This is a genomic window from Kitasatospora sp. NPDC018619, assembly GCF_044391605.1.
Taxonomy (GTDB): Bacteria; Actinomycetota; Actinomycetes; order Streptomycetales; family Streptomycetaceae; genus Kitasatospora.
Map to the genome: position 1 here is coordinate 1 of NZ_JBISAI010000029.1, position 57,195 is coordinate 57,195.

The following is a 57,195-nucleotide window of genomic DNA, read 5'->3' on the forward strand; positions in this document are numbered from 1 at the left end:
GGGGGCGCCGGCCCGCGGGCGTCCCCCCGGGGCGGCCCCCCGGGGGGGGGGGGGGGGTGGGGGGGGGGGGGGGGGGGGGGGGGGCCCCCCCCCCCCCCTCGACAGGTGGTCCCGGGTGTGCCGGGCGCGACCCGGCACGACGGCCGCCGGCCACCAGCGACCAGGCACCGGCGACCAGGCATCAGGCATCAGGCACCAGCACTAGGCACCAGGCACCACCGGCCGGCCGGCCGCCGCCCTACTGCGGCCAGGCGGCGTCGATGTCGGCGGCGGTCTTCTGGATCGACTGCCCCTCGGCGAACCAGGCCGTCAGCGACTTCCACTCCTGCCCGGACCCCACGGCCGCCGGCATCAGGTCGGAGCCGTCGAAGCGGAAGGTCGCCGACGGGTCGGTCAGCGCCTCGGCCGACAGCTTGTCGATCGGGTCGGTGTAGAGGCTCTTGTCCACGCCCTGGTTGGCCGAGACCCAGCCGCTCGCGGTCCTCACCCGGCTGCTCGCCCAGTCCGAGCTGGACAGGTAGTTCTGCACCGCCTGCACCTCGGGCCGGCCGGAGAACGCCGCCAGGAACTCGCCGCCGCCCTCGACCGGGCTGGCGACGGACGGGTTCACCGCGGGCAGCCGGAAGGCGAAGACGTCCCCGTCCGGGCCGACCTTGGTGCCCTTGGGCCACTGCGCCTCGTAGAAGGAGGCCTGCTGGAGCATCAGGCACTTGCCGCTCAGGATCGGCGTGCCCGCGTCCTGGAAGGTCGTGGTGGCGATCGACTTCACGTCACCGAAGCCCGCGTTGACCCACGCCGGGTTCTGCATCCAGTCCGCGACCGTCTTCATCGCGGCGGTGATCTTCTGGTCGGAGAACTTCACCTGGTGGCCGACCCACTGGTCGTACACCTCGCCGCCGTACGAGCCGAGCACCACCTCCTCCAGCCAGTCGGTGGCCGGCCAGCCGGTGGCCGTGCCCGAGGCGATGCCGCCGCACCACGGCTTGGCACCGCCCGCCTTGGCGATCCGGTCGCTGAGCGCCATCAGGTCGGCCCAGGTCTTGGGCACCTCGTAGCCGGCCGCCGTGAAGGCCTTCGGCGAGTACCAGACCAGCGACTTCATGTTGGCGCTCATCGGGGCCGCGTAGAAGGTGCCGTTGACCGAGCCGTAGGTCTTCCAGATCGGGCTCCACCTGTCCTGGTTGGCGACGGTCTGGGCGGGCGGCTTCACCACCTTGCCGCTCTTCACCATCTGCGCCAGCAGGCCCGGCTGCGGGATGATCGCGAAGTCCGGGGCATTGCCGCCGGAGACCCGCACCGGCAGCTGGGACTCGAAGTCGTTCGAGCCCTCGTAGCTGATCCTGATGCCGGTGCACTTGCTGAACTCGGCCCAGGACTTCTCCAGGTTGTCCGACTCCGGGCTCAGGATCGAGGCGAACATCGTCACGGTGGTGCCCGAGTGGCCGGCGTACGGCTGGTACCGGGCGCAGTCACCGGGCAGCGGGGCGGCCGATCCGCCGCCACCGCCACCCGAACCACCGGAGCTGTTGGAGCAGGCCGCGGTCAGCGCCAGTGCCGCCACCAGGACGGGCACGGCGGTCAGGCGTCGGCGGTGGCTCTCGCACGGTGCGGTCGGGTTGGGGGTCAATGCGGTTCTCCTCGCCAGGGCGTGCTGCCGACGGTGGACTGAACGACATTGCGCTGTACCGGAGATGGGACCGCTGGGAGCAGCGGGACGGGCGGCCGAACTGATCGAAGACGTTAACGCAGCCGTCGGCCCGCGCCAAGGTGCGCGACTGCCCCCGACCGGAAACCCGGCCGGGGCGGTCGTGCGCGGAGTGAGGTCAGAACAGCCGGACCGGCAGCTCCAACAGGCTGTTCACCACCAGCGAGGGGCTCGGCCGCAGCTCCGCGTCCGGCACCGCGAGCGACAGCCCCGGGAAACGCTCGAACAGCGCGGGCAGCGCGACCCCGGCCTCCAGCCGGGCCAGCGGGGAGCCCGGGCAGACGTGCGGGCCGTGGCCGAAGGAGAGGTGGCGGGCCGGGTCCCGGGTGATGTCGAAGACCTCGGCCGTCACCCCGTGCTGCAGCGGGTCGCGGCCGATCGCGTTGTACGAGACCAGCACCGCCTCGCCGGCCGGGATCACCACCTCGCCGACCGGGACCGGCTCGGCGGCGAACCGGAAGAGGAAGTTGCTGGTCGGCGGCGTCCAGCGGAGCGACTCCTCCACCACCGCGTCCCAGGACACCCGGCCCGAGCGCACCAGCTCCAGCTGGTCCGGGTGGGCCAGCAGGGCCCGCACCGCGTTGCCGATCAGGTTCACCGTGGTCTCGTGGCCGGCCGCGATGATCACCCTCAGGGTGGCCGCCGCCTCCTCGTCGGTCAGCGCCCCGCCCTCGGTGTCGGCCGCCAGCAGCGCGCTCGCCAGGTCGTCGCCGGGTGCCGAACGGCGCTGCGCCACCAGGCCGTTGACGAAGGCGTTCAGCCCGGCGACGGTCGCCTGGATGCCCTCCGGATCCGGCTTGGTGCCGAAGAACCGCTCGTACAGGTCGCGCAGCAGGCCGTGGTCCGACTCCGGCACGCCCAGCAGCGAGCAGATCACCGTCATCGGCAGCGGGAAGGCGAAGGCCGTCTTGAGGTCCACCACCGGCTCGCCGGCCGCCAGCGCGTCCAGCAGCGCGTGGGTGGTCTCCTCGACGCGCGGGCGCATCAGCTCCACCCGGCGCGGGGTGAAGGCCTGCGCGACCAGCGCCCGCAGCCGGCGGTGCTCGGCGCCGTCGGTGGTCACCATGCTCGGGCCGGGCACCGCCAGGCCGATCAGCGGCCAGGTCGTCGGGACCTCGCCGCGCTGGTAGGCCGCCCAGTGCGCGGGGTCCTTCACCAGCCGGGCGTCCGTGAGCAGGTCGCGCGCGGCGGCGTGCTGCGTGACCGCCCACGCGGCGACCCCGCCGGGCAGCTCGACCGGCACCGCCGGGCCGGCGGCCCGCAGCAGCGCGCCCTCGGCCGCGTTGTCGCGGGCCAGCGGGTCGAGGACGATTCGGGCCGGGGCAGCGGTCATCGACAACTCTCCTTCGAACGGCGGGTGGTGGTGGGTCAGGCGGGCTGGCCGGGGGTGAACGAGACCGGCAGCGCCACCAGCCCGCGCACCCAGGCCGAGGGCCGCCACACCAGCGCGTGCTCGGCCACCGCCAGCCGGAGGTCCGGCAGCCGGTCGAGCAGCACCTCGATCGCGGTGGTGGCGATCACCTCCGCCGCCTCCTGCGCCGGGAACGGGCAGCCGTGCTCGCCGTACGAGTAGCTCATGTGCGCCCGGTTGCCCTCCGCCGGGCGGCCGTCCGGCTGCCGGACCGCCGGATCGGCGTTGGCCCCGGCGAAGCCGAGCAGGAGCATGTCCCCCTCCGCGATGCGCTGACCGCCCAGCTGGGTGTCGCGCACCGCCCAGCGCCCGGCGAAGATCTGGGTCGGGGTGTCCTCCCAGAGCGCCTCGTTCAGCGCCTGGCTGATGCTGCGCCGGCCGCCCGCCAGCGAGGCGGCGAAGCGCTCGTCGGTGAGCATCAGCCGCAGCGCGTTGGAGATCCAGTACGAGCTGGGCTGGTGGCCGGCGATCAGCAGCACCCGCAGGTCGCGCATCACCTCGTCGTGGGTCAGCCCGGCCGGGTGCGCCAGCATCCGCGAGGCGATGTCCGCGCCAGGGTGCTCGGCCTTCTCCTCGACCAGCGCGTGCATCAGCTCCAGCAGCCGCTGGGCGCCGGCCGGCGCGTCCGGCCCGCCGTCCAGCATGGCCAGCAGCGCCGTGATCAGCTGCGGCGCCTGCTCCTCGTCCAGGCCGAGCACCCGGCACAGCACCAGCAGCGGCATCCGGTGCGCGTACTCGGCGACCAGGTCGGCCTCGCCGCGCCCGGCGAACCCGTCGATCAGCCGGTCGGCGATCTCCTCGGCGTGCTTGCGCAGCTCGTACGGGTCGGTCCCGGCCAGCGCGTCGGTGACCGCGCGCGAGCGCCGTACGTGCTCCTCGCCCTCGGCGTAGAGGATCGAGGGGACGGGCGCCATCATCGGCTTCAGCGGCCAGTCGGGGGGCAGCGTCGCCCAGGCGTGCCAGCGGCTGGAGTCGCGGCCGAACAGCTGCGGCCGGCCGGTCACCTGCTGGAGCTCGCGGTAGCCGATGACCAGCCAGGCGGGCACGCCGCCGGCCAGCTCGACCGGGGCGACCGGGCCGTGCGCGGCGCGCAGCTCGCGGTAGAGCTGGGACGGGTCGGTCTGGAAGCGCGGCCCGTACAACGGCGTGGCGCCGGCGTGCGCCGGGCAGCCCGGCGGCGGGGTGGCGGCGGGCTCGGTCACGGGGTGCTCTCCTCGTAGATCGCGTCGGATGCTCCGGCGAGGGCGGCCAGGTGGTGGACCAGGGCGATCAGCACCTGCTTGCAGGACTCGCGGTCGCGCGCGTCGCAGTCCACCAGCGGCACCTCGGCCGGCAGGTCCAGGGCCTCGCGGACCTGCTCCAGGGTGTGGCTCGGCTCACCGAAGTTGTTGCGGGCCACGATGAACGGGGTGCCGTGGTGCTCCAGCCGGTCGATGGCGTACCAGGACTCCTCCAGCCGCCGGGTGTCCACCAGGACGACGGCGCCCAGCGCACCGCTGAACAGCCGGTCCCACAGGAACCAGAAGCGCTCCTGCCCGGGCGCGCCGAACAGGTACAGCACCTGGCGCTCGGACAGGGTGATCCGGCCGAAGTCGAAGGCGACGGTGGTGGAGCGCTTGCCCCAGGCGCCGGCCGGGTCGATGCCCTCGCCCGCCTTGGTCATCACCTCCTCGGTGTTCAGCGGGCGGATCTCGCTGACCGAACCGACCAGGGTGGTCTTGCCCACCCCGAAGCCGCCGACCACGACGATCTTCAGCGCGTTGTCGGCGGTCGCCCGCAGCGGGGTGCGCGGGCCGGCCGGCCGGACGGCGGCAGCGGCGCCCGCGGCCCGGGCGTCAGAGCTGTCGGAGGCCATGCAGCACCTGCTTCAGCGTGTCGAGGTCGGGCAGCCGGGTCTTGTTGGGCGCGAACCGCGGGTGGCGGGCGGTGACCGCCCCGGACTCCAGCAGGTCGCCGAGCAGGATCTTCACCACCGAGACGGGCAGCGCGAGCTCCGCCGCCACCTCCACCACGGCGGTCGGGGCCTCGCACATCCGCAGGATCCGGGCGTGCTCCGACTGCATCCCGGGCACCGGCTGCCGCTCGGCGACGATCAGGGTCACCAGGTCGAAGGCGTTCTCCGGAGCCCGGCTGCGTCCCCGGGTGATGGTGTAGAGGCGGTCCGGGTCCTCGTCGCGCCCCGGCAGCACCGGCCCCGCGTTCATATCGTCGCGCTCCCCTGCCCGGCCCCGCCTTCCGCCCCCCGGGCGGGCGCGCTGAGGTGGACCCCGATCTGCTCGATCAGGCCGTGCATGTTGTGGCCGACGACGCCGACGTCCGCCTCGTCGTCCGTGACCACCGCGAGGTGCGCGCCCTCGCCCGCCGCCACGATGCACAGGATGCCGCCGTGGAACTCGGTCATCGACTGGCGCACGCCGCCGCTGCCGTCGCCGAACTCGATCGAGGCGCCGTGCGCCAGGCTCTGCAGGCCGGAGGCGATGGCGGCCAGCTGGTCGGCCTGGTCGGTGCTCAGCCCGGCGGTGTGGCAGAGCTTGAGGCCGTCGGCGGACAGGACCAGGGCGTGCCGGGTGCCGGGGGTCGCCGCCAGCAGGTTCTCCAACAGCCAGTCGAGGTCGCGGTCGGTGGCACTGCTCATCAGGTGTCCTTCTCGGTGACGGGGGAAGCGTCGGGCATGGTGTCGGGGGCCGGGCCCGGCGCCCCGGCGAAGGTCGTGGCCGGCGCTCCTGCGGGGCCCGTGGCAGGCGCCCCGGCGGAGGGCTGCTCGGCCTCGGCCGGACGGGCGGCGGCCCGGCGGAACGCGCCGAACCGGGCGGCCGCACGCGCCGCGTCGGTGCCGGCGGGCTTCGCGGGCCGCTCCGCCGCGGGGGCGGCGGTGGCCAGCGTCTGTCCGCGGCGGCGCTGCGGCAGGCCGCTGTCGGTCATCCGGGCGGGTACGGCAGGTACGGCAGGTGCGGCGGGCAGGGCCGGCGGTGCGGTGGCGGTCCGGGTGCCACCCGCCGCGGGCGTCCCGACGGGCGTCCCGACGGGCGCCCCGACGGGGGTCCGCTGCACCGCGGGCGCCGGGGGCAGCGAGGCGGGCGCCGGGCGCGCCGAGGCGAGCGCGGGACGCGCGCCCTCCGCGGGTGCCGCCTGGGCCGGGACGGACGCCTGGAGGGGTGCCGGGGCGGTGGCCGGGGCCGGGTGGGTCACCAGCTGCTGCGGGATCAGCACGACCACGCCGGTGCCGCCGCGCGCCGACGGCCGGAAGGAGACCTGCAACCCGTGCTTGCGCGCCAGCACGCCGACCACCGCGAGCCCCAGCCGGGTGCCGGCCGAGAGCGTGGTGAGGTCCAGCGGCTCGGCGGAGACCGCCCGCTCGGCCCGGCGCAGCCAGCTGTCGCTCAGGCCCAGCCCGCTGTCCTCGACGGTGACCGCCAGCCCGGCGGGCACCTCCTCGACATAGACGTGCACCTCGGCCGGCGGGGCGGAGAAGTTGGTGGCGTTGTCCAGCAGTTCGGCCAGCGCGTGCATCACGCCCTCCGCCGCGTACCCGGCGACGGCCGCGGTGCTGGCGTTGTGCAGCCGCACCCGCTGGTAGGCGCCGATCCGGCCGAGGGCGCCGCGCAGCACCGACTCCACCGCGATCGGCTTGGCCCAGCGGCGGCCGGAGCGGGCACCGGTGAGCACCGCGATGCTGTCGGCCATCCGGCCCGCCTGGGCGGTCGAGTGGTCCAGGCTCAGCAGGTCGCCGAGCACCTCCTCGTCGTGCCGGTGCTGCATCTCGCGCAGCTCGGCGTGCATGCTCGTGGCCAGCGCCTGGACCCGCCCGGCCGCGGTCGCGCACACCGCCAGCGCGGCGGCCCTCAGCCGCTCGCCGCGGCCGATCTCCTCGCCGACGGCGCGCAGCAGCGCGTACTGGGGGTGCTTGCGGTGGGCGGCCAGCGCGCTGTCCACGGCCGCGCCCGCGCGCAGCTTCGCCACCACCTCGGGCAGCACGCCCTCGGTGATCCGGTGCAACTCGGCGCGTTCGGCCCCGGCCCGGGCCCGCTCGGCCTCCGCGGCGGCCCGCTCGGCGTCGAGCTCGGTCCGCAGCCGGGCCAGCTCGGCGTGCGCGGCGGTGACGTCCGCCTCGGCACGGGCCTGCTCGGCGCGGGCGGCGTCCCGCTCGGCGAGCGCGGCGGCGGCCCGGTCGGCGGCGGCCGTCTGGGCCTGCCGGGCCGTGCCCGCGACGACCAGCGCGGCCCGGGTCTCCTCGTGCTGCGCAGCCAGCTCCTCGGCCAGCCCGCGGGAGCGCTCGGCGCCGGTGGCCGCGAGGCCGACGGCGATCAGCCAGAGCACCGTGACGGCCCCCACCGCGAGGGCGGTGAGCGGCTGGTGCGAGCCGAGCGCCCGGGTGACGCCGACCGGCGCGGCGACCAGCGCCAGCAGGACGGCGGCCGCGGCCAGGGCGACGGTGCGCGGCGCGGGCCGTCGGCCCGATCGGCCGTCGGGGCTGGGGGCTTCTCTCATCGGTGCGGTCCTCGGCAACGTCGGCGGGCGGCGGCGCGGGCGGCGGGTCGGCGACGGTTGCGGCCGCCGACAGCTGGTCGGGCGCATACGGACCGCCCGGGACGTGTCAAAACGTCTCCGGGCGGCTGATCGGTTCACGCTTTCGGCCGATCATATCGATTCAGACATTGCCCTCAAGCGGCCAGTTGACGGACCATCTCCTTCCTCCACGCCACCCCCGTCCCGGAGCGACACCCCCGACGCCCACCCGAACCCCCGGTTCACACCCCGCGGGCCGCCGGGCCTGCGCCCGCCGAGCCGAAGCGGCGCTCCAGCACCTGCTCGAAGGTCCCCCGGCCCACCGCCCGGTCCGGCGTCAGGTTGCCGCCCTCCCGCAGCGCGCGGCCGGCCGCGCCCGGCAGGCGCAGCGGCAGCAGCACCCGGCGCCGGCCCGCCGCCCGCAGGTAGGCCTCGGCCAGCTCCCGGTACGGGCGCACCTGCGGGCCGCCCACCTCCGGGGCGAAGCCGGCGGGCTCCGCCCCCGCCAGGTCCGCGACCGCCTCCGCCACCTCCCGCACGTCCACCGGCTGGACCGCCGCCCCGCTCAGCACCGGGAAGAGCGGCAGCCTCACGGAGGCGTCGAAGAACCGCAGCAGCAGGTCGTGGAACTGCGTCGCCCGGAGCACCGTCCAGCCCAGCCCCGACTCCCGCACCACCCGCTCGCAGGCGAGCTTCGTCCGGTAGTACCCGATCGGCACCCGGTCGATCCCGACGATCGACACGTACACCAGGTGCCGCACCCCGGCCTCCCGGGCCCGCGCCACCAGCGTCCCGACCGCCTCCAGGTCCGCCTTCCGCTGCGTGGTCGCGCAGTCCACCACCACGTCGACGCCGGCCAGCGCCTCGGCCGTCCCGGCCCCGCTCACCAGGTCCCCGACCACCCACGCGACCCCGTCGCCCCCGCTCCGCACCCGCCGGCTCAGCCCCCGCACCGCCACCCCGCGCGCCACCAGCAGCCGCGCCACCTCCCGCCCGAGCGTCCCCGTCGCCCCGGTCACCAGCACCGTTCCCGTCACCACAGCACTCCCTCTCGGCAGAACCCGTCACCCCCACCGACCGGACACCACCCCCGAACGTGACATCGGCATCCCCGGGGACGCGAAGAAGCGGGGCGAGGACCGGGAAGGTCCTCGCCCCGCTTCAGGGGGTCACCACGGGGCCGCCGGGCCGGGCGGCGTCAGCTGCAGCCGCTGGTGGAGCCGCAGCCCTCGCACAGGTAGCAGCTGCCGGCGCGGCGCATCTTGGTGCCGCAGGAGAAGCAGAGCGGCGCGTCGGCGTTGAGGCCGAGCTGGATCTCCATCAGCTCCGTGGAGTTGTGGGCCTGCTTCGGGGCGGCCTTGGGCGCCTCGGCGGCCGGGGACGGCGCCGGGACGGTGGCCGGCCTGGCGGCGACCGGGGCGGACTGGGCGAGCGACTCGGTGTCGATCTCCTCGGCCTCCAGCGGCTCGTACGAGCCCGTCTCCAGGTGGCGCTGGCGCTCCTCGACGGAGTGGATGCCGAGCGCCGAGCGGGTCTCGAACGGCAGGAAGTCGAGCGCCAGGCGGCGGAAGATGTAGTCCACGATCGACTGCGCCATCCGCACGTCCGGGTCGTCGGTCAGGCCGGCCGGCTCGAAGCGCATGTTGGTGAACTTCGAGACGTAGGTCTCCAGCGGCACGCCGTACTGGAGGCCGACCGAGACGGCGATGGAGAAGGCGTCCATCATGCCCGCGAGGGTCGAGCCCTGCTTGGACATCTTCAGGAAGACCTCGCCCAGACCGTCGTCCGGGTAGGAGTTGGCCGTCATGTAGCCCTCGGCGCCACCGACCGTGAAGGAGGTCGTGATGCCCGGACGGCCCTTGGGCAGGCGCTTGCGGACCGGGCGGTACTCGACGACCTTCTCGACCGCGGCGGGGGCCTCGGCCTGCTCGGCCTTCTCCTCGGTGTCCTTCTTCTTGGCCGAGAGCGGCTGGCCGACCTTGCAGTTGTCGCGGTAGATGGCGAGCGCCTTGACGCCCATCTTCCACGCCTCGAAGTAGATCTCCTCGATCTCCTCGACCGTGGCGCTCTCGGGCATGTTCACCGTCTTGGAGATGGCGCCCGAGATCCACGGCTGGATCGCGGCCATCATCCGCACGTGGCCCATGGCCGAGATGACCCGCTCGCCCATCGCGCAGTCGAACACCTCGTAGTGCTCGGGCTTCAGGCCCGGGGCGTCCACCACGTTGCCGTGCTCGGCGATGTGGGCGACGATCGCCTCGACCTGCTCGTCCTGGTAGCCGAGGCGCTTGAGGGCGCGCGGGACGGTGCCGTTGACGATCTGCATCGAGCCGCCGCCGACGAGCTTCTTGAACTTGACCAGGGCCAGGTCGGGCTCGACGCCGGTGGTGTCGCAGTCCATCATCAGGCCGATGGTGCCGGTCGGGGCGAGCACCGAGGCCTGGGCGTTGCGGAAACCGTTCTGCGCACCGATCCGCAGCACGTCCTGCCAGGTCTTGTTCGCGGCCAGCCAGACCGGGGCGTCCAGGTCGTCGTACGAGACGGCGTCCAGGGAGGCGTCGGCGTGCTGCTTCATGACCCGCTGGTGCGGGGCCGCGTTGCGGGCGTAACCGTCGTACGGGCCGACCACGCCGGCGAGTTCGGCGCCGCGGCGGTAGGCGGTGCCGGTCATCAGCGAGGTGATGGCGCCGGCCAGGGCGCGGCCGCCGGCGCTGTCGTACGCGTGGCCGGTGGCCATCAGCAGCGCGCCGAGGTTGGCGTAGCCGATGCCGAGCTGGCGGTAGGCGCGGGTGGTCTCGCCGATCTTCTCGGTGGGGAAGTCGGCGAAGCAGATCGAGATGTCCATCGCGGTGATGACCAGCTCGACGACCTTGGCGAAGCGCTCGGCGTCGAAGGAGTCGTCCTCGCGCAGGAACTTCATCAGGTTCAGCGAGGCGAGGTTGCAGCTGGAGTTGTCCAGGTGCATGTACTCCGAGCACGGGTTGGACGCGTTGATGCGGCCGGACTCCGGGCAGGTGTGCCAGTGGTTGATCGTCGAGTCGTACTGGATGCCGGGGTCGGCGCAGGCCCAGGCGGCCTCGGCCATCTTGCGGAAGAGCTTCTTCGCGTCGACGGTCTCGATGACCTCGCCGGTCATCCGGGCGCGCAGGCCGAATTCGGTGCCGTTCTCGACGGCGGTCATGAATTCGTCGTTCACGCGGACCGAGTTGTTGGCGTTCTGGTACTGGACGGAGGTGATGTCGTCCCCGCCGAGGTCCATGTCGAAGCCCGCGTCGCGCAGGGCGCGGATCTTCTCCTCCTCCTTCACCTTGGTCTCGATGAAGGCCTCGACGTCCGGGTGGTCCACGTCGAGCACGACCATCTTGGCCGCGCGGCGGGTGGCGCCGCCGGACTTGATGGTGCCGGCCGAGGCGTCGGCGCCGCGCATGAAGGAGACCGGGCCGGAGGCGTTGCCACCGGAGGAGAGCAGTTCCTTGGAGGAGCGGATCCGGGAGAGGTTGAGGCCGGCGCCGGAGCCGCCCTTGAAGATCATGCCCTCTTCCTTGTACCAGTCGAGGATCGACTCCATGGAGTCGTCGACGGCCAGGATGAAGCAGGCGCTGACCTGCTGGGGCTGCTTGGTGCCGACGTTGAACCAGACCGGCGAGTTGAAGCTGAACACCTGGTGGAGGAGGGCGTGGGTCAGCTCGTGCTCGAAGATCTCGGCGTCGTCCTTGGACGCGAAGTAGCCGTGCTTCTCGCCGGCGGCGCGGTAGGTCAGCACCACGCGGTCGATGATCTGCTTCAGGCTCCACTCGCGCTGCGGGGTGCCGACGGCGCCGCGGAAGTACTTGGACGTGACGATGTTGACGGCGTTGACCGACCAGAAGTCCGGGAACTCGACGCCGCGCTGCTCGAAGTTGATCGAGCCGTCGCGCCAGTTGGTCATGACGACGTCGCGCCGCTCCCAGCGGACCGCGTCGTACGGGTGCACGCCAGGAGTGGTGTGGATGCGCTCCATCCGCAGACCGCCCTTCGGGCCCTTGGCACCCTTGGCCGCGGCCTTCTCGGACTTCGACCCGCGTGCGGAACCGCTCGTGGTGTCTGTCACTTCTCGCTCCTCCTCCTGGGCAAACGCCCGAAGCGCCCTGAAAAGTCCGGGCACTGCTGGTTCGTTCTTCCGGTGTGCGGGCAGGCGGAGACCTCGCCTGCTTGCGCACGGTTTGTAGTGTTCCGTGCCCCGGTTTCGGGCACGCGTGGGCCCCGCGGGGCCTGGGTGGTGCGGATCGGGGCCCGCGGGGGCCCGGGGCGCCTCCTAGGGCGCGGCGGCCGCGACGGACACGCAGGTGCCGTCCGCCTCGGCGGTGCGGGGCCGTTCCGCGCGGAGTTCCGCGATGGCGGCCTCGAAGTCCTCCAGCCCGTCGTACGCCTGGTACACGGAGGCGAAGCGCAGGTAGGCGACCACGTCGAGCTCCTTGAGCGGGCCGAGTATGGCCAGCCCCACGTCGTGGGTGGTCAGCTCGGCGTTGCCGCTGGCGCGCACGCACTCCTCGACCCGCTGGCCGAGCTGGGCCAGCGCGTCCTCGGTGACCGGGCGGCCCTGGCAGGCCTTGCGGACGCCGGTGATGACCTTCTGCCGGGAGAACGGCTCGGTGACGCCGCTGCGCTTGATGACCATCAGCGCGGCCGTCTCCACCGTGGTGAAGCGGCGGCCGCAGTCCGGGCACTGCCTGCGGCGGCGGATGCAGCTGCCGTCCTCGGTGGTCCGGCTGTCGACAACGCGGCTGTCGGAGTGCCGGCAGAAGGGGCAGTGCACCTCGGGATCCCTCCCTGGCAGAACGTTCGGACCTGTCGAGTCTATGCGATGCGCCCCCGGCCTCGGCAAGCTGATCATGCGCGGCGACCACTAGTACTGGGCACGGAGAGGACTGTAGCCACTACATCTAGGACTCTGGGGGAGGTGAGCACCGTGGCGTGTCGGCGTCGCGACGGCGCCGATTAGACTGCCGGGGTCGAGTTCCGCTCGAACATTTACTCGATGTACAACAAAGCCTTGATCGAGTCAGTCAACTCCCGAATAATTCACTCGAACGTGTGTTTGGCGCAACCTTTCGATAGGAGGCGCGTTGGGCTGGAAAAGGGAGAGGACAGCCGTCGAGAGGGGCCGCCGTGAACACGATCGAAAGCAACACCATCCCGGTGCAGGAACACTCCCAGTTCAAGGTGGGGCAGCGCACCACGAATCAGCAGGGTGTGGACATCAGCATGGACCGTAGCGAAGACCACCGCCTCTCCGGCACGGCCCTTTCCGGGGCACCCCGCGTGCCCGACCAGCCGATCGAACACTCCGCCGCCATGGACGACTCCCACCCCTCCCCCGCCCGCGCGATGCCCGGCCGCCCCCCCGGCATCCGGACGGACGAGGCGGGCCTCACCGAGCGCCAGCGCCGGGTGATCGAGGTCATCCGGGATTCCGTCCAGCGCCGCGGGTACCCGCCGTCCATGCGCGAGATCGGCCAGGCCGTCGGCCTGTCCAGCACCTCCTCGGTCGCCCACCAGCTGATGGCGCTGGAGCGCAAGGGCTTCCTGCGCCGCGATCCGCACCGCCCGCGCGCCTACGAGGTCCGCGGTGTCGAGGTGGCCCGTCCGAACACCGCCGAGACGGCCGGCCGTCCCTCCACCTCCTACGTCCCGCTGGTCGGCCGGATCGCCGCCGGCGGGCCGATCCTGGCCGAGCAGACGGTCGAGGACGTCTTCCCGCTGCCCCGCCAGCTGGTCGGCGAGGGCGAGCTCTTCGCGCTCACCGTGCGGGGCGACTCGATGATCGAGGCCGCCATCTGCGACGGCGACTGGGTCACCGTGCGCCGCCAGCCGGTCGCCGAGAACGGCGACATCGTGGCCGCGATGATCGACGGCGAGGCCACCGTCAAGCGGCTCAAGCGCGAGGACGGCCGGATCTGGCTGATGCCGCACAACCCGGCGTACGAGCCGATCAACGGCGACAACGCGACCATCCTCGGCAAGGTCGTCGCGGTCCTGCGCCGCCTCTGACGGCCGCGCGGCGACGCCTCCGACGGCCGGCCGCACCGCCGCCTCCGACGCCCGCGCACGCCGCCGCACACCTCCGGCGGCCACCCGTACTGCCCACCGACGGCCACCCCCACCGCACACCGGAGAGGGGCTCCACCGCGACCGCGGGGAGCCCCTCCGACGTACTGGGGGCGCCGGGGCCCGCCCGGGGCCCCGGCGGGCCCTCAGCCCCGCTTCACCACCGGCCGCACCGGCGCCGCCGAGGCGTCGATCGCCGCCAGCGAGCGGCGCACCTGGTTGCGGTCCGTGGTGTACCAGAACTCCGGCATCGAGGACCGGAAGAAGCCCCCGTACCGCTTGGTCTCCACCCGCGGGTCCAGCACCGCGACCACGCCCCGGTCGTCGGCCGCACGCACCAGCCGGCCCGCGCCCTGCGCCATCAGCAGCGCCGCGTGCGTCGCCGCCACGGCCATGAAGCCGTTCCCGCCGCGCTGCTCGACGTCCTTCTGGCGGGCGCTCATCAGCGGGTCGTCCGGCCGGGGGAACGGGATCCGGTCCATCACGACCAGCTGGCAGGCCGATCCGGGCACGTCCACGCCCTGCCAGAGCGAGAGCGTGCCGAACAGGCAGGTCGACGCGTCCGAGGCGAACTCCCGGATCAGCTCGCCCAGGGTGTCCTCGCCCTGGAGCAGGATCCGGTGGTCCAGCCGCTCGCGCATCGCCTCGGCGGCCGTCTGGGCGCCGCGCATCGAGGAGAACAGGCCCAGCGTCCGCCCGCCGGCCGCGCCGATCAGCTCGGCCAACTCGTCCAGCATGTCCGGCCGTTCGGGATCGCGCCCCGGGTCGGCCAGGTGCCTGGCGACGTACAGGATGCCCTGCTTGGGGTACTTGAACGGCGAGCCGACGTCGATCCCCCGCCAGTGCGGCACCGCGTCCTCGCCGAAGCCCGCCTCGGCGTCCGGGTTGTCCCCGGGGGTGCGGACGTCCGGCAGCCGCGCCTCGGAGGGCAGGCCGACCGAGGCGGCGACGCCGTTGAAGTCCCCGCCGAGCTTGAGCGTGGCCGAGGTGAGGACGACCGAGCGCTCCTTGTACAGCCCCTCGCGCAGCAGCCCGGAGACGCTCAGCGGGGCGACCCGCAGCGAGGCGGTGCCCAGCCCGTAGCGGTCGCTGCGCTCGATCCAGACCACGTCGTACTCGGAGTCCTCCAGCAGCCGCTCGGCCGTCTCGTGCAGCGTCTCGGCCGAGGCCATCGCCTGCTTGCGGACGGCGTCCTCGTCGCTGAGCCCCTTGTCCCGCGTCTCCCCCAGCGAGGTGATCACCTGCCGGGCGGCGTCCCGGATCGCGGTGACCGCGTACGCCAGGTACTCCGGCAGCTCCTCGACACGGCCGGGCTGGGCCGTCTCCATCAGGCCGTGGTAGTTCTCGGCGGCGGCCTGGAGCGCGTCCACCGCCTTCTCGTTGGCCAGCCGCGCGGCCCGCTTGACCGCCCGGTTGACGGCGCCGACGGTCAGCTCGGCGGTGGCCGCGCCGGTGACCCGGTTGACCAGCTCGTGCGCCTCGTCCACGATCAGCAGCCCGTGCTCGGGCAGCACCGGCGCGCCCTCGATCGCGTCGATCGCGAGCATCGCGTGGTTGGTGACCACGACGTCCGCCAGCTTGGCCCGCTCGCGCGCCTTCTCCGCGAAGCACTCCTGCCCGTACGGGCAGCGGCTGGCGCCCAGGCACTCCTTGGAGGTGACCGACAGCTGGGCCCAGGCCCTGTCGGAGACGCCGGGGCTGAGGTCGTCGCGGTCCCCGGTGTCGGTCTCGTCGGCCCAGTCGCGCAGCCGCAGCACGTCCTGCCCGAGCTTGCCGGTGGGCCCGCCGAGGGCGTCCACCGCGTCGAACAGGCCCTCGCCCTCGTCGCTCGGGGTGCCCTCGTTGGCCCGGTGCAGGCACAGGTAGTTCGAGCGGCCCTTGAGCATCGCGAACAGCGGGCGGCGGCGCAGCACCGGGTGCAGCGCCTCGACGGTGCGCGGCAAGTCCCGCTCCACCAGCTGGCGTTGCAGCGCCAGGGTGGCGGTGGCGACCACCACGTGGTCGCCGTGGGCGAGCGCGGGGACCAGGTAGGCGAGGGACTTCCCGGTGCCGGTGCCGGCCTGGACGAGCAGGTGCTCGGCGTGGTCGACGGCGTCGGCGACGGCCTCGGCCATCCGGACCTGGCCGGGGCGCTCCACGCCGCCGACGGCCGTCACCGCGGCGTGCAGCAGCTCGGGGATCCGCGAGCGCGGGACGGCGACGGCTTCCGCGGCGTCGTCGCCGGGGTCCGCCGCCGCCCGGGGCTCGGAGTCGTGGGATTCGGAGTCGTTCGTCATGACCCTCCCAGCCTACGGGGCGGGGGTGACAATCCGGTCCCGCTGCCCGGGCGTCCGCACGTCCACGGCGACCAGCGCGTTCGGCACCGTCCCGTACCGGGCGGCGTGCGGGCGGTGCGGGCGGTCCTGGTAGCCGTCCAGCAGCAGCCGGTTGCGGTTGAGGCAGAGCCGGTCGATCCGGGGGCGGAACAGGTCGAACAGCTCGAAGCGCTCGGCCAGCTCGGGGAAGCGGTCCTGGTAGCGCAGCACCTCGGCGCGCAGCAGGGCCCAGAACTCGGTCTCGGGCAGTCCGGTCTGCGCCTCCAGCAGCGGGGCGAGGTAGCGGAACACGCCGATGAACAGCCCGGAGTGGATGAACTGGCAGAGCCCCTGGGGGCTCTCCCGCAGCAGCACCTCGGCGACCTCGGCGGGCAGGCCGTGCAGCTCCGGCAGGCTGTGGGCGCTGAGGTTGACGTCGTCCACGAAGTCCTTGACCGCGAGCCGGGCCGGCGCCTCGCCGGCGTCGAAGACCACGATGGCGTTCTCGCCGTGCGGGGAGAAGACCAGCCCGTAGCGGTAGAGGAAGTGCAGCAGCGGCGGCATCATCGCGGCGAACAGCCGGGCGGTCCAGTCCCCGGGGAGGAGGCCGGAGCGGTCGATCAGCTCGGCGGCGAGCGCCCGCCCGTCGGAGCCGCTCTGGAGCAGCGAGGCCAGCGTGCGGGCCCGCTCGCCGCCGTCCAGGAAGGGGCCGAGCGGCTGGCGCCAGATCGCGCCGAGCAGCTCCTTGTACTGGTACGGCGCCTCGGGCAGCTCGCGGTAGAGCGGGTGGTCGACGGTGACGGAGGCGATCTCGCCGAGCAGGATCACCCGGCACTCGTCGCGCAGGTACGGGTCGGCGTCGCGCAGCCCGAGCAGCCAGGCGGTGACGGTCGGCGCGGCCAGCGTGCGCTCGACCGGCAGGCCGCGCCAGACCAGCGTGTTGAGGATGGACAGTGGCAGCTTGACGGTGCAGCGCTCGGGGTGGGCGGTGTTGAAGAAGGAGCGGATCGACTGCTGGGGCAGCCGTGGGTCGCCGTCCGAGGGCAGCGGGACGATCTCGCCGGAGGCGATCCACGGGGCGAACAGCGTCAGGACCGTCTCGTCCCACTGCCAGGGGTGGACGGGCAGCAGCAGGTAGTCCCCGGCGTCCGGGCCGAGCGCGGCGCGCAGCGCGTCCACGTCGTCCAGCTCGCGGGCGTACAGCTGCTCGGGCCGTTCCAGGCCGGGCACGCCGCGGTACTCGGCGAGCCGGCGGTGCACCGCGATCCAGGGCAGCGGGCGCGGGCTGCGGGCCTCGGGGGCCCAGCGGGCGGCGTCGGCGGCGGAGAAGCCGATCCGGCCCTTGTTGGGGACGATCCAGGGGTGGCCGGTCTGCCGGCCCTCCAGGGCGGCGTGGTCGAGGTCGGCGAGTTCGGCGGCGGTCAGCGCGGTGGCGAGCTGGCGGGCGTCGGCGGTGAGGGTGGCGCAGAGCTCGCGGATCAGGTGGCCGGTGGTCTCGCCGCGCAGGCCGAGGGCCTGCCGGGCGTACGGGAGGAAGCGCAGCGGGTCCAGGCCGTCCGGGCGGGAGCAGCGCACGGACTCCGGGTCGACCTGCCAGCTGTCGTAGGCGCCGCGCCGGGCGGTGAAGCGGTACTCGGCCTCGGGCAGCTCCAGCCGGTACTCGCCGGGCGCGTCGCCGGGGACGGGCCGGAGCAGTTCCTCGTAGGCGAACTCGCCCAGCATCTTGGCCAGCAGGGCGCGGCCGGCCCGCTGCCAGTGCCCGGTGGTGAGGTGCGGGGGCAGGTGGAGCGGCGGTTCAGCGGCCGACGGTTGCGGCACGGGTCAACTCCTGGGGGCGGGGGACGGCGGTGGTCCGGTCGACGGGGGTCCGGTCGAAGGACGCGGGGGCGGGGACGGGCGGCGCGAAGCCGGTCCAGGCGGTGCGGTCGGGCAGCCGGTGGACGGTGCGGCCGGTGACGGCGTTGAGGATCACGGCGGCCCGGTGGGCGCCGAGCCCGAGGTCGGGGGTGCCGACGCCGTGGGTGTGCAGCTCGGCGTTCTGGACGTACAGCCCGCCGGTGAGCTCCGGGCGGGTGGCGACCCGGTGGTCCAGGTCGACCCGGTAGCGCCCGGCCTCGTCCCAGTCGATCAGCTCGGCGAGCGGTTCGAGGGCGGCCGGGCGGGCCGCCCGGTAGCCGGTGGCGAGCACCACGGCGTCGGTGCGCAGCAGGTGCTCGGTGCCGGAGTCGGTGTGCCGGCAGTGCAGTTCGAGGCCGCCGCAGGGGCCCTGGCGGGCCTCGGTGACGGCGGTGCCGGGGGTGATCTCGACCGGGGCGGTGTCGATCGGGCGGCCGATGGTGCGCTCGTAGAGGTGGTCGTGGATCTCGGCGAGGGTCTCCGTGCTGGCGGCCTTGTGCAGCTGCCACTGGGCGTCGACCAGCGCGTCCCGGACGGCTGCGGGCAGGCCGTGGAAGTAGCGGGTGTAGTCGGGGGTGAAGTGCTCCAGGCCGAGCTTGGAGTACTCCATGGGGGCGAGCGCCCTGGTCCGGGTGAGCCAGCGCAGCCGGACGTCGTCCCCCTCGTGGCGGCGGAGCAGGTCGAGGAAGACCTCGGCGCCGGACTGCCCGCTGCCGACCACGGTGATGTCCCGGGCGCCGGCCAGGTCGGCGCGGCGGTCCAGGTAGTCGGCGGAGTGGAAGGCCCGCGGGTGGCCGGCCAGCGCGGCGAAGGCCTCGGGGAGCACCGGCCTGGTGCCGACCCCGAGGGCGAGGTTGCGGGCCCTGGCCTCGGAGCGCCGGCCGGTGGCGGTGTCGGTCAGTTCGACGCGGTACCAGGGCGCGTCCCAGCGCAGCGCGGTGACCTCGGTGCCGAAGCGGCAGTTGGCGAGCCGTTCGGCGGCCCAGCGGCAGTAGTGGTCGTACTCGCGGCGCGGCAGCTGGAAGCGCTCGGCGAAGTAGAACGGGAACAGCCGGTCCTGGTCGCGCAGGTAGTTGAGGAAGGACCACGGGCTGGTGGGGTCGACCAGGGAGACCAGGTCGGCGAGGAACGGCACCTGCATCCGGGCGCCGTCGACCAGCATCCCGGGGTGCCAGCGGAACTCGGGGCGCTGGTCGCAGAAGAGCGTGCGCAGGCCGGGGACGGGCTCGGCGAGTGCGGCGAGCGAGAGGTTGAACGGGCCGATGCCGACGCCGAGCAGGTCGTACGCGGGGGGTGTCGAGGTGTCCACGGGGGTGTCCTAGGCGGGGAGTCGGGTCGGCGCGGCGGGCCGGTCGGCCCGGTCGCGGACCATCAGGGCGGCGCGCTTGCCGGGCAGGTCGAGTTCGGCGGCGGCCCGGAATCCGGCCCGTTCGAAGGCCCGGACGGACCGCCGGTTGCGGACGTCCGGCTCGGCCAGCACCCGTTCGCAGCGCGGGTTCCGGCGAAGAATCAATTCTGCGAGGGCGGCGAGGAGGACGGCGCCCAGGCCCCGGCCGCGGCTGGCGGCCGGGCCGAGCAGCAGGTGCACGCCGGTGTCGTACGGCCGGGCCGGGTAGTGCGCGGCGAGCGGGTCGAGGTCGGCGCGGTAGACCTCCCAGTAGCTCATCGGCTCGCCGTCCAGCAGGCCGAGGCAGGGCAGGCTGCGGCCGTCGCCCTCCAGCTGGGCCCGCAGGTGCCGTGCGGTGACCTCGGGCGGCCCGGCGAGCTCCCAGAAGGCGTCGACCTCGGGGTCGTTCATCCATCCGGCGAGCAGCGCCAGGTCGGCGGGCATCCGGACCGGGGCGAGCCGGAACTCGCCGGCCGGGGTGGGGACGGCGCCCCACCCGGGCAGGTCGCGGGTCATCAGGCGCCCGCCACCGGGTTGGGGATGTCCACGTAGACGGACTGGCTGGCGACCGGGCCGACCAGCTCGTCCATGCCGTTGACCCGGGTGAGCAGGTTGGCCTTGCAGGGCAGCGTGGGCGCGTCCAGCATCAGCGCGGGCAGCGCCGAGCCGGTGGCGGTGGCCCGCGCTCCGGCCAGGAACCGGCGCAGCGCGGCCAGCAGCACCGATTCGTCGGCGAGCCGCTGGGAGCCGAAGGCGCCGATCAGGCCGAGCACGTGGTTGATGCCCAGGTAGTAGGCGAAGTGGTGGTCGATCACGTCGTCCGGCAGGAAGGTGTCGCTGTCGGCGCCGAGGCCGGGCAGCCGGGCGGCCAGCCGCTCGGCGGCGCTCTCCCGGTAGTAGTAGCCCTGGTTGTCGCGGTAGCGGCCGCCGCACGGCCAGCCCTCGGCGTCCAGCAGCACGAGGCTGTTCTGCTGGTGGGCCTCCAGGGCGATGCCGCCCCGGCCGTCCAGCCAGAGGATGGGCAGCACGACCGCGTCCAGGTAGCGCAGGAACCATTCGGCGGCCACCGTCGGCAGCGGGCGGTCGCAGCGGGCGGCCAGGGCCCGCACGGTGTCGCCGAGCCGGGAGGGCACGGTGTCGCCGGTGCCCAGCGGCTGTTCGGCGACGAGGCCGGCCACGCACAGCGCCCGGTCGGTGGGCGCGAAGGGCTGGGCGCGCAGCACGGTGTCCAGGCCGCCCGGGTCGCCGAGGCCGGGGTGGTCGACGCCGATCCAGGCCGGGTCGCGGACGATGTCGAAGCCGGGGTGGGCGGCCCGCCACTCGGCGGCCAGCCCGCTCTCCAGCAGCCGGTGCATCTCCAGGCCGCGGTGCAGTTCCTTGCGGAGGTTCTCCCGGCGGGAGTTGGTGATCCGCAGGCCGAGCGAGAGCTTGAGCATCCACGGGGTGCCGGGCCGGTAGACGGTGCGCACCGAGGAGGTCGGGTACCAGGGCTCGCCGGCCGGGCCGAGGTCGTGCAGCAGCCCGTCGGCGAGCAGGGCGGCGACGGCCGGGCGGTGGGCGAGTTCGCGCGCCTGCCAGGGGTGCAGCGGGAGGGCGGCGGTGCCGGGCGGCAGCGCCGGGCCGCCGTCGAGCAGTCCGGCGGTGAGCTGCTCGGCGCTCTCGGCGACGGCGGAGCCCGCCGCGAGCAGTTCGCGGTCCACGGCGTACCAGTGCAGTTGGAAGGAGCCGTGCAGTTCGGGCGAGTAGGCGGCGCTCTGGGCCGGGCCGAGGCCGTCGCGGCTCTTCGGCGTGGGGTGCAGCGGGTGGCCGAGCAGCAGGGACTGCTCGGCGGCGAGGAAGTGCGAGCGCTCGGGGCCGCCGGGCACGGCCCCGGTGCGGCGGTGGGCGAGGATCTCGGCGGTGCGCACGACCGAGTCGGCGACCCGGCCGGCCAGGTCGGCGACCTGTCCGGGGTCGGGCCGTTCGGCGGCCGCGGCGGCGAGCAGGGCGGCGGCGGTGACGGCGTCCACCGGGGCCTCGCCGCCGTCCCCCGCCGCGGCGGCCCCGCCGGCGGCGAGGGTGGCGGGCCCGAAGCGGTGCCAGCCGCCGGGCGACCAGTAGCGGACCGGCGCGGTGAGCCGGGCGGCCCCGCCGAGGACGGTGATCCGCAGTCGGCCGTCCGGCCCGGGCCGGGCTCCGGTCTCCCGCGTCCAGCAGCGCAGCAGGGCCTCCAGCCCGGCCTGTTCGGCGGCGACGGCCGGGTCGGGGTGCAGCAGCAGGTCGTGCCGGTGGGCCCGGTCCGCGGCGGGCGGCGGTACGGGCGGGGCTCCGGTGAGGGCGGCGGTGCTCAAGGCTGCTCCTTGGGGCGCGTGGGGGTGCGGACGCGCACTGCGGTGGAGGGGATCGGCGGGTACTCGCACCGTCGCGTCAGGTAAGGGTTACCTATCCATGACGGGTGATCACAAGGAGCGCTCACTCGTCCGGGTGAGAATCGGTGATTGTCCACCTCCGGGGCCCGATGCCCTGCTGAGCGGCTGGACCGGCCGGGCCCGGATCACGGATCGGTGACCTCCGGCCCGCACCGCAACCCCGGGGGCGGGCTCCGCCGTCCTCCCCGGCGATGGAAGACTCCAGGGCGGCGGACCGCCGCAGCGCGGACCGGCCGATGACGCACCACCTCGGCGCCAGAGCGCCGACCGCGACACCACCGGGCGCCCCGGCAGCACCCGGCACCGACCGACCGAGCACAGGGGGAAGCGCACCGATGCCCACGATCCACCGGCCAGCCCTGGCCGCCGCCCTGGCCGCGGGAACCCTGTTCGCCGTGAGCGCCTGCGGGCCGGACGGTCCGGCGGGCGGCACGAGCACCGCCGCGCCCCCGCCGGCCTCGGCGGCGTCCCCGGCTGCGGGCTCGGCCGCGGGCTCGGGCGCGGGCTCGGGCGGCCTGATCGGCGGGATCACCCTCCCGTCCGGGCTGCCGACCGGCCTGCTGGAGGGACTGCCCCGGAGCTGGGACGACCTGAAGAAGTGGAAGTTCGAGGACTGGGACAAGTGGGCGTCCAAGCACGTCTTCAACAACCCTGTGGTGAAGGACTTCTGGGACCCGGACACGATGGGCGACTCCAAGCCCGCCGACCCGGCCCCACCCGCCGCCAAGCCCGCGCCCGCCACGCCCGCGCCGTCCACCGACGACGGCGTGACCGACCCGGAGCCCCCGGCCGTCAAGGCCGTGACGGTGCCCCGCCCGTACACCGGGCAGCCCTCGGGCAAGGTCTTCTTCTCCGCCCAGGGCGGCCGCGGCAACTGCTCGGCGACGGTGATCGCCGACCCCCAGCACCCGGGCCGGAGCAACCTGGTCTGGACGGCCGGGCACTGCGTGCACGAGGGCAAGGGCGGGACCTTCTACAAGGACCTGGTCTTCGTGCCGGCCTACAACAACTCGGGTGCCTCCAGCGGCGGCAGGCGCGCCCCGCTGTCCGAGCTGGCCCCGCTCGGCACCTGGTGGGCCGAGCGGGTCACCACCTCGCCGCAGTGGATGGTCGAGGGCGGCGCCAGCGGGGACGCCGCCAACCAGTACGACTTCGCGGTGATGCGGGTGCGCAACCAGAACGACACCGGCAAGTCCCTGGAGGAGACGGTCGGTTCGGCCGTCCCGGTCTGGTTCGACGCCCCGCGCGACCAGCTGAGGGTCTCGGCCGTCGGCTACCCGCTGGGCAAGCCCTTCGACGGGCAGGAGCTGTACAGGTGCGACGGCGGCAAGCCGACCAGGCTCTCCTTCGACGCCAAGCGCCCGACGATGCTGACCATCGGCTGCGACATGACCCAGGGCGCCAGCGGCGGCGGCTGGTTCGCCACCATGCCGGACGGCCGGACGGCCCTGGTCAGCAACACCTCGATCGGCACCCAGGAGCACACCTCGCTGAGCGGCCCGTACCTGGAGGCGGTCGCCCGGCAGGCGCTGGACTGGATCTCCAAGAAGTAGCCGCCCCCGCCGAGGAGGGCACCGGACCACCAGCACGGCAGGGGGAGACGAGCCGGCATGCCAGGAACCACCAGCCCGCGGCGGCGGGCCGCGACGGGCACCGCCGCGCTGCTCGCCGCGCTCGCGCTGGGCGCGGCCGGGTGCGGGCCGGACGGCCCGGCCCGGCCCGCCACCGCCCCGCTCGCCCTGCCCAGGACGGCGCCCGCCGGCCCGGGGGACCTGAGCGGCTGGAAGGTGGAGGACTGGGCGCGCTACGTCGAGGACAGCGCCTTCGCCGACGTCGCGGCACCCGGCGCCTGGACGCCGGCCCGGATGGACGCCGCCAGGCCCCGGCCGACCCCCGAGTACGCGCTGACCGGCCCCGCCGCGGACGGCGTCGAGCGGGACGCCCCGCCCGCGGCCGTCCCCGCCGAGGCCCTGCCGCACCCGTACGGCCCGGCCGGCACGGTGGTCGGCCGGCTCTTCATGACCACCCCGCAGGGTGACGCGGCCTGCTCCGCCACGGTGGTCTCCGACCCGGTCAACCCCGGCCGCAGCAACCTCGTCTACACCGCCGCGCACTGCCTGCACGACGGCAGGGGCGGCGGCTGGCTGAAGAACCTGGTCTTCGTGCCCGGCTACAACCGGGACGGCCGGGTGGTCCACGGCAGGCCGAACGCCGACCAGCAGGCCGCCCCGTACGGCCGGTGGGCGGCGGTGCGCGCACTGGTCTCGCCGACCTGGCTCCAGGAGGGCGGCGTCGGCGCCCGCCACCAGTACGACTACGGCGTCCTGCGGGTGCGCGGCGAGGACGGCTCCGGCCGCTCCCTGGAGGAGGCGGTCGGCGGTTCGGTGCCGGTCTGGTTCAACGCCCCGCGCGAGCGGATCACCGCGGCGGCCGCCTACGGCTACCCGGCCGAGCGCCCGTTCGACGGCACGGAGCTCGCCCACTGCGACTCCCGGGTCGCGCCCGGGCGGCTGTCCTTCGACCGGACCCGCCCGCCGCTGTACGTGATCGGCTGCACCCTGACGGCGGGCGCCTCCGGCGGCGGCTGGTTCGTCACCCGGGACGGCAAGCCCAACCTGGTCAGCGTCGGCGCGCTCGGCAACCGCGGCCCGGCGGGCTACCAGGCCGGGCCCTCGCTCCAGGAGCAGGCGAAGCAGGCCTTCGACTACTTCGCCAAGAACGTCCGGTAGCCCCGCCCACGAACGGCCGGCAGCCGTGCGCACGAACGGCCGGCAGCCCCGCGCGGGCACGCGGAAGGGCCCCGGGACGGTCGCGTCCGTCCCGGGGCCCTCGCGCGCGCTCCGCCGTCAGCCCTGGAGGGCCACCGCGAAGTACTCCAGCTCGGCGGCCAGCTCGGCCGGCACCTTGGCGTGCAGCAGGGTGCCCTCGCCGGTGTGCTCGGTGGAGAGCAGCTCGCCCTCGGCGTGCACCCGGGAGACCAGCGCGCCCTGGGTGTAGGGCACCAGGGCCCGCACCTCGACCGCCGGGCGCGGCAGCTCGTCGTCGATCAGCCGCAGCAGTTCCTCGATGCCGGCCCCGCTGCGGGCCGACACCACGATGGCGTGCGGCTCGCGGCGCAGCAGGCGCTGGAGCACGTGCGGATCGGCGGCGTCCGCCTTGTTGATCACCACGATCTCCGGCACGTTCTGCGCGTCGACCGAGACGATGACCTCGCGGACGGCGGCCAGCTGCGTCTCCGGCTCGGGGTGCGAGCCGTCCACCACGTGCAGGATGAGGTCCGCGTCGGCGACCTCCTCCATGGTCGAGCGGAAGGCCTCGACCAGGTGGTGCGGCAGGTGCCGGACGAAGCCGACGGTGTCCGCCAGGGTGTAGAGCCGCCCGCTCGGGGTCTCGGCCCGGCGCACGGTCGGGTCCAGGGTGGCGAACAGCGCGTTCTCCACCAGGACGCCCGCCCCGGTGAGCCGGTTGAGCAGGGAGGACTTGCCGGCGTTGGTGTACCCGGCGATGGCCACGGACGGCACCTGGTGGCGCCTGCGCTCCTGGCGCTTGGTGTCGCGGCCCTTCTTCATGTCGGCGATCTCCTTGCGGAGCTTCGCCATCTTCTCGCGGATCCGGCGCCGGTCGGTCTCGATCTTGGTCTCACCGGGACCGCGGGTGGCCATGCCGCCGCCCGAGGAGCCGGAGCCACCGCCACCCATCTGCCGGGACAGCGACTGGCCCCACCCGCGCAGCCGCGGCAGCATGTACTGCATCTGGGCGAGCGAGACCTGCGCCTTGCCCTCCCGCGACTTGGCGTGCTGGGCGAAGATGTCCAGGATCAGGGCCGTCCGGTCGACGACCTTGACCTTGACCACGTCCTCCAGGTGGATCAGCTGGCCCGGGGTGAGCTCACCGTCGCAGACCACGGTGTCGGCGCCGGTCGCGGCGACGATGTCGCGCAGCTCCTTGGCCTTGCCGGAGCCGATGTAGGTGGCCGCGTCGGGCTTGTCGCGGCGCTGGATGACGCCGTCCAGCACCTGGGAGCCGGCCGTCTCGGCGAGGGCTGCGAGCTCGGCCATCGAGTTCTCCGCCTCCTCCAGGGTGCCGTCCGTCCAGACGCCGACGAGCACCACGCGCTCCAGGCGCAGCTGGCGGTACTCGACCTCGGTGACGTCCTCGAGTTCGGTGGAGAGGCCGGCGACCCGGCGCAGGGCGGCTCGCTCGCTGCGGTCGTACTGGTCGCCGTCGTAGTGGTGGCCGAGGTCCTCGTCGATGGCCGCGAGGTCCTCGTCCATGAGGGCTTCCGCCCGCAGACCGTCGAGGCGGCGCGGAGCGTCGGCGTGGTCGCGGGTGTCGAACGTGGAGGTCATTCTGTCCTTTGGCTCGCTGGTAAGGGTGGCCTCGGGGGCCGCCGCGGCGGTCCCGTACGGAGTCTGCCCAGCTGCCGCCCCGGTTACCGTCCGGGCGGGGTGAGCTACCCCTCAGGTCCGCGGCTGCCGCCCGGGCTCTGTGCCCGACAACGCCGTGGACCGGCCGTGAATTCCCCATGATGGTCGCACGCCCGGCGCGGGGCGGTCATCCCCATTTCCGGGGAAGGGCCCCGGGAAGGTCCCCGGAAGGGCCCCGGGCGGCTACGCCCCCTGCGGCGCGTGCGGCCGGCTCACGTCGTACACCCCGGAGACCTTGAGCATCGCCCGCATCAGCCCCGGCAGCGCGGCCGGCTCGGGCAGCTCGACGGTGTAGGTGTGCCGGACCCTGGACTCCTGCGGCGGTTCGACCTCGGCCGAGACGATGCTGACCCCCGCGCCGGAGATCGCGGCGGTGAGGTCGGCCAGCAACCTCGGCCGGTTCAGCGCCTCGGCCCGCAGGGTCGCCCGGTGCCCGGAGGCCGGTCCGCCCTCCGAGCGCCAGCGGACCTCCAGCGCGGCCCGCCCGTCCGCGCGCATCCGCTCCCCCGCCGGGCAGCCGGTGCGGTGCACCGCGACCGCCGTGCCACCGCGGATCGGGTACCCGGCCACCTCGTCCGGCGGCACCGGGGTGCAGCAGCGGGCCAGCCGGACGGGCGCGCCGGGCCGGCCGGCCACCGCGACCGGGGCGGCCCGGCGCTCGGCGGCCGGGGGCCCGGGCGGGGCGGGCTGGCCGCCGGCCGGGCCGGTGCGGACCGCCGGCTGCCGGGCCGGGGGGTCGGCCAGCCAGCGCTCGATGGCCAGCCGGGCGGCGGGGGTGCGGGCGTGCGCGAGCCACTCGGGGGCGGGGCCGGAGGGCGGCCCGCCGCCGGCCGGGAGGCTCTCGGTGAGCACCTCGATCCGGTCGCCGTCCTCCAGCACCGTGGACAGCGCGGTGAGCCGCCCGTTGACCCGCACGCCGATACATCGGTGGCCGGTCTCCTCGCCGAGCAGGTAGGCCGCGTCCACACAGGTGGCGCCGGCCCTCAGCTGAAGCGTTTCGCCGCCCTCGGTCACCACGGTGATCTCGCGGTCGCCGGCCAGGTCGGCGGTGAGCGCGGACCAGAAGGCGTCCGGGTCGGGCGTCTCCTGCTGCCACTCCAGCAGCCGGCTGAGCCAGCCCGGGCGGGCCGGGTCGGTGCGGTCCAGCTCGTCGGCGTCCGGCGCGGCGCCCGCCGGGGACGGGTCCCCGAGCGCGACCACCCCGGTCTCGGCCACCTCGTGCATCCGCCGGGTGCGGACCAGCACCTCGACCACCGCGCCGCCGCTGAGCGCCACGGCGGTGTGCAGCGACTGGTAGAGGTTGAACTTGGGCGCGGCCACGAAGTCCTTGAACTCGCCGGGCAGCGGCGTCCAGCAGGTGTGCAGCTCGCCGAGCACGGCGTAGCAGTCGGCGTTCTCCTCGACCACCACCAGCAGCCGCCCGAAGTCGGCCGGCCGCAGCCCCTGCGGCCGCCCGTCCGGCCCGGGCAGGGCGGCCCGCCTCAGCAGCACCCGGTGCAGCGAGACGCAGTGCCGCGGCCGGACGGTCACCTCCGCACCGATCCCGGCCTCGGCCAGCTGGCGGGCCAGCTGCCGGGCGAAGGGCTCCAGCACGGTGTCCGGCCCGGCCTCGTGGCCGGCCATCAGGGCGCGGGTCCGGGCGTGCTCCTCGGGGTGCAGGGTGGCGAAGACGATGTCCTCCAGCTCCGCCTTGAGCACCTGGATGCCGAGCCGTTCGGCCAGCGGGATCAGCACGTCCCGGGTGACCTTGGCGATCCGCACCTGGCTGGCCGGCTTCATGTGCCGGATGGTGCGCATGTTGTGCAGCCGGTCGGCCAGCTTGATCACCATCACCCGGACGTCGTCCCCGGTGGCGACCAGCATCTTGCGGAAGGTCTCGGCCTCCGCGGCGGCCCCGAAGTCGACCTTCTCCAGCTTCGTCACCCCGTCGACCAGGTAGGCGACTTCGGGGCCGAACCCGGCGCCCACCTGCTCCAGCGTCAACTCGGTGTCCTCGACGGTGTCGTGGAGCAGCGAGGCGACGAGGGTCGTCGTCCCGGCGCCGAGTTGGGCCAGGATCATGGTGACGGCCAGCGGGTGGGTGATGTACGGCTCCCCGCTCTTGCGCTTCTGGCCGCGGTGGCTGGCCTCGGCCAGCCGGTACGCCCGGGCGAGCAGGTTGAGGTCGCCCTGCGGGTGGTGCCGGCGGTGGACCCGGACGAGCGGCTCCAGGGCGTCCGGCACGGGCGGGCGGCCGGTGGCGAGCAGTGCGGCCCGGCCGGCCCGGCCGAGCGCGGCCCGGCCGAGCTCGCCCAGGGGCCTCCTGGCCCCGGCCTGCCGTACGGTCATCGGCTGCCCCGTCAGGGGCTGCCCGGCTTGTCGCAACCCCTCCAGGGGCTGTCCGGCTTCGATGGTCATCGGCACCTCCGGCAGCGGTCGCCGGGCGACGCCCCGTCCGAGGGGGTGATCCGGCCACCCCTCCCCATGGGGTGATCGACCCGGTGGTCCATGCTACCGAGCAGAGCACGTTCCGCGACGCCCTGATTCCCGTCCGCGACCGGTATCACCCGATCGGGGGGATTCGTCGCCGTACGAATTGGGCAAACCGGCCCCGGGGCTCAGCGCACCGACTCCCACCAGCGCCCGTCCAGCCTTCCCTCGGCCACGATCACCGCCGGCCCGGTCATCTCGACCCGGCCGTCCGGGTGCTCGGTGACGACCAGTCGGCCGCCCAGCACGTCCACGGTGTACGAGACCGCCTCGCCGGTGACCGCCGGGTCGGCGCCGTCCCGGCGGATGGCCGCCACCGCCACCGCGCAGGCACCGGTGCCGCAGGAGCGGGTCTCGCCCGAGCCGCGCTCGTGCACCCGCATCGCGACGTGCCGCGGCCCGCGGTCCACCACGAACTCGACGTTGACGCCCTCCGGGTAGGCGTCCGCGGGGCTGGTGAGCGGCGCGTCGGCCAGGTCCCCGGCGTGGTCCAGGCTCTCCACGAAGGCCACCGCGTGCGGGTTGCCCATGTTGACGTTCAGGGCCGGCCAGCGCCGCTCGCCGACCGCGACCTCGATGCCGTCCGGCCCGGGCAGCCGGGCCCGGCCCATCCCGACCGTGACGTCGCCGGGCGTGCCGTCCCCGGCGGCCGCGGCGACCTTCGCGGTGAGCACCCCGGAGCGGGTGGCGACGGCCAGTTCGCCCGGCTCGGCCAGGCCCGCCTCGACCAGGAAGCGGGCGAAGACCCGCAGGCCGTTGCCGCACATCTCGGCCAGGCTGCCGTCCGAGTTGCGGTAGTCCATGAACCACTCGGCACGGTCGGCCATCCCCGCGGCGGCCGGGTCGGCGGCGGCGCGCACCACGCGCAGCAGCCCGTCCCCGCCGAGGCCGGCCCGGCGGTCGCACAGCGCGGCGACGGTCTCGGGACGGATCTCCAGCGCGCCGTCCGGGTCCGGGACGATGACGAAGTCGTTCTGGGTGCCGTGCCCCTTGAAGAAGGGGATGCCGCCCTGCGGGGAAGTGGATGCGCTCACCCCACCGATGGTACTGAGCCGCCGGGAGGCGCTCGGCGCAGGTACGCGACCCACCGGGAGGCGCTCAGCGCAGGTACGCGACCCGCCAGACCGCGAGCGTGCAGGCGGCCACCGCGATCAGGGTGTACACCGCGATCGCCTTCCAGCCGGCCCGCTGCCCGGAGCCCCGGCGCGGCAGCCCCGGCCACTTGTAGCCGGCGTGCCGGGCGGCCATCGCGCCCCAGCCCATCGAGGCGGCGGTGAGCAGCAGCCCGAGCATCCCGACCATGGTGGCGCGCGACCCGGCGGAGCCGAAGGCGAGCGGGAAGGCGAACATCAGCGAGCCGAGGGTGCCGAGCAGGGCGATCGGCAGCGTCTGCCACCAGCGCAGCCGGCGCAGCGGGCGGATCTCCCGCTCGTGCACCGCGGCGTCCGGCGGGGTGCGGGTGTCCAGGGCGGGCACCGCGGCCGCGTACGAGGTGGGCGCCTCCAGGCCGGTCAGCACCGGCAGGTCGCCCATCGTCGACTCGTCGAACTCCTCGGCCGGTGCGGTGACGCCGCCGCCCTGGCCGGAATCGGGGCCGGTACCCGTCGACACACGGCCTCCCCTGACAGTTCGACACGAGCGGACTCGCGGCCGGGCACGGCCGGCCGCGATCGGCCGACCCCTACGGCATCGATGATGGCATGTCCAGAGTGGCGTTCCGGGCCTGACCGGGGTCGACGGGTGATCCGTGGCCATCACGTGATCGGGCCGTGACCGCCGGTTCGTCCTGCACGGCCACCTGCGCGCGCAGGTGCACCGCCGGATTGGCCGGAAACCCTTCCTACGCGGCCGGAACTCCCTGACGGCCGATCAGTTCCAGGGACCGTTCCAGCAGCTCGACGGGGTCCGTGCCGGCCGGCCGGGAGAGCCAGACGATCCGGTCGTCGCGGCGGAACCACGACTCCTGGCGGCGGGCGAAGCGCTTGGTGGCGCGGACGGTCTCGGCCCGGGCCTCGTCCTCGGTGCAGCCGCCGGCGAAGTGGTCGAGCACCTGCTGGTAGCCGAGCGCCCGGGAGGCCGTGCGGCCCTCCCGCAGCCCGGCCCGCTCCAGCTGCCGTACCTCGTCCAGCAGCCCGGCCTCCCACATCCGGTCGACCCGCAGCGCGATCCGCTCGTCCAGTTCGGGGCGCGGCACGGCGACGCCGATCTGCACCGCCTCGTAGACGGCGGTGTTGCCGGGCAGGTTGGCGGTGAACGGCTGCCCGGTGATCTCGATGACCTCCAGGGCGCGGACGATCCGCCGCCCGTTGCCGGTCAGGATCGCCTCGGCGGCCGGCGGGTCCAGCTCGGCCAGCCGCCGGTGCAGCGCGTACGGGCCGGACCGCTCCAGCTCCGCCTCCAGCCGGGCCCGCACCGCCGGGTCGGTGCCCGGGAACTCCATCTCGTCGATCGCCGCCCGGACGTACAGCCCGGAGCCGCCGACCAGGACGGGCGTGCGGCCGGCGGCGAGCAGCCGGTCGATCTCGGCCCGGGCCAGCCGCTGGTACTCGGCGACGCTGGCGGCCTCGGTGACGTCCCAGACGTCCAGCAGGTGGTGCGGCACTCCCCCGCGTTCGGCCTCGGTGAGCTTGGCGGTGCCGATGTCCATGCCCCGGTACAGCTGCATCGAGTCGGTGTTGATCACCTCGCCGCCGAGGCTGCGGGCGATGGCGACGGCCAGGTCGGACTTGCCGGCGGCGGTCGCGCCGACGATCGAGACGACACGCGGGGTACGGGAGCTGCTCACCGCTCCAGTCTCGCAAAACCGTCGCGGAGCCGCGGACCGGGCTGCCACCCGCCCGCGACTGCGCGACGATATGACTGTTTCCCGGAGATTTTCCGGCCGTTTCCCCGGTTGGGTCCGGTTTGCGAACGCTTTGCCGGGCCCGGTCGTTGTCCGGGCAACAGCGGATGAAGGAGATCGCCATGGGTCTGATGGACAACCTCAAGGGCAAGGCCGAGGAGCTCAAGGACAAGGCCAGCGAGTTCGCGGGCAAGCACAGCGACCAGATCGAGAAGGCCGTGGACAAGGCCGGCGGCGCGATCGACAAGGCGACCAAGGGCAAGTACAGCGACCGGATCGAGCAGGGCGCGGGCAAGGCCAAGGGCGCCGTCGGCGACTTCGCCCACAAGCCGGAGCCGGGCGACGAGGCACGGCCCCCGCAGTCCTGAGCGGGCTCAGCTCCAGGAGGCGACGAGGTAGCCGACCCCGTACGGCGCGTCCTCGTAGTCCAGCCGCCCGGTGAGGCCGGCGCCCTGCGCGGCGCCGGCCAGCACCTGCCAGGGCGCCCGGCCCTCGGCCCGGAGCGCGGCGGCCAGGGCCGGGTCCAGCGCGGCCAGGGCGGGCAGGTCGGCGGTGCGCAGGGCGGCGGCCACGGCGGCGTCGAAGCCCTCGGCCCGCTCGTCCAGGTAGCCGGGGGCCTTCACCGAGCGGCAGGCGCTGCCGTCGCCGAGCACCAGCAGGGCGACCCGGTCGGCGAGGCCGGCCAGGCCCTGCCCGAGGCCGAGCATCCGGTCGGCGGGGGCGTCGGCGGGCACCGCGCAGGCGTGCGTCGGCAGCGTCACCCCGGCGCGTTCCAGCAGCCAGGCGCCGACGGTCAGCGAGGGCGCCAGCTCCGGCCCCTCGACCCGGTCCCCGGGCAGCTTGGCGACCAGCGGCACCCCGTAGCGGTGGAAGGAGCCGGCCCCGCCCTCGGTCCACACCTCGGCCGCCGGCCCGGTGCCGACCGCCACGACCAGCTGCGGCCCGGCCGCGACCAGCGCAGCGAGCGCCGTGTCGCAGGCCGCGCGCAGGCCGTCCAGCTCGGGCGCGGCCCCGGCGGCGACCTCGGGGACGAGCAGCGGCGGACAGGGGCACACGGCGGCGGCTACCAGCATGCGGATCACTCTAGCCAAACGCGGCGGCGGCCCGGCGGGGGCCGGAGCCCCGCCGGGCCGCCGTCACGAGCGGCGGGGTCAGTCCCCGCAGCAGGCCCCGCCCGCCGGCGCGGCGAGCGGCAGCTCGGCCGGGGCGCCGATCTTCGGCAGGCCGAGCAGCACGCCGGCCGGCTTGGCGGCGGGCTTCGCCTGGCGCTTCTCCCAGGCGTCACCGGCCCGGGTGCGGCGCACCGCGAGCGCCGGGCCCTCGGCGAGCAGGTGGTGCGGGGCGGCGTAGGTGATCTCGACGGTCACCGTGTCGCCCGGGCGCACCGGCTCGTCCGGCTTGGTGAAGTGCACCAGCCGGTTGTCGGGGGCGCGCCCGGAGAGCCGCTGCGTCCGGTCGTCCTTCTTGCCCTCGCCCTCGGCCACCAGGATCTCCAGCGTGCGGCCGACCTGCTTCTTGTTCTCCTCCCAGGAGATCTCCTCCTGGAGGGCGATCAGCCGGTCGTAGCGGGCCTGCACGACCTCCTTCGGCACCTGGTCGGCCATGTCCGCCGCCGGGGTGCCGGGGCGCTTGGAGTACTGGAAGGTGAAGGCGTTGGTGAAGCGGGCCTCGCGGACGACGTGCATCGTCTCCTCGAAGTCCTCCTCGGTCTCGCCGGGGAAGCCCACGATGATGTCGGTGGAGATCGCGGCGTCCGGCATCGCCTCGCGGACCTTCCGGATGATCCCGAGGAAACGCTCCTGCCGGTAGGAGCGGCGCATCGCCTTGAGGATGCGGTCCGAGCCGGACTGCAGCGGCATGTGCAGCTGGTGCATCACGTTCGGGGTCTCGGCCATCGCGGCGATCACGTCGTCGGTGAAGTCGCGCGGGTGCGGGGAGGTGAAGCGGATCCGCTCCAGGCCCTCGATCTGTCCGGCGGCGCGCAGCAGCTTGGAGAAGGCCTCGCGGTCGCCCAGGTCGGAGCCGTAGGCGTTGACGTTCTGGCCGAGCAGCGTCACCTCGATGACGCCCTCCTCCACCAGCGCCTCGATCTCGGCGAGGACGTCGCCGGGGCGGCGGTCCTCCTCCTTGCCGCGCAGCGCGGGGACGATGCAGAAGGTGCAGGTGTTGTTGCAGCCGACGGAGATGGCGACCCAGGCGGCGTACGCGGACTCGCGGCGGGTCGGCAGGGTGGAGGGGAATGTCTCCAGCGACTCCAGGATCTCGACCTGGGCCTTCTTCTCGACCGCGGCCCGCTCCAGCAGCGCCGGCAGGTGGCCGATGTTGTGGGTGCCGAAGACCACGTCGACCCACGGGGCGCGCCGGACGATGGTCTCGCGGTCCTTCTGGGCCAGGCAGCCGCCGACGGCGATCTGCATGCCCTTGTGGCGGGTCTTGACCGGCGCGAGCTGGCCGAGGTTGCCGTACAGCTTGTTGTCGGCGTTCTCGCGCACCGCGCAGGTGTTGAACACCACCAGGTCCGGGTCGCCCTCGGGCCCGGCCTTGACGTAGCCCGCGTCCTCCAGCAGGCCGGACAGCCGCTCGGAGTCGTGGACGTTCATCTGGCAGCCGTGCGTGACGACCTTGTAGCTCTTCAATCCGCTCTCACCGCTCACCAGACCAGGGTACGGGCAGCGGCGAAGGGCTTTTCCCCGAGCTTACACCACCCGTTCCACTCCCGTTCGGCCGGAGCGCCTGGCAGTATCCCTGCATGGCCCCCACCACCCCGTCCCGTCTCGGCGCCGCCGTGCGCACCGCGGCCCGCAGCCCGCTGTGGCGGACGGTGCTGGTGCTGGTCCTGCTGGTCGCCGGGTTCGGCGGCTGGTGGCTGTCGGCGGGCCGCTCGCCCGGGTACCCGCGCGGCGAGGTCCGCTTCGCCACCGGGGTGCAGCGCGGCGTCTACGACCGGTACGGGCAGCTGCTCCAGGCCCACGTCTCCCGGGCGATGCCGGGGGTGCGGCTGGCCCTGGAGAACTCCGAGGGCTCGGTCGACAACCTCTCCCGGGTGATCGACGGCCGGGACACCTTCGCGATAGCCACCGCCGACGCGGTCGCGGACTACCAGCGCCCCGGCAAGGAGAAGCTGCGGGCGATCGCCCGGCTGTACGACGACTACCTGCAACTGATCGTCCCGGCCTCCTCCCCGGTGCGCCGCACCGCCGACCTCAAGGGCCTGCGGGTCGGCGTCGGGCTGCCGCAGTCCGGGGTGAACCTGGTGACCAAGCGGCTGCTGGCCACCGCCGGGCTGGACCCGGACCGCGACATCGTCCCTGTCCCGACCGGGGTCGGCGAGGCCGCCGACGCCCTGCGCGAGGGCCGGCTGGACGCCTTCTTCTGGTCCGGCGGCCTGCCCACCAGCGCGCTCACCGACCTCTCCGAGCACGTCCCGATCCGCCTGGTGCCGCTGGGCGACCTCGCCGAGGCGCTGCACAAGGCCGAGGGCGGCGGCACCGACGCCTACCGGGCGGCCACCATGCCCAAGGGCACCTACCCGAACGCCGAGCCCAGGGACGCCGTCGCCACGGTGGCCGTGCCCAACCTGCTGATCACCCGGGACGACGCGGACCCGGGCCTGGTCGAGGGCATGACCCGCGCGGTGATCGACAGCCGGGACCAGATCGGCGCCCAGGTGCACGCGGCCCAGCTGGTCGACCTGCGCACCGCCGTCTACACCGACCCGCTGCCGCTGCACACCGGCGCGGCCCGCTACTACCGCTCGGTGAAGCCGTAGCCGTGCCGTGGCCGTTCGGTGCGGCCGTGGCCGCTCCGTGAAGCCGTAGCCGTTCGGTGCGGCCGTGGCCGCTCGGCCCGGGCGGCCGCGGAAGACGCCGCGGCGCCCTACCGCTCCGGCCGCGGCACCGTCAGCGTCACCGCGAGCCCGGTCGGGCTGACCGGCGCGAAGCCGAGCGTGCCGCCGCCGGCCGCCAGCAGGGTGCGGGCGATGGACAGCCCGAGCCCCGACCCCTCCACGTTCTGCTGCCGCGGGCTGCGCCAGAACCGGTCCCCGGCCCGGGACAGCTCGTCCTCGGTGAGGCCCGGCCCGGCGTCGGTGACGGTCACCGCGACCTCGTCGCGGCGCACCGCGACCCGCAGCCGCACCTCGCTGCCGGCCGGGCTGAACTTGAGCGCGTTGTCCACCACGGCGTCCAGGGCCGAGCCGAAGCCGATCGGGTCGGCCATCCCGATCGCCAGCGCCGGCCCGTCCCAGCGCAGCCCGATCCCGCGCTGCCCGGCCACCGGCCGCCAGGCGTCGACCCGCGCCAGGGTGAGCTCGACGAGGTCGGTCCGCTGCGGTTCCGGACGGGCGTGCTCGGCGGTGGCCAGCCCGAGCAGGTCGTCCAGCACCCGGGCCAGCCTGGCGCCCTCCTCCCGGACGCCGCTGAGCTCCTCCTCGTGGCCCTCGGGCAGCTCCAGGCCGAGCAGCTCGACCCGCAGCAGCAGCGCCGACAGCGGGTTGCGCAGCTGGTGCGAGGCGTCCGCGACGAAGGCCTTCTGCTGGTCCATGGCGAGCACCACGTGGTCCGCCATCTCGTTGAACGAGCGGGCCAGCCGCTGGAGCTCGGGCGGCCCGCCGCCGGGGGCGACCCGGGCCGCCATCCGACCGGTGGCGATGTCGTGGGTGGCCCGGTCCAGGGTGCGCACCGGGCGCAGCACCCACTCGGTGAGGCGGACGGCGAGCAGCACGGCGACGATCATCGCGGCGGCCTCGCCGGCGACGATCACCAGCCACTTGTGCAGCACCCGGGTGCGCAGCGCCTCGGTCGGGGACTCGCTCAGCACCACGGCGACCACGTCGCCGTCGCGCACCACCGGGGTGGCCACGGTGATCGTGCGGTCCGGCGTCCACGGCCAGACCTGCGGCGGGTTGTGGCTGCGCCGCCCGTCCAGCGCCTCCTGGAAGGCCTGGGCGCCCCAGCCGCCGGCGGGCACCCGCCAGTCCTGCGGGGCGGCGGCGATCGCCTGGCCGTCGCGCTGGAAGATGCCCAGCCGCACCCCGTACAGGTCGTGGTAGCGGCGGACCTCGGCGAGGATCGCGCGCTGCCGGCTGAGGTCGCCCTGGGCGGGCTCCGGCTCGCCCTTGCGGGCGGAGTCGGCGGCGCCGGAGGTGGGCAGGTCCTGGGCGAGGCGGGCGGCGTCGTCGAGCCGGTCGACGACCACCTTGGTCTGCTCGGCCGCCGCGACCGCCGCCGCGAGCGGCAGCCCCAGGGCGGCCAGGACGCAGAGCATGAGGGCGATCAGGATGCCGAGCAGGCGGGTGCGCACGTGCCGTCAGCGCTCCGCGGCGGACGCCGGACTGTCGGGGATCAGCCGGTAGCCGACCCCGCGCACGGCCTCGACCAGGCCGGGCAGCGCCAGCTTGTTGCGCAGCGAGCCGATGTGCACCTCCAGGGTGCGCCCGTTGCCCTCCCAGCCGCTGCGCCAGACCTCGCTGAAGATCTGCTCGCGGCGGTAGACCACGCCCGGGCTCTGGGCGAGCAGCGCGAGCAGGTCGAACTCCTTGCGGGTGAGCGGCACGTCGCGGCCGTCCACGCTGACCCGGCGGCGCTCCCGGTCGATCCGGATGCCGCGGGACTCCAGCGGGCCGCGCTGCTGCGGCACGGTGTCGGCCGCGGGCCCGGGTGCCGCGGCGGGGGCGGCGCCGCGGCGGGCCACGGCGTGGATGCGGGCGAGCAGCTCGCCCATGTCGTAGGGCTTGGTGACGTAGTCGTCGGCGCCCAGGTTGAGGCCGTGGATCCGGGAGCGAACGTCGGCGCGGGCGGTGACCATGATCACCGGGACGCCGCTGCCGGCCCTGATCCGGCTGCACACCTCGAAGCCGTCGCGGTCGGGCAGCCCGAGGTCGAGCAGCACCACGCGGTACGGCTCGTGGCCGTCCGGCACCAGCGCGTCCAGCGCCTCGTGCCCGCTGCGGGCGTGCCGGACCTGGAAGCCGTGCCGGCCCAGCACCGCGACCAGCGCGGCGGCCACGCGTTCGTCGTCCTCGACGAGCAGCAGTCGCATCCTGTTCTCCTCCTTCCCCCACGTGATCACCGGTGATCGCCGGCCCGATCGGTCCGGCCCGGTCCTGCGCAGTATGGGCCAGGGAACGGCCCGGCGCCAGGTTCGACCGTGCACCGGGCCCGTGGGGGCGGGAAGCACCGGCGCGGATTCCCGCTGTGACATGCCCCGTGGGTGCCCGCGCGAACAGCGCGTGGGCGCCGTGTGGCCGTTTCGTGATCCTCAAGTTCCGCTCAGATCGGCTGACGGGGTGCGGTCACGGCTCCTAAGGTCGGCCCACCGGGGGCCGCGGCTCCGCCGGCTGCGGCCCCCGGATTCGTACCACCATTGCCTCCCAAGGGAGTTGAGACTTCTCGGGCAGGCACTATTCGACGACAGAGGGAGCAGGCGCGATGACCGAGAGCCCGGTCGAGGACTCCACCCCCGCAGCCGCCCCGCTGGTCGCGCTGAGCAAGGTCAACAAGCACTACGGCGCGCTGCACGTGCTCCAGGACATCGACCTCAGGATCGCCCAGGGCGAGGTGGTCGTGCTGATCGGCCCGTCCGGCTCGGGCAAGTCGACGCTCTGCCGGACGATCAACCGGCTGGAGGCGATCGACTCCGGCACGATCACGATCGACGGCCGACCGCTGCCCGCGGAGGGCCGGGAGCTGGCCCGGCTGCGGGCCGAGGTCGGCATGGTGTTCCAGAGCTTCAACCTCTTCGCGCACAAGACCGTGCTGGAGAACGTGGTCATCGGCCAGGTGAAGGTGCGCAAGGTGCCCCGCCCGCAGGCCGAGAAGACCGCCCGGGAGCTGCTGGAGCGGGTCGGCGTCGGCGCGCAGGCGGACAAGTACCCGGCCCAGCTCTCCGGCGGCCAGCAGCAGCGCGTGGCGATCGCCCGGGCGCTGGCGATGAAGCCCAAGGTGATGCTCTTCGACGAGCCGACCTCGGCGCTCGACCCGGAGATGGTCAACGAGGTGCTGGAGGTCATGCGCCAACTGGCCGCGGACGGCATGACGATGGTCGTGGTCACCCACGAGATGGGCTTCGCCCGCTCCGCCGCCAACCGGGTGCTGTTCATGGCCGACGGGAAGATCGTCGAGCAGAACACCCCGGACGCCTTCTTCACCGCCCCGCGCTCCGACCGCGCCAAGGACTTCCTCTCGAAGATCCTCCACCACTGACGCTTCGAGACCCACCGGGCCGCCCCGGCACCGGCGCCGGCCGGCCCCGCCCGTGCACGCCTTCCAGACTCCGAGCCCGGTTGCCGCCGCGGCCCACCCCCAGGAGAACCCGCATGAGGACGTCCCGCACCCTCGCCGTCGCGCTCTGTGCCGTCGCGCTCACCGCCACCGCCGCCTGCGGCAAGGACGGCACCCCCGGCGCCACCGCCGCGAACAGCGGCACCGCCGCCCCGAAGCTGCCGAGCTACACCGTCAAGACGGACGTCAAGATCGACTCCCCGGTCCTGGCCGAGGCCAGGAAGCGCGGCCAGCTGATCATCGGCGCCAAGGCCGACCAGCCGAACCTCGGCTGGGAGGACGTCGCCAGCGGCGACCGCAGCGGCTTCGACATCGAGATCGCCAAGATGATCGCCGCCGACCTCGGCTTCACCCCGCAGCAGATCAAGTGGCAGACCCTGGTCTCCTCGCAGCGCGAGCCCGCCATCGCCAAGGGCCAGATCGACTTCTACGTCGGCACCTACAGCATCAACGACGAGCGCAAGAAGTCCGTCTCGTTCGCCGGCCCGTACTACATCGCCGGCCAGGACCTGCTGGTCAAGGCCGACAACACGACGATCACCGGCGCGGAGAGCACCACCGGCAAGAACGTCTGCACCGCCACCGGCTCGACCTCGATCAAGAACATCCAGCAGTACAACCCGAAGGTGACCCAGTTCGACACCTACTCGGCCTGCGTCGAGAAGCTGCTGTCCGGCGAGGTCGACGCGGTCACCACCGACGACGCGATCCTCAAGGGCTACGCCTCCAAGTACGCCCCCAAGCTCAAGGTGGTCGGCAAGCCGTTCACCAAGGAGAACTACGGCGTCGGCCTCAACAAGGACGACAAGGCCCTGCGCGACGCCATCAGCGACGCCCTCAAGGCCCACGAGGACAACGGCGACTGGAAGAAGGCCTACGACGCCACCCTGGGCGCCTCCGGCTCCCCGGCGCCAGAGGTCCCGGCCCTCGAGCGCTACTGATCCACCCGCCGTACGTCGGTTTCCCGACCATGACCTGAGAGGAGGGCCGCCGGATGGGGTTCCTGTTCGAGGACGACAACTTCGCGTTGTTCCGCGACGGCTTCCTACAGACGATCGAGGTGAGCGCGCTCAGCGCGCTGCTCGCCCTGCTGCTGGGCACCCTGCTGGCGGCCTTCCGGGTCTCCCCGGTACCGGTCCTGCGCGCCTTCGGCACCACCTGGGTGACGCTCTTCCGCAACACCCCGCTGACCCTGCTGTTCTTCGCCGTCACCTTCGGCCTGCCGCCGCTGGGCGTGCACTTCAGCCACCTGGTGTTCGCGGTGCTGGCGCTCGGCGGGTACACCGCCTCGTTCGTCTGCGAGGTGATCCGCTCCGGCATCAACACCGTGCCGCTCGGCCAGGCGGAGGCGGCCCGCAGCCTCGGCATGACCTTCGGCCAGACCCTCACCCTGGTCGTCCTGCCGCAGGCCGCCCGGACCGTCCTCGGCCCGATGAGCAGCGTGTTCATCGCGCTGCCCAGGAACTCGGCGATCGCCGGCGCGTTCAGCGTCACCGAGCTGTACAGCTCCCAGCAGACCTTCTCCGAGCGCGGCTACTCGATCTTCGCCATCTTCTTCTGGGTGGCCTGCGCCTACCTGCTGATCAGCGCGACGGTCGCCACGTTCTTCCGCTTCCTGGAATCCCGACTGGCGGTGGCCCGATGAGCGAGCGCAGCGAGCGAACAATCACGAGGTGCGCGTGGGCGAAGGCCCCTGCCGAGCGCAGCGAGGTGGGCGCATGAGCGAGCGCAGCGAGCGAACAATCACAAGGTGCGCGTGGGCGAAGGCCCCTGCCGAGCGCAGCGAGGTGGGCGCATGAGCCTTCTCCACCGCCAGGCTTCGGCCAGCGTCCTCTACGACACCCCCGGCCCGCGGGCCCGCGCCCGCTACCGCGCGTTCGGCGTGCTCTCGGTGCTCGGCATCGCCGGCCTCCTCTGGTACGTCGTCAGCGCGCTGAACGACAACGGCCAGTTCGACGCGGGCCTCTGGGACGCCTTCCAGTACACCTACGTCCAGCAGCAGATCGTGGACGGCCTGCTCTCCACCCTGGAGGCCTTCGGGCTCGCGGCGGCCTTCTCACTCACCCTGGGCGCGCTGCTGGCGGCCGGTCAGCTCTCCGACCACCGGCCGGTCCGCTGGTTCTGCACGGCCTTCACCCAGTTCTTCCGGGCGATGCCGCTGCTGATCCTGATCGTGGCGCTCTACTACGCCTTCTTCGCCCAGCAGCCGATGTGGGCGCTGGTGCTCGGCCTCACCCTCTACAACGGGGCGGTCCAGGCCGAGATCATCCGCAGCGGCGTCAACGCCGTCCCGCGCGGTCAGGCCGAGGCGGCGTACGGGCTCGGCATGCGCAAGACCCAGGTGATGACGTCGATCCTGGTGCCGCAGGCCGTCCGCTCGATGCTGCCCTCGATGATCGGCCAACTGGTCGTCACCCTCAAGGACACCTCGCTCGGCTTCGTCATCACCTACCACGAGCTGCTGTTCATCGGTAAGGCGATCGCCAGCCAGCCGATCAACGCCGCGGGCTTCCCCTACATCCCCGTGGTGCTCGTGATCGGGCCGATCTACATCGCGATGTGCCTCCTGTTGACCGCGCTCGCACGTTGGATCGAAGCACGCGGCCGTCGCGGCGCGAACCGGCGCACTTCGGCTTCTGCTTGACGGACACGCAGGTGAACTGTTGCATTGCTCTTCGTGACACCTCCCGGGAGCATCCACGCGGCATATGCGGCAGCGGTAACTGACGCCGGCCGATCGGCCGGTTCGCGCCCGGAGGTTCCCTCATGGACCCGGTGATCGTGGTCGGGGCCGGACCGGTCGGTCTGGCCCTGGCCCTCGCCCTGGCCCGGCACGAGGTGCCCACCATCGTCCTGGACGAGGGCTCCGGCCTCTGCCCCGAGGGCCCGCGCAGCCTCGTGCTCGGCGCCGACACCGCCGCCTTCCTGACCCGGATCGGCTACCCGCGGGCCGTCTCGGACTCCGCGCTGTGGGACTCCTTCGCCATCTGGCGCCGCCGGCAGGAGGTGCTACGGATCGACCTCACCGACTCGCCCACCTTCCACCTGCCCCAGCACCGCCTCCAGCGCGGCCTGCGCGACGCCCTGACCGGCACCCCGCTGATCAGACTGGTGCCGCTCAGCCGGGTCGTCGAGCTCGAACAGGACCGGGACGGCGTCAGCCTGCGCACCATGGGCACCCAGGACGGCACCACCACCTGGTGGCGCGGCAGCCACCTGGTCGGCTGCGACGGCGCGAGATCCACCGTCCGCAGACTCCTGAAGATCCGTTTCCCCGGCCGCCCCGCCGTCGACCGCAACGCCATCGCCACCGTCCGGGTCGACCTGCCCTTCGAGGGTGCCCGGCTGCACCGCGAGCCCCCGTGGCGGGGCGACCGCGAGGCCTCCGCCCGTCCGCTGCCGGACGGCGTCTGGCGGCTCGACTGGCGGCTGCCCCCCGGCCGACCCGCCGCCACCGAGCCGGTCGACCCGCACGCCACCTGGCCCGGCATCGTCACCGGCGACACCCTGCTCACCCGGGTCACCTCCACCCTCACCGGCTGGTGCGGCGAGCTGCCCCGCTTCGAGCTGCTGGCCGCCGCCGACCACACCGCCCAGCAGCGGCTCGCCGCCCGCTTCCGGGTCGGCCGCTGCTTCCTCGCCGGGGACGCCGCCCACCTGCACGGCGCGCTCGGCATGCAGAACCTCACGGACGGGCTGCGCGACGCCGACAACCTCGCCTGGCGGCTCTCCCTCGCCTGGCACCTCCACTCCGGCGGCCCGCAGCCCGGCGGCTCGCTGCTGGACGGCTACGAAGCCGAGCGGCGCGGGGCGGTCGGCGCCCGGCTGCGCGCGGTCGACCAGTCCATGCCGCTGCTGCGCCCGCTGCGCGGCTGGCAGCAGACCAGGCGCTCGCTGCTGGTCGGCGGCTTCCGCAAGCACGCCCCGCTGCTCGCCGACGGCCAGCTCGGCACCGGCCGGTTCGGCGGCGCGCCCGCCTACCCGGCGGCGCCCTCCGGCGTCCCCGCCCGGGTGCCGGTGCAGCGCGGCGCGCGCGGCACCACCTCGCTCACCGAGCTGCTGCCCGCCACCGCCCCGGGCGTGCTCGTCCCGGACCTGCCGGTGCTCGGCGCCGACGGCACCCCCGACCACCTGCACGCCCGGCTCGGCACCACCTTCCTGCTGCTGCTGGTCGCCCCCGGCACCGCCGTCTGGTCCTCCGAGCACTGGCTCGGCGCCGGCCTGATGCCCCGCCTCGCCGAGGTCGCCGCCGCGCTACCCGTCCCGGCCGAGGTGCTGGTCACCGAGGACTACCCGGGCGCCGGCCCGCACACCGTCCTGCTGATCCGCCCGGACGGCCACCTGGTCGGCGCCACCCAGGGCGCCGTGGCCGAGGACCTGCTCGCCCTCGCCGACCGCGCCCGCGGCGGCCCGGCCACGCTCACCCCGGCCGCCGACCCGGCCGACCGGCCCGCGCCCCGCCAGGTGGACTCCCCCAGCCAGGGCGTCTCCTAGGGCGGCACCCGGCGAGAATTGTCAGACACGCCCCAGGGCCGGCTCCGGCAGATGCACACCTAGCCGGCCACCGCCGTGGCCCGGCTCTCGCGGACCACCGTCACCCGGATCCGGCCCGGGTGGGCCAGCTCGGTGGAGACCTGGCGGGCGACCTCACGGGCGATCAGCTCCGCGCCGAGGTCGTCCACCGCCTCCGGACGGACCATCACCCGGACCTCGCGGCCGGCCTGCATCGCGTACACCTCGGCCACGCCCTCGTGCGAGCGCGCGATCTCCTCCAGCCGCGCCAGCCGCCGGACGAACAGCTCCAGCGACTCCTTGCGCGCACCCGGCCGGCCGCCCGAGCAGCCGTCCGCGGCCTGGGTCAGCACGGCCGTCACGGTGCGGGGCTCGACCTCGTTGTGGTGGGCGGCGATCGCGTGCACCACCTCGGAGGACTCGCCGTACCGCCGGGCGAGCTCCGCGCCCGCCGCGGCGTGGCTGCCCTCGGACTCGTGGGTGAGCGCCTTGCCGATGTCGTGCAGCAGCGCCGCGCGCCGCACCGGCTCCGGGTCCGCCCCGAGCTCGGCGGCCATCAGCCCGGCCAGGTGCGCGGACTCCAGGAGGTGCCCGAGCACGTTCTGCCCGTACGACGTCCGGTAGCGCAACGAGCCCAGGGTGCGGACGAGTTCGGGGTGCATCCCGCCGACCCGGGCGTCCAGCAGGGCGTCCTCGCCGGCCCGCACGCAGCTCCGCCCGACCTCCTCGCGGCTGCGCCCGTACAGCTCCTCGATCCGGGCCGGGTGGATCCGGCCGTCCTCGACCAGCTGCGCCAGGGTGAGCCGGGCGGTCTCCCGGCGGACCGGGTCGAAGCAGGAGAGCTGCACCGACCCTGGGGTGTCGTCGACGATCAGGTTCACCCCGGTGACCGCCTCGAAGGCGCGGATGTTGCGGCCCTCGCGGCCGATGATCCGGCCCTTGACGTCCTCGTTCGGCAGCGGCAGGACGGTGACGGCGCTCTGCGCGGTCTGCTCCGTCGCCAGCCGCTGCACGGCCCCGGCGACGATCTCCCGGGCCCGGCGCTCGCCCTCCTCCCGCGCCTCGCGCTCGATCTCCCGGACGGTGACCGCGGCCTCCCGCCGGGCCGACTCCTCGGCCTCCCGCAGGAGTTCGGCGCGGGCCTGCGCGGCGGAGAGCCCGGCGGCCCGCTCCAGCACCGTCGCCCGCCGGGCGAGCAGCGCCTCGGCCTCGCCCAGGGAGCGCTCCAACTCGGCCGATCGCTCGGCGAGTTCGTCCTCCCGGCGGTGCAGCCTGCGCAGCTCCTCGGCGATCTGCTCGGTGTGGCGAGCCAACTCGGCCCGCTGCCGGGCGGTCTGCTCCTCGGCCCACCGGCGGGCCTGCTGGGCCTCGGCGAGGGCACCGCTGCGGGCCGCCCGGAGCCGCCTGACCGCCAGCCCGGCGGCCACCGCGAGCGCCAGGAGGAGCGCGGCCGATCCGGCGACCGACACCAGCGCAGCACTCGGGCCGGTACCCGCCGAGATCCCCATTCCCGCCCACCCCCGTCGCCGCACGGGCCGCCGTCGGAAGGCGCCCCGGGCACTGAAGGCGAGGCTAAGTCGGGGTCACGAAGTGGTCAAGAGTTGACCTGCTTCACTCCAGGACGCCTACAGAACGACCACTACTCCCGACCCGCCGGTTCACTCCACTCCTCTTCCAGGGCACTGCGCACCACCCGGAACGCCAACCCCTCCGAGTAGCCGCGCCGGGCCAGCATCCCGACCAGCCGCCGGGTGCGCACCTGGGTGTCCAGCCCCCGGGTGGACCGCAGCTTGCGCTCGACCAGCGCCCGGGCGGCGTCCGTCTCGTCGTCGTGGTCGAGCCGGGCGACGGCCTGCTCGACGAGGTCGGCGGCGACGCCCTTGGTGCGCAGCTCCTGGGCCAGCGCCCGCCGGGACAGGCCCCGGACGGCGTGCCGGGACTCCACCCAGGCCGCGGCGAAGGCCGCGTCGTCGATCAGCCCGACCTCTTCGAGCCGGGTGAGCACCCCGTCGGCGACCTCGTCCGGGATCTCCCGTTTGCGCAGGGCGTCGGCGAGCTGTTTGCGGGTCTTGGCGGCACCGGTCAGCAGCCGCAGGCAGACGTCCCGCGCGCGGGTCTCCGGATCGGCCGACTCCTCGGCCTGCCGACGGGAGGCACGGCCGGCGCCCTCCTGCTCGGACGGCCCGGTGGCGGGACGGCCCCGCCGCCCGCCGCGGCGGGGGGCCGAGGCGACCGCACCCCCGTGACCGGCCGCCTCACCCCCGCCCCGGCGGCCCGCTCCGGCCGGCGGCGCCGTATCGAACCCGGCCGCTTCCAGCCCGGCCGTATCCGGCCCGGCCGCGTCGAGTTCCTCGGCCGCCAGGGCCGAACGCCGCCGTCGGCGGCCGGTGGGCAGCTCGGAGGCGGAGACCAGGCCGAGCGCCTCGACCGGGGTTTCCGCCGGCTCCGGCCCGGGCGCCGCGCCGCGCACCGCCCGGGCCGGAGCCAGGTCGGACTCCGGCTCGGGGCCGGATGCCCACTGCGAGGTGGACCGGCGGCCGCGCCGGGAGCGCGGGGCCCGGGGCGCGACGGGCGCCGGCTCGGGCTCCTCCGCGACCGCGGCGAACCAGTCCGGCGGCCCGTAGTCGTCGTCCTCCGGGCCGGCCGGGCCGCCGCCCACCGTGTCGTGCTGCGTCAACGGCTCAGGCGTTGGCCGCCGCCGTCTTCTTCGCCGCGGCCGCCTTGGTGGCGGTCGCGGTGATCGGCTTGGCCGCGCCCTCGGCGGCGGCGGGCTCGGCCACGCTCTCGGCCGGCTCCTCCTGCTTCGGGCCGATGCCGAGCTTGCCCTTGATCTTCCGCTCGATCTCGTCGGCGAGCTGCGGGTTGTCCCGCAGGAAGTTGCGGGCGTTCTCCTTGCCCTGGCCGAGCTGGTCGCCCTCGTAGGTGTACCAGGCGCCCGACTTGCGGATGAAGCCGTGCTCCACGCCCATGTCGATCAGGCCGCCCTCGCGGCTGATGCCCACGCCGTAGAGGATGTCGAACTCGGCCTGCTTGAACGGCGCGGCGACCTTGTTCTTGACCACCTTGACGCGGGTGCGGTTGCCGACCGCCTCGGTGCCGTCCTTCAGGGTCTCGATCCGGCGGATGTCCAGACGGACCGAGGCGTAGAACTTCAGCGCCCGGCCACCCGTCGTGGTCTCCGGCGAACCGAACATCACGCCGATCTTCTCGCGCAGCTGGTTGATGAAGATCGCGGTGGTGTTCGACTGGTTCAGCGCACCGGCGATCTTGCGCAGCGCCTGGCTCATCAGCCGGGCCTGCAGACCGACGTGCGAGTCGCCCATCTCGCCCTCGATCTCGGCGCGCGGCACGAGCGCCGCGACCGAGTCGATGATCACCAGGTCGATCGCGCCGGAGCGGATCAGCATGTCGGTGATCTCCAGCGCCTGCTCACCCGTGTCCGGCTGGCTGACCAGCAGGGCGTCGGTGTCCACGCCGAGCTTCTTGGCGTACTCCGGGTCGAGCGCGTGCTCCGCGTCGACGAACGCGACCGTGCCGCCGGCCCTCTGGGCGTTGGCGGCCAGGTGCAGGGTCAGGGTGGTCTTACCGGAGGACTCGGGGCCGTAGATCTCGATCACCCGGCCGCGCGGGATGCCGCCGACACCGAGGGCGACGTCCAGGGCGGTGGACCCGGTGGAGATCACCTCGACCGGCTCGTTGGCCTTCTCGCCGAGGCGCATCACCGAGCCCTTGCCGAACTGCCGCTCGATCTGGGCGAGAGCGGTCTCCAGGGCCTTCTCGCGGTCCGTACCTGCCATGGCTTTTTCCCTCGGGTTCTGTGCTGTGCGCTTCATCGCCCTCGACGCTAGCGCGTCCCACTGACAAACGAGCCCGACCGGGCTCCGCCTGTGGAAAACTCCTCGCCGGAGAGTACAAAGAACATCTGTTCGATTCAAGCGTCGCACGTCCGGGCCCCGCCGCCGCTCCCGAAGCCTCCCGGACGAGGCGCCCCGGCTCACTCCCCGCGGCTCGCCCCGTCCCCGCCGACCATCCGGCGCAGCCGCCGGGCCGCCTCCCGGCGCAGCTCCCGCCGGGCCCGGCGCTGCTCGCCCCGGTCGATCCGCGGATCGGTGGCCACCTCGTACCGGCGCACGTACGTCCCCACGAAGCCCTGGAGCGTCGCCGCCGCCGGGATCGCGATCACCGCGCCGACCGCGCCGAGCAGCGCCGCCCCCGCGATCACCGCGCCGAAGGCCAGCGCCGGGTGCACGTCCACCGTCCGCGCGGTGATCCGCGGCTGCAGCAGGTAGTTCTCGATCTGCTGGTAGACCACCACGAAGCCCAGCACCCACAGCGCGTCCACCGGATCCACCGTCAGCGCCACCAGCACCGGCAGCGCCCCGGCCAGGTACGTCCCGACGGTCGGCACGAACTGCGACATCGCGCCGACCCAGACCGCCAGCGCCGCCGCGTACGGCAGGTCCAGCAGGGCGAACACCACCCAGTGCCCGACGGCGGACGCCACCGCGAGCAGCGCCCGGGAGTAGAGGTAGCCGCCGGTCTTGACGAGCGCGATCTCCCAGGCCCGCAGCACCTCGCCCTGCCTGGCGGGCGGCAGCACGGAGCACACCGCCCGGCGCACCCGCGGCCCCTCGGCGGTGAAGTAGAAGGTGAACAGCCCGACCGTGAAGGCCTGGAAGAGCCCGCCGATCACGGTGGACGAGACACCCCAGACGTTGTCGGCGGCCTGCTGGACGTAGTTCTCGATGGTGCCGGAATCCTTGAGCAAACGATTCTGCAGCTCACCCAGCGAGAGGTCCTGGTGGAAGGTCCGGTTGATCCAGCCGATCAGGCTGTCGACCAGGTGCGGGAGGTCCTCCGCGATCTTCGCCACCTGGTCGACCAGCAGCGTGCCGAGCGCGGCGACGAAGCCCACCGCCGCGACCCCGACCCCCACGAACACCAGGAACGTCCCGACCCCCCGGCGCACCCCGCGCGCCGCCATCCGGTCCACCGCCGGCTCCAGCGCCAGCGACAGGAAGAACGACACCAGCAGCATCACGAACAGGTCGATCAGCTGCCGGAACGCCCAGTCCGCGAGCTGGAAGAGCCCGACCAGGGCCAGGAACAGCACCATCGCCCGCGGCAGCCAGCGCGGCATCCCACCGCTCCACGACCCCGCGCCCGCCGGGGCGTCCTCGACGACGGGGTCCGATTCCTTCTGTTCTGCGCTGTTCGTCACCCGAACAGTCTGGCCCATTCCCGCGGGCGGTCCCTCAGCGCAGCACCCCGGAGACGCCCTGGGTGTCGCAGACCACGCGCCAGACGTCCTTGGCCTCCCAGCCCGCCTCCAGCGCCTGCCGCACCGTCCGCCCGCCCAGCTCGCTCATCACGTGGTCGGTCGCGAACGACTCGGCGTACGCCTCCCCGAAGTGCGCGTGCATCCGTCGCCAGAACTCGGTCAGCCTCATGCCCCCAGTATCCCGGACCGCGCCCGCCACTCGCCGAGCGTCAGCGCGTACTCGACCTCGCCGTGCTCGCTGCCCGCGATCGCCTCCGGGTAGTCCTCGTGGAAGGTGCGGACGTACGACAGCCCGCTCTTCTCCATCACCCGCCGCGAGCCCGCGTTCACCGCCATGGTGTACGCCACCACCCGCTCCACGCCCAGCTCCGCGAACCCCCGCCGGACCAGCGCCCGCGCCCCCTCCGTCGCGTACCCGCGCCCCCAGGCGTCCCGGCGCAGCCGGTACCCCAGCTCGACCTCCGCGCGCTCCCCCTCCCGCGTCGGCCGGAACTCGAACCAGCCGAGGAACGCCCCGCCCGCCCGCTCCTCGGCGGCCCACCAGCCGAGGTCCCCGTAGCGCCGGTAGTGCTCCAGGTACGTCGGCAGCAGCGTGCGCTCGACCCACTCCCGCGCGCTCGGCTTCCCCCCGGTGAGGAACCGCATCACCTCCGGGTCCCCGTCCAGCTCGACCAGCCGGTCGGCGTCCGCCGTGGTGAAGCGCCGCAGCAGCAGCCGCTCGGTCGTCAGGAACACCGCCGCACCCGAATCGCTCATCCCCCGATCCTCACCCCCTGCCCCGGCCCCCGTCACCTGCTTTTCCCGCGTCCCCGGGCCGTCCCGCCACCGCGGCGCCGCGCGCCGGCGCCGCCGTCCTCACCGGGGCAGCACCAGCGTCCCCGCACCGAGGTACTGCCGCTCCGCGTCACCGCCCGGAGCCGCCGCCCCCGCGAGCAGCGCCGCCAGCCCGTCCGCGCCCAGCTCCGGGTGCAGCGCCGCCGCGACGGCCACCGCCCCGGTCACGTGCGCGGCCGCCATCGAGGTCCCGGCGAGCGCCGCGTACCGCCCGTCCGGCCAGTCGGAGACCACCGCCCCCTGCGACCCGCCGTCCGGCTCGCCGCCCGGCGCGGCCAGCGAGACCCGTCCGCGCCCGTGGTTGGAGTAGCCCGCCGGGCGCCCGTCCCGGTTCACCGCGGTGACGGTGACGACGCCGGGCAGCTCCCCGGGCAGCCGCACGCACTCGGTGCCCAGCCGGCGGACCGGCGCCGGCCCGGTGACCCGGTCGTTCGGGCTGCGCTCGTCGGTCCGCGCGGCGCCCAGGTCCTGCCCGTCGTTGCCCGCCGAGGCGACCACCACCGCCCCCTTCCGCCGGGCGTACGCGGCGGCCCGTCCGACGGCGGCGATCAGCACGGCCTGGTCCCCGTCCTCGGGGCAGTTGTACTTCCACGGGTCGGCGAAGTAGCTGTTGTTGACCGCCCTGGCGCCGTGGTCGGCGGCCCAGAGCAGGCCGCAGACGATGTTCTCCGCGTAGTACTGCCCGAGCGGCCCGAGCAGCCGGACGGCGGCGATCCGCACGCCGGGCGCCACCCCGGTGACGCCGTGGCCGTCCCGCGCGGCGCCGACGATCCCGGCGACGTGGGTGCCGTGGCCGCTCTCGACCACCCCGGGGTCGGGCCGCCAGGCGCCGCTGCGGGCGTCGGGCCGGCCGTCCGCGCAGGAGGCGGAGGCCTTCGGGTCGACGGCGGCCCGCAGGTCCGGGTGGGTGTCGTCGACCCCGGAGTCCAGCACCGCGACCAGCACCCCGTGCAGCGCGTCGGCGCCCGGCCGGGCGCCGACGGGCACCGCCGGGGAGTCGCCCGACGGACCGCCGGCGGCACCGATCGCGGCGAGGTTCCAGGCGTCGCCCTCCCCCGGATCGGGCACCGTCACCGTCTCCCCGTCCGCCCGGTCCCCGCCCCGGCCCCGGGCCGTGCCCCTGGTGAAGTCCCCCGCCCCCGCCAGCGCCCGCGGCGGCGCGACCACCGGCGCGGTCCTGGTCGCGCCGACGGCGGCGATCCCGGGCCGGCCCCGCACCCGCTCGGCGAACGGTCCGGTCGCGTACACCAGCACGGCCCCGATCTGCGGGTACTCCTGGACCACCTGCCCGCCCGCCGCCCGGCTCTCCGCTCCGGCCCGGGCCGCCCCGGCCGCGTCCTCGCCCTCGGCCAGCACCAGGTAGCTGAGGTAGGCCCGGCCCGGCCCGGACACGTAGGGGACGGCGCCACCGACCACCAGCGCGGTGAGCAGCACCGCCAGCAGCGCCCGGACGGGCCCGCGGACCCGGCGGCGCCGGGCGGCCCTGCCCGGCGGGTGCGCCTGCGCCATCGCACGGTCTCCGCTCGTCGGTCCGGTGGGTCACGGATGGATCAAGCATCCGAATCCTCACCATATGAGCGGATTGTCATTTCTGCTCCCCGGCGGGCACACGAGCGGGCGCCACGGACGGGCACCACGGACGGGCACCACGGACGAACGCCACGGACGGACGCCACGAGCGGGCGCCACCGAGGGCCCCTCCCGGCCCCGCGATCCGCCCCGTCTGTCAGTCCCACCCGGCACCATGGGGGCATGGCGCCCCAGCACCCGACCCCGCCCGCCGACGACCCCCTGGCCGGCTTCGCCCCGGCCACCCGGGCCTGGTTCACCGGTGCCTTCTCCGCCCCCACCGCCGCCCAGGCCGAGGCCTGGCACGCCATCCGGCAGGACACCGATGTCCTGGTGGTCGCCCCCACCGGCTCCGGCAAGACGCTGGCCGCCTTCCTCTCCGCCCTCGACCGGCTCAGCAGCACCCCGCCCCCCGCCGAGCCCAGGCGCCGCTGCCGGGTCCTCTACGTCTCCCCGCTCAAGGCCCTCGCGGTGGACGTCGAGCGGAACCTGCGCGCCCCGCTGGCCGGCCTGCGCCAGGCCGCCGTCCGGCTCGGCCTGCCCGAGCCGGAGGTCCAGGTCGCCATCCGCTCCGGCGACACCCCGGCCGCCGACCGCCGCCGCTTCGCGAGCCACCCGCCGGACATCCTGATCACCACCCCCGAATCGCTGTTCCTGCTGCTCACCTCCGCCTCCCGGGAGGCCCTGCGCGGCGTGGACACGGTGATCCTGGACGAGGTGCACGCCGTCGCCGGCACCAAGCGCGGCGCCCACCTCGCCCTCAGCCTGGAGCGCCTCGACGCCCTGCTGGACCGCCCGGCCCGCCGCATCGGCCTGTCCGCGACCGTACGGCCGGTCGAGGAGGTGGCCCGCTTCCTCAGCCCCGGGCGCGGGGCCGCCGTCGTCCAGCCCGCCTCCGCCAAGGAGTTCGACCTCTCGGTGGTCGTCCCCGTCCCCGACCTGGACGACCTGCCCGCCGCCCCCGCCACCGGCGGCGCCTCCGACGCCGACCCGCAGCGCCAGGCCTCCATCTGGCCGCACGTCGAGGAGCGGATCGTCGACCTCGTCGAGGCGCACCGCTCGACCATCGTCTTCGCCAACTCCCGCCGCCTGGCCGAGCGGCTGTGCAACCGGCTGAACGAGATCGCCCACGAGCGCGCCACCGGCACCGCCCTGCCCGAGGCGCACGCCCCGGCCCAGCTGATGGGCGGCTCCGGCGCGGCCAAGGGCGTGCCCCCGGTCATCGCCCGGGCGCACCACGGCTCCGTCTCCAAGGAGCAGCGGTCCGTCGTCGAGGAGGAGCTGAAGGCCGGCCGGCTGCCCGCCGTCGTCGCCACCTCCAGCCTGGAGCTGGGCATCGACATGGGCGCCGTCGAGCTGGTCGTCCAGGTCGAGTCCCCGCCCTCGGTCGCCTCCGGCCTCCAGCGGGTCGGCCGGGCCGGCCACCAGGTCGGCGCCGTCTCCACCGGGGTGTTCTTCCCCAAGTACCGGGGGGACCTCGTCCAGTCCGCCGTCGTCACCGAGCGGATGCGGGACGGCCGGATCGAGGCGCTGCGCATCCCGCGCAACCCGCTGGACGTGCTCGCCCAGCAGCTGGTCGCGATGACGGCCCTGGACACCTGGCCGGTGGACGAGCTGCTCGCCGTCGTCCGCCGCGCCGCGCCCTTCGCGACGCTGCCGCAGTCCGCCTTCGACGCCGTGCTCGACATGCTGGCCGGCCGCTACCCCTCGGACGCCTTCGCCGAGCTGCGCCCGCGGCTGGTGTGGGACCGCGTGGCCGGCACGGTGGCCGGCCGCCCCGGCGCCCAGCGGCTGGCCGTCACCTCCGGCGGCACCATCCCCGACCGCGGCCTGTTCGGCGTCTTCATCGCCGGCGCCGACCCGAAGAAGGGCGGCGGCCGGGTCGGCGAGCTCGACGAGGAGATGGTCTACGAGTCCCGCGTCGGCGACGTGTTCACCCTCGGCACCACCTCCTGGCGGATCGAGGAGATCACCCACGACAAGGTGCTGGTCACCCCCGCCCCCGGCATCCCCGGCCGGCTCCCGTTCTGGAAGGGCGACTCCCTCGGCCGCCCGCTCGAACTCGGCCGCGCCCTCGGCGCCTTCACCCGCGAACTCGGCGCCCTGCCGCCCGAGGCCGCCACCGAGCGCCTCAAGCGGGCCGGCCTGGACGACTGGGCGGCCGCCAACCTGCTGGACTACCTGGCCGAACAGCGCGCCGCCTGCGGCCACCTCCCGGACGACCGCACCATCGTGGTCGAGCGCTTCCGGGACGAGCTCGGCGACTGGCGGATCGTCGTCCACTCCCCGTTCGGCGCCCAGGTGCACGCCCCCTGGGCGCTCGCCCTCGGCGCCCGGCTGCGCGAGAAGCACGGCCTGGACCCTCAGGTCATGCACGCCGACGACGGCATCGTGCTGCGCCTGCCCGACGCCGACCTGCTGGCCCCCGACTTCGACTTCGCCGCCCCCGCCGCGCCGACGGGCCGGGACGACGCCCCCGTCGGCGCCGACGCCACCCTGTTCGACCCCGGCGAGGTCGAGCAGCTCGTCACCGACCAGGTCGGCGGCTCCGCCCTGTTCGCCTCCCGCTTCCGCGAGTGCGCCGGCCGCGCCCTGCTGCTCCCCCGCCGCAGCCCCGGCCGCCGCACCCCGCTCTGGCAGCAGCGCCAGCGCGCCGCCCAACTGCTCGAAGTCGCCTCCGAGTACGGCTCGTTCCCGATCGTCCTGGAGGCCGTCCGGGAGTGCCTGCAGGACGTCTTCGACGTCCCCGGCCTGGTCGAGCTGATGGGTGATCTGGAGTCCCGCGCCGTCCGCCTGGTCGAGGTCACCACCACCGAGCCCTCGCCGTTCGCCCGGTCACTGCTGTTCGGCTACGTCGCCCAGTTCCTCTACGAGGGCGACTCCCCGCTCGCCGAGCGCCGCGCCGCCGCGCTGTCCCTCGACTCCCGGCTGCTGTCCGAACTCCTCGGCCAGGCCGAGCTGAGCGAACTGCTCGACCCGCACGTGCTGGCCGAGCTGGAGGCCGAGCTCCAGCGCCTCACCCCGGAGCGCCGGATCAGGGACACCGAGGGCGTCGCCGACGCCCTGCGCCTGCTCGGCCCGCTCTCCGAGGCCGAGTTGGCCCTCCGCGGCGCCGAGCCGCTCTGGGCCCTGGAGCTGGAGGCGGCCCGCCGGGCGATCCCGGTGCGGATCGCCGGCGAGCAGCGCTGGGCCGCGATCGAGGACGCCGGACGGCTGCGCGACGCCCTGGGCACCCCGCTGCCGGTGGGCGTCCCGGAGGCCTTCACCGAGCCGGTCAAGGACCCGCTGGGCGACCTGATCGCCCGTCACGCTCGCACCCACGGCCCGTTCACCGCCGCCGAGGCCGCCGCCCGCTACGGCCTGGGCACCGCCGTGGTCACCGGCACCCTGCACCGGCTGACCGCCGCCGGCCGCCTGGTCCAGGGCCAGTACCGGCCCGCCGAGCAGCACACCGCCCCCGAGTGGTGCGACGCCGAGGTGCTGCGCCGGCTGCGCCGCCGCTCGCTGGCCGCCCTGCGCCAGGAGGTCGAGCCGGTGGCGCCCCGCGCCCTGGCCGCCTTCCTGCCGCAGTGGCAGCACCTGGCCGGCCACCGGCTGCGCGGCCCGGACGGCCTGCTGCGGGTGGTCGAGCAGCTCCAGGGCACCGCCCTGCCCGCCTCCGCGCTGGAGAAGCTGATCCTCCCGGCCCGGCTGAGCGACTACTCCCCCGGCCTGCTGGACGAGCTGACGGCGGCCGGCGAGATCGGCTGGTCCGGGGCGGGCGCCCTGCCCGGCAAGGACGGCTGGATCAGCCTGCACCTGGCCGAGAACGCCCACCTGCTGCGCCCCGAACCCGTCCCGCCCGCCCTCACCCCGGTGCACAGCGCCCTGATGTCCGCGCTGGCGGGCGGCTACGGCCTGTTCTTCCGCCAGCTCGTCCGGCAGCTCCCGGAGGAGACGCCCGAGCCGGAGGTCGTCGAGGCCCTCTGGGACCTCCTCTGGGCCGGTTGGGTCACCAACGACACCCTCGCCCCGCTGCGCGCCCTGCTCGGCTCCGGCCGGACGGCGGGCGCCACCGCCCACCGCGCGCCGCGGTCCACCCCGCGCGGCCGCTACGGGGGCGCCGGCCGGGCGTTCGGCCGGGCCGGCGGGGCGCTGCGCAGCGGCCCGCCGACGGTGGCCGGCCGCTGGTCCCTGCTGCCCGCCCTCGCCGCCGACCCGACGCTCCTGGCCACCGCCCGGGCGCAGAACCTGCTGGACCGGCACGGCCTGCTCACCCGGGGTGCCGTGGCGGCCGAACGGGTGCCGGGCGGGTTCGCCGGGGTCTACCGCGTGCTCGCCGCGATGGAGGAGCGCGGCCGGGCCCGCCGGGGCTACTTCGTCGAGGGCCTGGGCGGCGCCCAGTTCGCCATGGAGGGGGCGGCCGACCGGCTGCGCTCGGTGAACGCCCGGCTGGAGCGGGCGCGCCCCGCCGAGTGGCCGGCCGCCCCGACGGGTGAGCCGCCGCAGGCGCTGGTGCTGGCCGCCGCCGATCCGGCCAACGCCTACGGGGCGGCCCTGCCCTGGCCCGAACCGCCCGTGGCCCCCGGCGGCAAGGAGTCCACGGCCCACCGGCCCGGCCGCAAGGCGGGAGCCCTGGTGGTCCTGGTGGACGGCGAGCCGGCGCTGTACGTGGAGCGCGGCGGCAAGTCCCTGCTGGCCTGGTCGCAGGACGAGGCCACCCTGGCACTGGCGGCCGGGGCGCTCGCGGCCGCCGTGCGGGAGGGCGCGCTCAGCAGCGTCACGGTCGAACGGGCCAACGGCGAGCCCGCCCTGGGCTCGGACCTCGGCCGCGCCCTGGAGGAGGCCGGCTTCCACCCCACTCCGCGCGGCCTGCGCCTGCGGCCCTGACCCGGCCGCCCCGGCGCCGGGAAGCACCGTCCGGGGACGGAAACGCCGGAGGCCGCGGGGTCCACGACCCCGCGGCCTCCGGCCACGTCGAATCACCCGGTCGGCGGCGGCTGCGCCTCCACCGGCCCCGCCGGCCCCACCGGCTCCGCGCGCCGGCGCCGGGCCGGTCCGGTCGCGCTCCAGTCGGCGTGGACCGGAATGAGACCGAGCCCCCAGCCGCCGGCCGCGAGCAGCCCGAGCACCGCACCGTCGGCCAGCTGCCCCCGGACCACCAGGAGCCACCAGGCGAGCCCGGCGGCCGAGGCCGCCAGCACCCACCGCACCGGACGCCGCACCCGCGGGACCAGCCGCGTCCGAGCCCGTATTCGGGCCCTCGGGCGTGTCTGCGCGTCTGTTCGCACGACCGCCCTCCCTTCGCTCGCCCCGGGCAGGGGCGCCCGGGAGTCGAGGCCGGGATCAGGCGGCGACCACGTCCATCGCGGCGGCCTTGGGCGACATCGTCGCCCGGTCGGCGCCGGGGGCGGGCAGCGGAACCGGTTCGAGTACCGGCCTCAGCAGATCACCTTCGGAGAGGGTGGCCATCGCCGCAAGTTCGGCGAGCGACAGTTCGTCGCTGACCTCGCGCATGACCTCGGACATCCGGACGTCGAGTGCGTCGCAGATGGCGGAGAGCAACTCCGAGGAGGCCTCCTTCTGTCCCCGCTCGACCTCGGAGAGGTACCCGAGCGAAACCCTGGCGGCCGCCGACACCTCGCGGAGTGTGCGGCCCTGGCGCTGGCGCTGCCGACGCAGTACATCGCCCAGTAGGCGACGGAGCAGGATCATCGGTGCCTCCCTCCTCGGACTGCGGATCGAGATGTCACGACCCCACCGTACCGCCTTGCCCGCTTCGCGTGCGGGGACCCCGGTCGTGTTCACTCTGGGCTGCAAGGCCGCCCCCCTCCCTGTTCCGGTGTCGCACCCGGGTTCGCGGGCCCCTCGTGGTACCCGTAGCGGCCCACCCGGCCACCGTCACGCAACTCGTTCGCCACCTGGTTTCTGCCCCACCGGGGTGTTGGATGTAACACGATCCTCCAGCTGTCCCGTTCCCGCGCGCCGGATCGGCCGGTCCCGACCCGCTGCGGGCCCTCCCGCCGCGCCCCGCCCCGGCCGGGCGGCCTAGCGTGCGAACCGACCGACCAGCAGTTCCAGCGCGGCCGTCACCGCCCCGTGACGGATTGTGGCACGACCACCCGACAGCAGGGGCGAACTGACCAGAGTTCCCCCCGGGCCGGCGACCGCCAGGTGTACGGTGCCCACCGGGTGCCCGTCCTGCGGTTGCGGCCCGGCCACCCCCGTCGTCGCGAGCCCGTACGTGGCCCCCAGCAACGCGCGCACGCCCTCGGCCATCTGCCGGGCCACCACCGGGTGGACCGGTC

45 protein-coding genes (1 of these 45 only partly in view) are annotated in these 57,195 nt (G+C 74.6%); 11 read left to right on the plus strand and 34 right to left on the minus strand.

From position 1 onward, the window contains the following. Positions 1-238: 238 nt before the first annotated feature. From ACH5AR_RS31245 to nrdR, 10 genes are all read right to left on the minus strand, one after another. Positions 239-1,627, minus strand: coding sequence for an ABC transporter substrate-binding protein (locus tag ACH5AR_RS31245; RefSeq protein ID WP_396304898.1), 1,389 nt, complete (start codon positions 1,625-1,627; stop codon positions 239-241). Positions 1,628-1,823: 196 nt separating this feature from the next. After that, a complete protein-coding gene (locus tag ACH5AR_RS31250) occupies positions 1,824-3,038 on the minus strand; it encodes a cytochrome P450 (protein ID WP_396304899.1) in 1,215 nt (404 codons plus the stop codon). A gap of 35 nt (positions 3,039-3,073) precedes the next feature. After that, complete coding sequence (locus tag ACH5AR_RS31255; protein ID WP_396304900.1) at positions 3,074-4,318, minus strand: cytochrome P450; 1,245 nt, start codon at positions 4,316-4,318, stop codon at positions 3,074-3,076. Continuing rightward, positions 4,315-4,971 carry a GTP-binding protein gene (locus ACH5AR_RS31260; RefSeq protein ID WP_396304901.1) on the minus strand — a complete coding sequence of 219 codons (657 nt, stop codon included), beginning with the start codon at positions 4,969-4,971 and terminating at the stop codon, positions 4,315-4,317. Before ACH5AR_RS31260 ends, ACH5AR_RS31255 begins: the two co-directional genes overlap by 4 nt. Then, on the minus strand, positions 4,952-5,320 hold the full coding sequence (locus tag ACH5AR_RS31265) for a DUF742 domain-containing protein (RefSeq protein WP_396304902.1): 369 nt from the start codon (positions 5,318-5,320) through the stop codon (positions 4,952-4,954). Before ACH5AR_RS31265 ends, ACH5AR_RS31260 begins: the two co-directional genes overlap by 20 nt. Continuing rightward, positions 5,317-5,751, minus strand: a complete 435-nt coding sequence (locus ACH5AR_RS31270) for a roadblock/LC7 domain-containing protein (RefSeq protein WP_396304903.1) — start codon at positions 5,749-5,751, stop codon at positions 5,317-5,319. Before ACH5AR_RS31270 ends, ACH5AR_RS31265 begins: the two co-directional genes overlap by 4 nt. Further along, on the minus strand, positions 5,751-7,604 hold the full coding sequence (locus ACH5AR_RS31275; RefSeq protein WP_396304904.1) for a sensor histidine kinase: 1,854 nt from the start codon (positions 7,602-7,604) through the stop codon (positions 5,751-5,753). Before ACH5AR_RS31275 ends, ACH5AR_RS31270 begins: the two co-directional genes overlap by 1 nt. Positions 7,605-7,864: 260 nt before the next feature. Beyond that, positions 7,865-8,659, minus strand: a complete 795-nt coding sequence (locus ACH5AR_RS31280) for an SDR family oxidoreductase (RefSeq protein WP_396304905.1) — start codon at positions 8,657-8,659, stop codon at positions 7,865-7,867. A gap of 161 nt (positions 8,660-8,820) precedes the next feature. Beyond that, the gene (locus ACH5AR_RS31285; protein ID WP_396304906.1) at positions 8,821-11,712 is read right to left on the minus strand and encodes a vitamin B12-dependent ribonucleotide reductase; all 2,892 of its coding nucleotides are present in this window, start codon (positions 11,710-11,712) and stop codon (positions 8,821-8,823) included. A 204-nt stretch (positions 11,713-11,916) separates the two neighbouring features. After that, positions 11,917-12,417 carry a transcriptional regulator NrdR gene (gene nrdR / locus ACH5AR_RS31290; RefSeq protein ID WP_396304907.1) on the minus strand — a complete coding sequence of 167 codons (501 nt, stop codon included), beginning with the start codon at positions 12,415-12,417 and terminating at the stop codon, positions 11,917-11,919. Positions 12,418-12,956: 539 nt separating this feature from the next. Here nrdR and lexA point away from each other — a divergent pair. After that, positions 12,957-13,652, plus strand: a complete 696-nt coding sequence (gene lexA, locus ACH5AR_RS31295) for a transcriptional repressor LexA (RefSeq protein WP_189922451.1) — start codon at positions 12,957-12,959, stop codon at positions 13,650-13,652. Between the two features lie 203 nt (positions 13,653-13,855). On the opposite strand, the gene ACH5AR_RS31300 is transcribed toward lexA, so the two are convergent. The 5 genes from ACH5AR_RS31300 to ACH5AR_RS31320 are packed head-to-tail and all read right to left on the minus strand — an operon-like array spanning position 13,856 to position 21,616. Beyond that, entirely contained in the window at positions 13,856-15,985 is a 2,130-nt protein-coding gene (locus ACH5AR_RS31300; RefSeq protein WP_396304908.1) for an ATP-dependent DNA helicase, read from the minus strand. Positions 15,986-15,997: 12 nt separating this feature from the next. Further along, positions 15,998-17,821, minus strand: coding sequence for an IucA/IucC family protein (locus tag ACH5AR_RS31305; RefSeq protein ID WP_396304909.1), 1,824 nt, complete (start codon positions 17,819-17,821; stop codon positions 15,998-16,000). After that, entirely contained in the window at positions 17,799-19,208 is a 1,410-nt protein-coding gene (locus ACH5AR_RS31310) for a lysine N(6)-hydroxylase/L-ornithine N(5)-oxygenase family protein (protein ID WP_396304910.1), read from the minus strand. The genes ACH5AR_RS31305 and ACH5AR_RS31310 overlap by 23 nt, the downstream gene beginning before the upstream one ends. 9 nt (positions 19,209-19,217) lie before the next feature. Continuing rightward, positions 19,218-19,910: a GNAT family N-acetyltransferase gene (locus ACH5AR_RS31315; RefSeq protein ID WP_396304944.1), complete on the minus strand. Its 693-nt coding sequence runs from the start codon at positions 19,908-19,910 to the stop codon at positions 19,218-19,220. Next, positions 19,802-21,616 carry an IucA/IucC family protein gene (locus tag ACH5AR_RS31320; RefSeq protein WP_396304911.1) on the minus strand — a complete coding sequence of 605 codons (1,815 nt, stop codon included), beginning with the start codon at positions 21,614-21,616 and terminating at the stop codon, positions 19,802-19,804. The genes ACH5AR_RS31315 and ACH5AR_RS31320 overlap by 109 nt, the downstream gene beginning before the upstream one ends. Positions 21,617-22,029: 413 nt before the next feature. Here ACH5AR_RS31320 and ACH5AR_RS31325 point away from each other — a divergent pair, with 413 nt between their 5' ends. Continuing rightward, on the plus strand, positions 22,030-23,247 hold the full coding sequence (locus ACH5AR_RS31325; protein WP_396304912.1) for a trypsin-like serine peptidase: 1,218 nt from the start codon (positions 22,030-22,032) through the stop codon (positions 23,245-23,247). Positions 23,248-23,304: 57 nt separating this feature from the next. Then, positions 23,305-24,423, plus strand: coding sequence for a trypsin-like serine peptidase (locus ACH5AR_RS31330; RefSeq protein ID WP_396304913.1), 1,119 nt, complete (start codon positions 23,305-23,307; stop codon positions 24,421-24,423). A gap of 117 nt (positions 24,424-24,540) precedes the next feature. Here the strand turns inward: ACH5AR_RS31330 and hflX are convergent, their stop codons facing one another. From hflX to miaA, 5 genes are all read right to left on the minus strand, one after another. Continuing rightward, positions 24,541-26,043, minus strand: a complete 1,503-nt coding sequence (gene hflX / locus ACH5AR_RS31335; protein WP_396304914.1) for a GTPase HflX — start codon at positions 26,041-26,043, stop codon at positions 24,541-24,543. A gap of 261 nt (positions 26,044-26,304) precedes the next feature. Beyond that, complete coding sequence (locus ACH5AR_RS31340; RefSeq protein WP_396304945.1) at positions 26,305-28,449, minus strand: RelA/SpoT family protein; 2,145 nt, start codon at positions 28,447-28,449, stop codon at positions 26,305-26,307. Positions 28,450-28,718: 269 nt separating this feature from the next. Continuing rightward, on the minus strand, positions 28,719-29,624 hold the full coding sequence (gene dapF / locus ACH5AR_RS31345; protein WP_396304915.1) for a diaminopimelate epimerase: 906 nt from the start codon (positions 29,622-29,624) through the stop codon (positions 28,719-28,721). Between the two features lie 64 nt (positions 29,625-29,688). Next, complete coding sequence (locus tag ACH5AR_RS31350) at positions 29,689-30,201, minus strand: hypothetical protein (protein ID WP_396304916.1); 513 nt, start codon at positions 30,199-30,201, stop codon at positions 29,689-29,691. Between the two features lie 229 nt (positions 30,202-30,430). Beyond that, entirely contained in the window at positions 30,431-31,375 is a 945-nt protein-coding gene (gene miaA / locus ACH5AR_RS31355; RefSeq protein WP_396304917.1) for a tRNA (adenosine(37)-N6)-dimethylallyltransferase MiaA, read from the minus strand. Positions 31,376-31,554: 179 nt separating this feature from the next. Here miaA and ACH5AR_RS31360 point away from each other — a divergent pair, with 179 nt between their 5' ends. Then, positions 31,555-31,800 (plus strand): antitoxin, encoded by a 246-nt coding sequence (locus ACH5AR_RS31360; protein ID WP_396304918.1) that lies wholly within the window; start codon positions 31,555-31,557, stop codon positions 31,798-31,800. A gap of 6 nt (positions 31,801-31,806) precedes the next feature. Here ACH5AR_RS31360 and ACH5AR_RS31365 read toward each other — a convergent pair whose 3' ends face one another. Both ACH5AR_RS31365 and miaB read right to left on the minus strand, forming a co-directional pair. Continuing rightward, a complete protein-coding gene (locus ACH5AR_RS31365; RefSeq protein WP_396304919.1) occupies positions 31,807-32,505 on the minus strand; it encodes a hypothetical protein in 699 nt (232 codons plus the stop codon). A gap of 78 nt (positions 32,506-32,583) precedes the next feature. Further along, a complete protein-coding gene (gene miaB / locus ACH5AR_RS31370) occupies positions 32,584-34,086 on the minus strand; it encodes a tRNA (N6-isopentenyl adenosine(37)-C2)-methylthiotransferase MiaB (protein WP_396304920.1) in 1,503 nt (500 codons plus the stop codon). Positions 34,087-34,181: 95 nt separating this feature from the next. Between miaB and ACH5AR_RS31375 the strand changes: the two genes are divergently transcribed. Continuing rightward, positions 34,182-35,201, plus strand: a complete 1,020-nt coding sequence (locus ACH5AR_RS31375; RefSeq protein ID WP_396304921.1) for a TAXI family TRAP transporter solute-binding subunit — start codon at positions 34,182-34,184, stop codon at positions 35,199-35,201. Between the two features lie 107 nt (positions 35,202-35,308). Here the strand turns inward: ACH5AR_RS31375 and ACH5AR_RS31380 are convergent, their stop codons facing one another. Both ACH5AR_RS31380 and ACH5AR_RS31385 read right to left on the minus strand, forming a co-directional pair. Next, the gene (locus tag ACH5AR_RS31380) at positions 35,309-36,733 is read right to left on the minus strand and encodes a sensor histidine kinase (protein WP_396304922.1); all 1,425 of its coding nucleotides are present in this window, start codon (positions 36,731-36,733) and stop codon (positions 35,309-35,311) included. Between the two features lie 6 nt (positions 36,734-36,739). Next, a complete protein-coding gene (locus tag ACH5AR_RS31385) occupies positions 36,740-37,471 on the minus strand; it encodes a response regulator transcription factor (protein WP_396304923.1) in 732 nt (243 codons plus the stop codon). 389 nt (positions 37,472-37,860) lie between these two features. On the opposite strand from ACH5AR_RS31385, the gene ACH5AR_RS31390 reads away from it, so the two are divergent. The 5 genes from ACH5AR_RS31390 (at position 37,861) to ACH5AR_RS31410 (ending at position 43,206) form a co-directional block, all read left to right on the plus strand. Continuing rightward, complete coding sequence (locus ACH5AR_RS31390; protein WP_396304924.1) at positions 37,861-38,634, plus strand: amino acid ABC transporter ATP-binding protein; 774 nt, start codon at positions 37,861-37,863, stop codon at positions 38,632-38,634. 113 nt (positions 38,635-38,747) lie between these two features. After that, on the plus strand, positions 38,748-39,653 hold the full coding sequence (locus ACH5AR_RS31395; protein WP_396304925.1) for a glutamate ABC transporter substrate-binding protein: 906 nt from the start codon (positions 38,748-38,750) through the stop codon (positions 39,651-39,653). 53 nt (positions 39,654-39,706) lie between these two features. Continuing rightward, on the plus strand, positions 39,707-40,357 hold the full coding sequence (locus ACH5AR_RS31400) for an amino acid ABC transporter permease (protein ID WP_396304926.1): 651 nt from the start codon (positions 39,707-39,709) through the stop codon (positions 40,355-40,357). A gap of 150 nt (positions 40,358-40,507) precedes the next feature. Beyond that, positions 40,508-41,356 (plus strand): amino acid ABC transporter permease, encoded by an 849-nt coding sequence (locus tag ACH5AR_RS31405; RefSeq protein ID WP_396304927.1) that lies wholly within the window; start codon positions 40,508-40,510, stop codon positions 41,354-41,356. Positions 41,357-41,478: 122 nt separating this feature from the next. Further along, positions 41,479-43,206 (plus strand): FAD-dependent monooxygenase, encoded by a 1,728-nt coding sequence (locus ACH5AR_RS31410; RefSeq protein ID WP_396304928.1) that lies wholly within the window; start codon positions 41,479-41,481, stop codon positions 43,204-43,206. A 59-nt stretch (positions 43,207-43,265) separates the two neighbouring features. Here the strand turns inward: ACH5AR_RS31410 and rny are convergent, their stop codons facing one another. The 7 genes from rny to ACH5AR_RS31445 all read right to left on the minus strand — a co-directional run bounded on the left by rny (position 43,266) and on the right by ACH5AR_RS31445 (position 50,848). Then, positions 43,266-44,693: a ribonuclease Y gene (rny, locus tag ACH5AR_RS31415; protein WP_396304929.1), complete on the minus strand. Its 1,428-nt coding sequence runs from the start codon at positions 44,691-44,693 to the stop codon at positions 43,266-43,268. A gap of 170 nt (positions 44,694-44,863) precedes the next feature. Next, on the minus strand, positions 44,864-45,901 hold the full coding sequence (gene recX, locus ACH5AR_RS31420) for a recombination regulator RecX (RefSeq protein WP_396304930.1): 1,038 nt from the start codon (positions 45,899-45,901) through the stop codon (positions 44,864-44,866). Positions 45,902-45,905: 4 nt separating this feature from the next. Beyond that, entirely contained in the window at positions 45,906-47,021 is a 1,116-nt protein-coding gene (gene recA, locus ACH5AR_RS31425) for a recombinase RecA (RefSeq protein ID WP_396304931.1), read from the minus strand. 197 nt (positions 47,022-47,218) lie between these two features. Beyond that, positions 47,219-48,364, minus strand: a complete 1,146-nt coding sequence (locus ACH5AR_RS31430) for an AI-2E family transporter (protein WP_396304946.1) — start codon at positions 48,362-48,364, stop codon at positions 47,219-47,221. 115 nt (positions 48,365-48,479) lie between these two features. Then, positions 48,480-48,674 (minus strand): DUF3046 domain-containing protein, encoded by a 195-nt coding sequence (locus ACH5AR_RS31435; RefSeq protein WP_363393158.1) that lies wholly within the window; start codon positions 48,672-48,674, stop codon positions 48,480-48,482. Further along, a complete protein-coding gene (locus ACH5AR_RS31440; protein WP_396304932.1) occupies positions 48,671-49,261 on the minus strand; it encodes a GNAT family N-acetyltransferase in 591 nt (196 codons plus the stop codon). Before ACH5AR_RS31440 ends, ACH5AR_RS31435 begins: the two co-directional genes overlap by 4 nt. A 99-nt stretch (positions 49,262-49,360) precedes the next feature. After that, a complete protein-coding gene (locus ACH5AR_RS31445) occupies positions 49,361-50,848 on the minus strand; it encodes a S8 family peptidase (protein ID WP_396304933.1) in 1,488 nt (495 codons plus the stop codon). A gap of 243 nt (positions 50,849-51,091) precedes the next feature. Here ACH5AR_RS31445 and ACH5AR_RS31450 point away from each other — a divergent pair, with 243 nt between their 5' ends. Beyond that, entirely contained in the window at positions 51,092-55,777 is a 4,686-nt protein-coding gene (locus ACH5AR_RS31450; RefSeq protein WP_396304934.1) for an ATP-dependent helicase, read from the plus strand. A gap of 92 nt (positions 55,778-55,869) precedes the next feature. Here ACH5AR_RS31450 and ACH5AR_RS31455 read toward each other — a convergent pair whose 3' ends face one another. From ACH5AR_RS31455 to ACH5AR_RS31465, 3 genes are all read right to left on the minus strand, one after another. After that, positions 55,870-56,091 carry a hypothetical protein gene (locus ACH5AR_RS31455; RefSeq protein ID WP_396304935.1) on the minus strand — a complete coding sequence of 74 codons (222 nt, stop codon included), beginning with the start codon at positions 56,089-56,091 and terminating at the stop codon, positions 55,870-55,872. Positions 56,092-56,233: 142 nt separating this feature from the next. Next, on the minus strand, positions 56,234-56,602 hold the full coding sequence (locus tag ACH5AR_RS31460) for a helix-turn-helix transcriptional regulator (RefSeq protein WP_359964922.1): 369 nt from the start codon (positions 56,600-56,602) through the stop codon (positions 56,234-56,236). A 333-nt stretch (positions 56,603-56,935) separates the two neighbouring features. Further along, positions 56,936-57,195, minus strand: the 3' portion of a protein-coding gene (locus ACH5AR_RS31465; RefSeq protein ID WP_396304947.1) for a CinA family protein. It continues 232 nt past the right edge of the window; the window shows 260 of its 492 coding nt (coding positions 233-492); its start codon lies beyond the right edge, outside the window; its stop codon occupies positions 56,936-56,938.

Excerpts from the sequence above, each read along its gene's own strand:
- ACH5AR_RS31250 (WP_396304899.1), bottom strand. The coding sequence starts at position 3,038 with ATGACCGCTGCCCCGGCCCGAATCGTCCTCGACCCGCTGGCCCGCGAC.
- ACH5AR_RS31260 (WP_396304901.1), bottom strand. The coding sequence starts at position 4,971 with ATGGCCTCCGACAGCTCTGACGCCCGGGCCGCGGGCGCCGCTGCCGCC.
- ACH5AR_RS31265 (WP_396304902.1), bottom strand. The coding sequence starts at position 5,320 with ATGAACGCGGGGCCGGTGCTGCCGGGGCGCGACGAGGACCCGGACCGC.
- ACH5AR_RS31270 (WP_396304903.1), bottom strand. The coding sequence starts at position 5,751 with ATGAGCAGTGCCACCGACCGCGACCTCGACTGGCTGTTGGAGAACCTG.
- ACH5AR_RS31275 (WP_396304904.1), bottom strand. The coding sequence starts at position 7,604 with ATGAGAGAAGCCCCCAGCCCCGACGGCCGATCGGGCCGACGGCCCGCG.
- lexA (WP_189922451.1), top strand. The coding sequence starts at position 12,957 with ATGGACGACTCCCACCCCTCCCCCGCCCGCGCGATGCCCGGCCGCCCC.
- ACH5AR_RS31300 (WP_396304908.1), bottom strand. The coding sequence starts at position 15,985 with ATGACGAACGACTCCGAATCCCACGACTCCGAGCCCCGGGCGGCGGCG.
- ACH5AR_RS31325 (WP_396304912.1), top strand. The coding sequence starts at position 22,030 with ATGCCCACGATCCACCGGCCAGCCCTGGCCGCCGCCCTGGCCGCGGGA.
- ACH5AR_RS31330 (WP_396304913.1), top strand. The coding sequence starts at position 23,305 with ATGCCAGGAACCACCAGCCCGCGGCGGCGGGCCGCGACGGGCACCGCC.
- hflX (WP_396304914.1), bottom strand. The coding sequence starts at position 26,043 with ATGACCTCCACGTTCGACACCCGCGACCACGCCGACGCTCCGCGCCGC.
- ACH5AR_RS31340 (WP_396304945.1), bottom strand. The coding sequence starts at position 28,449 with ATGACCGTACGGCAGGCCGGGGCCAGGAGGCCCCTGGGCGAGCTCGGC.
- ACH5AR_RS31360 (WP_396304918.1), top strand. The coding sequence starts at position 31,555 with ATGGGTCTGATGGACAACCTCAAGGGCAAGGCCGAGGAGCTCAAGGAC.
- ACH5AR_RS31365 (WP_396304919.1), bottom strand. The coding sequence starts at position 32,505 with ATGCTGGTAGCCGCCGCCGTGTGCCCCTGTCCGCCGCTGCTCGTCCCC.
- ACH5AR_RS31375 (WP_396304921.1), top strand. The coding sequence starts at position 34,182 with ATGGCCCCCACCACCCCGTCCCGTCTCGGCGCCGCCGTGCGCACCGCG.
- ACH5AR_RS31385 (WP_396304923.1), bottom strand. The coding sequence starts at position 37,471 with ATGCGACTGCTGCTCGTCGAGGACGACGAACGCGTGGCCGCCGCGCTG.
- ACH5AR_RS31390 (WP_396304924.1), top strand. The coding sequence starts at position 37,861 with ATGACCGAGAGCCCGGTCGAGGACTCCACCCCCGCAGCCGCCCCGCTG.
- ACH5AR_RS31395 (WP_396304925.1), top strand. The coding sequence starts at position 38,748 with ATGAGGACGTCCCGCACCCTCGCCGTCGCGCTCTGTGCCGTCGCGCTC.
- ACH5AR_RS31400 (WP_396304926.1), top strand. The coding sequence starts at position 39,707 with ATGGGGTTCCTGTTCGAGGACGACAACTTCGCGTTGTTCCGCGACGGC.
- ACH5AR_RS31405 (WP_396304927.1), top strand. The coding sequence starts at position 40,508 with ATGAGCCTTCTCCACCGCCAGGCTTCGGCCAGCGTCCTCTACGACACC.
- ACH5AR_RS31410 (WP_396304928.1), top strand. The coding sequence starts at position 41,479 with ATGGACCCGGTGATCGTGGTCGGGGCCGGACCGGTCGGTCTGGCCCTG.
- recA (WP_396304931.1), bottom strand. The coding sequence starts at position 47,021 with ATGGCAGGTACGGACCGCGAGAAGGCCCTGGAGACCGCTCTCGCCCAG.
- ACH5AR_RS31430 (WP_396304946.1), bottom strand. The coding sequence starts at position 48,364 with ATGCCGCGCTGGCTGCCGCGGGCGATGGTGCTGTTCCTGGCCCTGGTC.
- ACH5AR_RS31435 (WP_363393158.1), bottom strand. The coding sequence starts at position 48,674 with ATGAGGCTGACCGAGTTCTGGCGACGGATGCACGCGCACTTCGGGGAG.
- ACH5AR_RS31440 (WP_396304932.1), bottom strand. The coding sequence starts at position 49,261 with ATGAGCGATTCGGGTGCGGCGGTGTTCCTGACGACCGAGCGGCTGCTG.
- ACH5AR_RS31445 (WP_396304933.1), bottom strand. The coding sequence starts at position 50,848 with ATGGCGCAGGCGCACCCGCCGGGCAGGGCCGCCCGGCGCCGCCGGGTC.
- ACH5AR_RS31450 (WP_396304934.1), top strand. The coding sequence starts at position 51,092 with ATGGCGCCCCAGCACCCGACCCCGCCCGCCGACGACCCCCTGGCCGGC.
- ACH5AR_RS31460 (WP_359964922.1), bottom strand. The coding sequence starts at position 56,602 with ATGATCCTGCTCCGTCGCCTACTGGGCGATGTACTGCGTCGGCAGCGC.